Origin of the sequence: Pseudomonas sp. ArH3a, from assembly GCF_022648765.1 — a bacterium.
Classification (GTDB): domain Bacteria; phylum Pseudomonadota; class Gammaproteobacteria; order Pseudomonadales; family Pseudomonadaceae; genus Aquipseudomonas.
This window is the reverse complement of record NZ_CP080330.1, coordinates 862,545-920,215: the sequence shown is the minus strand read 5'-3', so window position 1 is coordinate 920,215 and position 57,671 is coordinate 862,545. Positions and strand designations below refer to the sequence as shown.

The 57,671-nt window shown below is 60.6% G+C and carries 47 protein-coding genes and 2 tRNA genes (1 of these 49 only partly in view); 11 read left to right on the top strand and 38 right to left on the bottom strand.

Translation table 11 applies throughout. The features are described from left to right. Together K0P33_RS04000 and K0P33_RS03995 are read left to right on the top strand one after the other, a co-directional pair. A protein-coding gene (locus K0P33_RS04000; RefSeq protein WP_094949748.1) for a HupE/UreJ family protein crosses the window boundary here: on the top strand, positions 1-79 show its 3' end. Its footprint begins 494 nt before the window's first position; the window shows 79 of its 573 coding nt (coding positions 495-573); the start codon falls outside the window, past its left edge; its stop codon occupies positions 77-79. A 159-nt stretch (positions 80-238) separates the two neighbouring features. Beyond that, entirely contained in the window at positions 239-1,363 is a 1,125-nt protein-coding gene (locus K0P33_RS03995; RefSeq protein ID WP_094949747.1) for an AGE family epimerase/isomerase, read from the top strand. A gap of 115 nt (positions 1,364-1,478) precedes the next feature. Here K0P33_RS03995 and K0P33_RS03990 read toward each other — a convergent pair whose 3' ends face one another. From K0P33_RS03990 to K0P33_RS03950, 9 genes are all read right to left on the bottom strand, one after another. Then, positions 1,479-2,384, bottom strand: a complete 906-nt coding sequence (locus K0P33_RS03990; protein WP_242154130.1) for a cation diffusion facilitator family transporter — start codon at positions 2,382-2,384, stop codon at positions 1,479-1,481. Between the two features lie 182 nt (positions 2,385-2,566). Beyond that, the gene (locus tag K0P33_RS03985; protein WP_094949745.1) at positions 2,567-3,334 is read right to left on the bottom strand and encodes an SDR family oxidoreductase; all 768 of its coding nucleotides are present in this window, start codon (positions 3,332-3,334) and stop codon (positions 2,567-2,569) included. Between the two features lie 738 nt (positions 3,335-4,072). Further along, positions 4,073-4,789, bottom strand: coding sequence for an ABC transporter ATP-binding protein (locus tag K0P33_RS03980; RefSeq protein ID WP_094949744.1), 717 nt, complete (start codon positions 4,787-4,789; stop codon positions 4,073-4,075). Beyond that, entirely contained in the window at positions 4,786-5,661 is an 876-nt protein-coding gene (locus tag K0P33_RS03975; protein ID WP_242154128.1) for an ATP-binding cassette domain-containing protein, read from the bottom strand. The genes K0P33_RS03980 and K0P33_RS03975 overlap by 4 nt, the downstream gene beginning before the upstream one ends. Then, positions 5,658-6,935, bottom strand: a complete 1,278-nt coding sequence (livM, locus tag K0P33_RS03970; protein WP_242154126.1) for a high-affinity branched-chain amino acid ABC transporter permease LivM — start codon at positions 6,933-6,935, stop codon at positions 5,658-5,660. Before livM ends, K0P33_RS03975 begins: the two co-directional genes overlap by 4 nt. Before the next feature lie 2 nt (positions 6,936-6,937). Beyond that, positions 6,938-7,852, bottom strand: coding sequence for a branched-chain amino acid ABC transporter permease LivH (locus tag K0P33_RS03965; RefSeq protein WP_094949741.1), 915 nt, complete (start codon positions 7,850-7,852; stop codon positions 6,938-6,940). Between the two features lie 191 nt (positions 7,853-8,043). After that, on the bottom strand, positions 8,044-9,180 hold the full coding sequence (locus tag K0P33_RS03960) for a branched-chain amino acid ABC transporter substrate-binding protein (protein WP_094949740.1): 1,137 nt from the start codon (positions 9,178-9,180) through the stop codon (positions 8,044-8,046). 401 nt (positions 9,181-9,581) lie between these two features. Then, a complete protein-coding gene (locus tag K0P33_RS03955; RefSeq protein ID WP_242154124.1) occupies positions 9,582-10,865 on the bottom strand; it encodes an FAD-binding oxidoreductase in 1,284 nt (427 codons plus the stop codon). A gap of 174 nt (positions 10,866-11,039) precedes the next feature. Further along, the gene (locus tag K0P33_RS03950) at positions 11,040-12,530 is read right to left on the bottom strand and encodes an aldehyde dehydrogenase family protein (protein ID WP_242154122.1); all 1,491 of its coding nucleotides are present in this window, start codon (positions 12,528-12,530) and stop codon (positions 11,040-11,042) included. Between the two features lie 154 nt (positions 12,531-12,684). Here K0P33_RS03950 and K0P33_RS03945 point away from each other — a divergent pair, with 154 nt between their 5' ends. The 3 genes from K0P33_RS03945 to nadE all read left to right on the top strand — a co-directional run bounded on the left by K0P33_RS03945 (position 12,685) and on the right by nadE (position 16,822). Beyond that, positions 12,685-13,575 carry a LysR family transcriptional regulator gene (locus K0P33_RS03945; protein WP_094949737.1) on the top strand — a complete coding sequence of 297 codons (891 nt, stop codon included), beginning with the start codon at positions 12,685-12,687 and terminating at the stop codon, positions 13,573-13,575. Between the two features lie 1,201 nt (positions 13,576-14,776). Beyond that, positions 14,777-15,991, top strand: coding sequence for a nicotinate phosphoribosyltransferase (gene pncB / locus K0P33_RS03940; RefSeq protein ID WP_094950950.1), 1,215 nt, complete (start codon positions 14,777-14,779; stop codon positions 15,989-15,991). A 3-nt stretch (positions 15,992-15,994) separates the two neighbouring features. Continuing rightward, positions 15,995-16,822, top strand: a complete 828-nt coding sequence (gene nadE / locus K0P33_RS03935; RefSeq protein ID WP_094950951.1) for an ammonia-dependent NAD(+) synthetase — start codon at positions 15,995-15,997, stop codon at positions 16,820-16,822. Between the two features lie 134 nt (positions 16,823-16,956). Here nadE and azu read toward each other — a convergent pair whose 3' ends face one another. Beyond that, on the bottom strand, positions 16,957-17,403 hold the full coding sequence (azu, locus tag K0P33_RS03930; protein WP_094950952.1) for an azurin: 447 nt from the start codon (positions 17,401-17,403) through the stop codon (positions 16,957-16,959). Between the two features lie 333 nt (positions 17,404-17,736). Between azu and K0P33_RS03925 the strand changes: the two genes are divergently transcribed. Further along, a complete protein-coding gene (locus tag K0P33_RS03925; protein WP_064450422.1) occupies positions 17,737-17,919 on the top strand; it encodes a hypothetical protein in 183 nt (60 codons plus the stop codon). Positions 17,920-17,965: 46 nt separating this feature from the next. Here K0P33_RS03925 and K0P33_RS03920 read toward each other — a convergent pair whose 3' ends face one another. From K0P33_RS03920 to rnr, 15 genes are all read right to left on the bottom strand, one after another. Next, the gene (locus K0P33_RS03920; RefSeq protein ID WP_094950953.1) at positions 17,966-18,856 is read right to left on the bottom strand and encodes a transglutaminase family protein; all 891 of its coding nucleotides are present in this window, start codon (positions 18,854-18,856) and stop codon (positions 17,966-17,968) included. Beyond that, positions 18,856-21,342 carry a circularly permuted type 2 ATP-grasp protein gene (locus tag K0P33_RS03915; RefSeq protein WP_242154120.1) on the bottom strand — a complete coding sequence of 829 codons (2,487 nt, stop codon included), beginning with the start codon at positions 21,340-21,342 and terminating at the stop codon, positions 18,856-18,858. Before K0P33_RS03915 ends, K0P33_RS03920 begins: the two co-directional genes overlap by 1 nt. Before the next feature lie 158 nt (positions 21,343-21,500). Beyond that, positions 21,501-24,791 carry a transglutaminase family protein gene (locus tag K0P33_RS03910; RefSeq protein ID WP_242154112.1) on the bottom strand — a complete coding sequence of 1,097 codons (3,291 nt, stop codon included), beginning with the start codon at positions 24,789-24,791 and terminating at the stop codon, positions 21,501-21,503. Positions 24,792-24,978: 187 nt separating this feature from the next. Beyond that, positions 24,979-25,416: a hypothetical protein gene (locus tag K0P33_RS03905; protein WP_094950956.1), complete on the bottom strand. Its 438-nt coding sequence runs from the start codon at positions 25,414-25,416 to the stop codon at positions 24,979-24,981. Further along, complete coding sequence (locus tag K0P33_RS03900; RefSeq protein ID WP_094950957.1) at positions 25,416-26,342, bottom strand: NAD synthetase; 927 nt, start codon at positions 26,340-26,342, stop codon at positions 25,416-25,418. The genes K0P33_RS03905 and K0P33_RS03900 overlap by 1 nt, the downstream gene beginning before the upstream one ends. A 504-nt stretch (positions 26,343-26,846) precedes the next feature. After that, a complete protein-coding gene (locus K0P33_RS03895; RefSeq protein WP_242154111.1) occupies positions 26,847-27,296 on the bottom strand; it encodes a hypothetical protein in 450 nt (149 codons plus the stop codon). Next, positions 27,293-28,225 carry an NAD synthetase gene (locus K0P33_RS03890; protein WP_242154109.1) on the bottom strand — a complete coding sequence of 311 codons (933 nt, stop codon included), beginning with the start codon at positions 28,223-28,225 and terminating at the stop codon, positions 27,293-27,295. Before K0P33_RS03890 ends, K0P33_RS03895 begins: the two co-directional genes overlap by 4 nt. A 220-nt stretch (positions 28,226-28,445) precedes the next feature. Further along, complete coding sequence (locus K0P33_RS03885; protein ID WP_094950958.1) at positions 28,446-30,749, bottom strand: YgiQ family radical SAM protein; 2,304 nt, start codon at positions 30,747-30,749, stop codon at positions 28,446-28,448. Between the two features lie 99 nt (positions 30,750-30,848). After that, positions 30,849-32,243 carry a replicative DNA helicase gene (gene dnaB, locus K0P33_RS03880; protein WP_064450415.1) on the bottom strand — a complete coding sequence of 465 codons (1,395 nt, stop codon included), beginning with the start codon at positions 32,241-32,243 and terminating at the stop codon, positions 30,849-30,851. Positions 32,244-32,353: 110 nt separating this feature from the next. Beyond that, the gene (rplI, locus tag K0P33_RS03875; RefSeq protein WP_003171376.1) at positions 32,354-32,800 is read right to left on the bottom strand and encodes a 50S ribosomal protein L9; all 447 of its coding nucleotides are present in this window, start codon (positions 32,798-32,800) and stop codon (positions 32,354-32,356) included. Between the two features lie 18 nt (positions 32,801-32,818). Continuing rightward, positions 32,819-33,712: a hypothetical protein gene (locus tag K0P33_RS03870; RefSeq protein ID WP_242154107.1), complete on the bottom strand. Its 894-nt coding sequence runs from the start codon at positions 33,710-33,712 to the stop codon at positions 32,819-32,821. A 36-nt stretch (positions 33,713-33,748) separates the two neighbouring features. Then, complete coding sequence (gene rpsR / locus K0P33_RS03865) at positions 33,749-33,979, bottom strand: 30S ribosomal protein S18 (protein WP_003171373.1); 231 nt, start codon at positions 33,977-33,979, stop codon at positions 33,749-33,751. 28 nt (positions 33,980-34,007) lie between these two features. Continuing rightward, complete coding sequence (gene rpsF / locus K0P33_RS03860; protein WP_003217491.1) at positions 34,008-34,430, bottom strand: 30S ribosomal protein S6; 423 nt, start codon at positions 34,428-34,430, stop codon at positions 34,008-34,010. Positions 34,431-34,741: 311 nt separating this feature from the next. Next, complete coding sequence (gene rlmB, locus K0P33_RS03855; RefSeq protein ID WP_094950960.1) at positions 34,742-35,497, bottom strand: 23S rRNA (guanosine(2251)-2'-O)-methyltransferase RlmB; 756 nt, start codon at positions 35,495-35,497, stop codon at positions 34,742-34,744. After that, positions 35,494-38,127: a ribonuclease R gene (gene rnr, locus K0P33_RS03850; protein WP_094950961.1), complete on the bottom strand. Its 2,634-nt coding sequence runs from the start codon at positions 38,125-38,127 to the stop codon at positions 35,494-35,496. Before rnr ends, rlmB begins: the two co-directional genes overlap by 4 nt. 224 nt (positions 38,128-38,351) lie before the next feature. Here rnr and K0P33_RS03845 point away from each other — a divergent pair. The 4 genes from K0P33_RS03845 to K0P33_RS03830 all read left to right on the top strand — a co-directional run bounded on the left by K0P33_RS03845 (position 38,352) and on the right by K0P33_RS03830 (position 41,450). Further along, positions 38,352-38,438, top strand: a tRNA-Leu gene (locus K0P33_RS03845). A 176-nt stretch (positions 38,439-38,614) separates the two neighbouring features. Next, positions 38,615-38,701 (top strand) — tRNA-Leu (locus tag K0P33_RS03840). 158 nt (positions 38,702-38,859) lie between these two features. Further along, the gene (locus K0P33_RS03835) at positions 38,860-39,885 is read left to right on the top strand and encodes an iron ABC transporter substrate-binding protein (RefSeq protein WP_094950962.1); all 1,026 of its coding nucleotides are present in this window, start codon (positions 38,860-38,862) and stop codon (positions 39,883-39,885) included. After that, positions 39,885-41,450: an iron ABC transporter permease gene (locus K0P33_RS03830; protein ID WP_094950963.1), complete on the top strand. Its 1,566-nt coding sequence runs from the start codon at positions 39,885-39,887 to the stop codon at positions 41,448-41,450. The genes K0P33_RS03835 and K0P33_RS03830 overlap by 1 nt, the downstream gene beginning before the upstream one ends. 108 nt (positions 41,451-41,558) lie before the next feature. On the opposite strand, the gene K0P33_RS03825 is transcribed toward K0P33_RS03830, so the two are convergent. The 12 genes from K0P33_RS03825 to K0P33_RS03770 form a co-directional block, all read right to left on the bottom strand. Next, a complete protein-coding gene (locus K0P33_RS03825) occupies positions 41,559-43,493 on the bottom strand; it encodes a methyl-accepting chemotaxis protein (RefSeq protein ID WP_094950964.1) in 1,935 nt (644 codons plus the stop codon). Positions 43,494-43,632: 139 nt separating this feature from the next. Further along, positions 43,633-44,922: an adenylosuccinate synthase gene (locus K0P33_RS03820; protein ID WP_242154105.1), complete on the bottom strand. Its 1,290-nt coding sequence runs from the start codon at positions 44,920-44,922 to the stop codon at positions 43,633-43,635. 54 nt (positions 44,923-44,976) lie between these two features. Beyond that, the gene (locus tag K0P33_RS03815; RefSeq protein ID WP_094950966.1) at positions 44,977-46,164 is read right to left on the bottom strand and encodes an ATP phosphoribosyltransferase regulatory subunit; all 1,188 of its coding nucleotides are present in this window, start codon (positions 46,162-46,164) and stop codon (positions 44,977-44,979) included. Positions 46,165-46,457: 293 nt separating this feature from the next. Beyond that, on the bottom strand, positions 46,458-47,324 hold the full coding sequence (gene hflC / locus K0P33_RS03810; RefSeq protein ID WP_094950967.1) for a protease modulator HflC: 867 nt from the start codon (positions 47,322-47,324) through the stop codon (positions 46,458-46,460). Beyond that, complete coding sequence (gene hflK, locus K0P33_RS03805) at positions 47,324-48,499, bottom strand: FtsH protease activity modulator HflK (RefSeq protein WP_094950968.1); 1,176 nt, start codon at positions 48,497-48,499, stop codon at positions 47,324-47,326. Before hflK ends, hflC begins: the two co-directional genes overlap by 1 nt. A gap of 96 nt (positions 48,500-48,595) precedes the next feature. Continuing rightward, on the bottom strand, positions 48,596-49,897 hold the full coding sequence (hflX, locus tag K0P33_RS03800) for a ribosome rescue GTPase HflX (RefSeq protein ID WP_242154102.1): 1,302 nt from the start codon (positions 49,895-49,897) through the stop codon (positions 48,596-48,598). A gap of 12 nt (positions 49,898-49,909) precedes the next feature. After that, complete coding sequence (gene hfq / locus K0P33_RS03795) at positions 49,910-50,170, bottom strand: RNA chaperone Hfq (RefSeq protein ID WP_094950970.1); 261 nt, start codon at positions 50,168-50,170, stop codon at positions 49,910-49,912. 93 nt (positions 50,171-50,263) lie between these two features. Then, entirely contained in the window at positions 50,264-51,235 is a 972-nt protein-coding gene (gene miaA, locus K0P33_RS03790; protein ID WP_242154100.1) for a tRNA (adenosine(37)-N6)-dimethylallyltransferase MiaA, read from the bottom strand. Beyond that, entirely contained in the window at positions 51,235-53,148 is a 1,914-nt protein-coding gene (gene mutL / locus K0P33_RS03785) for a DNA mismatch repair endonuclease MutL (RefSeq protein WP_094950972.1), read from the bottom strand. The genes miaA and mutL overlap by 1 nt, the downstream gene beginning before the upstream one ends. After that, positions 53,148-54,569: an N-acetylmuramoyl-L-alanine amidase gene (locus K0P33_RS03780; protein ID WP_094950973.1), complete on the bottom strand. Its 1,422-nt coding sequence runs from the start codon at positions 54,567-54,569 to the stop codon at positions 53,148-53,150. The genes mutL and K0P33_RS03780 overlap by 1 nt, the downstream gene beginning before the upstream one ends. 17 nt (positions 54,570-54,586) lie before the next feature. Continuing rightward, complete coding sequence (gene tsaE / locus K0P33_RS03775; RefSeq protein ID WP_242154097.1) at positions 54,587-55,057, bottom strand: tRNA (adenosine(37)-N6)-threonylcarbamoyltransferase complex ATPase subunit type 1 TsaE; 471 nt, start codon at positions 55,055-55,057, stop codon at positions 54,587-54,589. Then, complete coding sequence (locus K0P33_RS03770; protein ID WP_242154095.1) at positions 55,045-55,905, bottom strand: NAD(P)H-hydrate dehydratase; 861 nt, start codon at positions 55,903-55,905, stop codon at positions 55,045-55,047. The genes tsaE and K0P33_RS03770 overlap by 13 nt, the downstream gene beginning before the upstream one ends. Positions 55,906-55,968: 63 nt before the next feature. Between K0P33_RS03770 and queG the strand changes: the two genes are divergently transcribed. Beyond that, positions 55,969-57,033, top strand: a complete 1,065-nt coding sequence (gene queG, locus K0P33_RS03765; RefSeq protein WP_094950976.1) for a tRNA epoxyqueuosine(34) reductase QueG — start codon at positions 55,969-55,971, stop codon at positions 57,031-57,033. Here queG and K0P33_RS03760 read toward each other — a convergent pair. Continuing rightward, entirely contained in the window at positions 57,030-57,647 is a 618-nt protein-coding gene (locus tag K0P33_RS03760; protein ID WP_169875734.1) for a trimeric intracellular cation channel family protein, read from the bottom strand. The genes queG and K0P33_RS03760 overlap by 4 nt on opposite strands. Positions 57,648-57,671: the final 24 nt, after the last annotated feature.

Sequence of the window (57,671 nt, the reverse complement as noted above, 5' to 3'; positions counted from 1 at the left end):
GCCGGCGGCCGCAGCGCCGCTGGTGCGGGTGGCTGGAGCGGCTTCGGCGGCGACTGGGGTTTGGTTGTTGGCGGGCTAACCTTGATCGTTCCCACGCTCTGCGTGGGAGCGCCGCCCAGGACGCTCCGCGTCCCAAAGCACGACGCAGAGCGTCACAAAATGCATTCCCACGCAGAGCGTGGGAACGATCAGCCTGCTACCATGCGCGCCTACACCCCTGCCGTGACGACGCCAGCCGATGCCCATCGCTCCAAGTTCCGCCTCCCAGCCTTCGTTGAACGCCGTGCTCACGCACTTCCATGACCTGATCGTGCCGCTCTGGCAGGGCCCGGGCTGGAATGCCGAGTTGGCGTTGCCCTATGAGGCGCTGGACGCCGATCACCAGCCATTGCCCCCGCAACGCTACCGCGCGATGGCCTGTGCCCGGCAGTTGTACCTGTTCGCCAGCCTGATCGGCGAGCCCGGTGCAACCTTTGTCGAAGAGCGCGCGGCGGCGCTGTTCCGTTCCCTGCAGCGGCACTTCCACGACGCCGAGCACGGTGGTTGGTTCTACAGCATCGACGCCCACGGCAAGCCGCTGGATAAGCGCAAAGACCTCTACACCCACGCCTTCATCATCTTCGCCTGCGCCCATTACTGGGCCAAAGTGCGTGAGCCGTTGGTGGAGTCGGTGCTCGACGCAGCCCTGGAAGTGGTCGCCGAACGCTTCGCCACCGGCGACGGCCTGTACGAAGCGGTGTTGGAACGCAATTGGTCGTCCCTCAAGTCCGGCCCGCTGCAAAACCCGCTGATGCACCTGGCCGAAGGTTTTCTCGCCACGCTGGCAGTGCGTGAAGACGCCGTCACGCAAGATGCGCTGCTGGACCTCGCCACCGCCATGCAGAAGCGCTTCATCGACCGCCAGCACGGCGTGATGATGGAAAAGCCGCTGGGCGCTGTGGATAACTGGTTTGAGCCGGGCCACCAGTTCGAATGGTTCTTTTTGCTCGAGTCTTCAGACGTACTGCGCGGCACGCCGCTGCATGCCTCGTTGACGCGGGCATTTGCCTACGCCGAGCTTAAGGGTGTGGATAAATTGAGCGGCGCGGTCAGCGGCATGCTTGCCCTGGACGGCACGGTGCGTGATGGCACTCAACGGATCTGGGCCCAGGCGGAATACCTGCGGGCACTGACCTTACGGCCTGAGAGTGAGGCGGTGCTGCAACGCCAATTGCTGGCGCTGCAACAGCACTTCCTGCATGAAAAGGGTTGGCATGAGTGCCTGGATGCCAAGGGCGCCGTGAGCCGACGGGATATGCCGTCGACTACGCCGTATCACTTGGCGACCTGCTATCAGGGGCTGACCTCAAAGGCCCTATCGTAGCGGTGCGACCTGTCGACAAGCCCGCTCCCACACTTGACCGCGTCCAACCGTTGGAATGCGGTTAACTGTGGGAGCTGGCTTGCCTGCGATAGCCTCACCTCGGTCTAACTGACCATCACGCAATCCACTTGCGATCCCCGGTAAAACTGATCGTCAGCCAGCGCGCCGCATCCGGCGTACCGAGCCCTGTGGATATCTCTTCGCGCAACCCATCAAGGGTTGCGACGCTGCCCACCGGGTAATCCGCCGGCAACACCACATGAATCTCGATAAACCGCGCCCGCCCGTGCTTTTGCACGTAGGACACGTAGTCGTCGAAACCATGCTTGGCCTGGGCCGCGTCCATCACTTCGCGCACCTTGTCGTCCAAGTGGTCCGGGGCAATCCCCAGCACTTCGCGCAACGCCGGGCGCAGGATCTTGAACGCCGGCGCCAGCATGCTCAGGGCCAACAGGATCAAAATCAGTGGGTCGACATACACCGCCCACTCGCCATAGCCTTGAGACTTGAGCAACAGCGCGGCAAGAAAGCTGATCAGCAAGCCCACCGAGAGCATCGCGTCCACCAGCCAACTGATGTTGTCGAACTGGATCAGCGAGGATTTCAGTTTGCGATTGCGGTAGCGCACGTAGAAGAAGTAGCCGAATTCGACGACGGTAAACACCGCCGCGTAAACGATCACCAGCCCTAACTCGATTTCGCGCCCGCCATTGATAATGCCGAACACGCCGTTGAGAAACGCGTAGATGGCGATCAGCAGCAAAAAGCTGCCTTCGATCAGCAATACCATCGGCTCCAAGTGCCAGTAGCCGAACTGGAAGCGCTCGTTGCTTTTCTTTGCGATCAGCTTGGCCGTGATCAGCATCAACACCTTGATGGCGGTGGCGATCAGCGAGAAAAAGCCGTCGAATAGAATGGATTGGGCGCCAGACATCACACCCGTGACAATCCCGGCGATCGCTACAGCGAACATCAGGATGGTCGATTGTTTGAGCAGTGCCTGCTCACCTCGGTTACTCACATTTCCTCCCGTCAAAACCTTTAAACCGCACAGCGCGGAGGGGTTTTCCGGAGTGGAGTGTACCTTATGTCTTGTTTTGGCCGATTTGACGCCTTCGCAGGCAAGCCAGCTCCCACATTTGATCGGGTTCACACGGTCAAAATGTGGGAGCCGGGCTTGCCCGCGATGGCCGCAACTCGGTCTTAACCTTTAGCCCCACGCTCAATCGCAAACCCAGCCCACGTCTGGCTCACCGGCATCAGCTCCAACCGATTGATATTCACGTGCGCCGGCGTGTTGAGCACCCAGAAGATGGTGTCGGCGATGTCCTGTGGCTGGATCGGCTCGGCACCGGCGTAGGTCGCGTCGTAACGCGCCTGGTCACCGCCGAAGCGCACCAGTGAAAACTCGCTCTCGCACAGGCCTGGCTCGATGTTGGTCACGCGCACGCCAGTGCCTTGCAGGTCGCAGCGCAGGTTCAGCGAGAATTGCTTCACGAACGCCTTGGAGCCGCCATACACGTGGCTGCCTGGGTACGGGTAGCTGCCAGCGATGGAACCGAGGTTGATGATCCCGGCGCCACGGCCGTGGGCAATCAGGCGCGGCAGCAACAGGCTGGTGGTGGTCAGCAGGCCTTTGATGTTGGTGTCGACCATGGTTTCCCAATCGTCGAGGCTGCACTTAGGCGCAGGGTCGGTGCCCACGGCCAGGCCGGCGTTGTTGATCAGGCCACGCAATTTGGCAAAAGAAGGCGGCAGGTTGGCGATGGCGTCTTCCATGCCCTTGCGGTCACGCACGTCCACAACCAGGCCGTGTACTTCGGTCTGCTTGGAAAGCTCTTCGACCAAGGCATTCAAACGCTCGGCACGCCGGCCGGTAAGCACCAGTTTCCAACCGGCGTCGGCAAAACGACGGGCGCAGGCTTCGCCGAAACCTGAGGTTGCGCCAGTAATAAACAGCGTGTCGGACATGGTGTTCTCCTTGCGGGCATCGGAAAAAAAGTTGCCAGCAGAATGCCCTTACGCCGCGATTGCGGCAACCGCTAAGCACACAACTTCATGTACAGCTGATCATTTTTTAACCACGCCGAGCAGAGCCTTATACACCGTGGCCTGCAGCCATATGCGCGCAGGTTATCCACAGCTGCGCCCACAGTCTTTGGGGGCAAGTGTAAAAAGCCAAAAGCCGCTGTGTGCAAGGCCTGTAGGCAGTTTTAGAAAGTTTTTTGCTTGACCTTGGGCGGGGCGTATGTAGCCCCTTGTAAAGAGGGAAAATCTGAGCGATGGCTCCAGGCCAGTCATTCCGGCCTCTGTGGCAGTCTTTCCAGAGTTTAGTCACAGACTTATCCACAGGCTGAGGGGACATAAATCGGTCATATACCTGTGTCTTTAAACAGGTTGACAAAACCCTTGATCGGTCTCGAAAAACCAGCTGATCATAAAACAACCACCACGCTACAAGCCACGTGGTTAAAGGCTTTCAGCCAGCTACTCCCACGTTACCCACAGCCGGTTCCACAGCGAATGGGGACAAGTCAAAACTGTGACAAAACAGGGATTTGCGGCGGCTATATGTCGCGCTTTGGAGGGCGGCTGGATTTGTTTTCCACAATTTGCCGGGGAGCCTGTGGACACCCCTAAAAACAAGTGTGGGAACCGGCTTTATGTGGCAGCCGGTTCCCACATGGGTTATTGCATCAAGCCTTCAGATCAGTGCCCGCCGAGGTAGGCGTTGCGCACTTCCTCGTTCACCAGCAACTCCTTACCCGTGCCCGTCAGGCGAATCTCGCCGTTAACCATCACGTAAGCCCGGTCAGACAAGCGCAACGCATGGTTCGCGTTCTGCTCCACCAGGAAGATGGTCATGCCAGTGGCCGCCAGTTCACGCAGGGTGGCGAAGATCTGCTTCACCACAATCGGCGCTAAGCCCAGGCTCGGTTCGTCCAGCAGCAACAGCTTGGGCCGGCTCATCAGCGCGCGAGCGATGGCGAGCATTTGCTGCTCACCGCCAGACATGGTCATGGCGCGCTGGGTGCGCCGTTCCTTGAGCCGAGGGAACAGCTCGAACATACGCTGCATATCTTCCTGGGCGAATTTGTCACCAATCGGAATGGTGCCCATCAACAGGTTTTCCTCGACGGTCATGTCGGGGAACACCCGCCGCCCTTCCGGCGACTGCGCAATGCCGTTGGAGGCGATGTAGTGGGACGACTTGTGGGTAATGTCGACGCCGTTATAGAGAATCTGCCCGGACTCAGCGCGAGGCTGGCCGAAGATCGACATCAGCAGCGTGGATTTACCCGCGCCGTTGGAGCCGATCAGGCTGACGGTTTCGCCTTCGTTGATGTGCAGCGAGACTTTTTTCAGGGCCTGGATCGGGCCGTAAAACACGTCCAGGTCCTTCATTTCGAGGATAGGTGCACTCATACCAACTCCTCTTCGTCTGCGCCCAGGTAGGCGGCAATCACTTTCGGGTCGTTGCGGATCGCTTCCGGGCCACCTTCGGCGATCACGTTGCCGTGGTCGAGCACCACGATGTGGTCGGAAATGCTCATCACCATGCCCATGTCGTGTTCGATCAGCACCACCGTGAGGTCGTGTTCATCGCGCAGCAGGCGAATCATCTCGCTGAGCGCTTCGGTTTCCTGCGGGTTAAGGCCGGCTGCCGGTTCGTCCAGGCAGATGATCTGCGGCCGGGTGCACATGGCACGGGCGATTTCCAGGCGGCGCTGCTGGCCGTAGGAAAGCTCGCCGGCCAGGCGGTTGGCGCAGTCCACCAGGTCCACCACTTCCAACCAGTAGAAGGCGTGGTCGAGCGCATCGCTTTCGGCCTTGCGGTAGCCCTTGGTATTGAGGATGCCGGCGAGCATGTTGCGGTTGACCCACATGTGCTGGGCCACCAGCAGGTTTTCCAGCACCGACATTTCCTTGAACAGGCGAATGTTCTGGAAGGTCCGCGCCAAGCCTGCACGGTTCACCAGGTGGGTGCCGCCGAACATCTTGTAGTACACGCGGCTGAAGAAGCTTTTGGGCGACACGAAGTCGACAGCTTTGAAGCGTTCGCCGAGCAACTGAATCACGTTGGTCTGCTTGCCGCGTATGCTGAGTTCGATCTTGCCGCCACTGGCTTTGTAGAAGCCGGTGAGGCAGTTGAACACCGTGGTCTTGCCGGCGCCGTTGGGGCCGATCAAGGCGAAGATCGAGTTGCGTTCGACCTTGAGGCTCACATCGCTCAAGGCCTTGATGCCACCGAAGTGCATCATCAAATGTTCGACGGAGAGCACGACTTCTTTGCTCATGGCGCCACTCCTTTACGTGGTGTCACACCGGTACGGCTGATCCGGATCAGGCCGCGTGGCCGCCAGATCATCATCACCACCATCAATACGCCAAACAGCAGCACGCGGTACTCGGAGAAGCTGCGCAGCAGTTCCGGCGCCACGGTCAATACGAAGGCCGCAATCACCACGCCGACCGTCGAGCCCATACCGCCCAATACCACGATGGCCAGAATCAGCGCCGACTCGAAGAAGGTGAACGACGACGGGTTGACGAAGCCTTGATAGCTGGCAAAAAACACCCCGGCAAGACCCGCCGTGGACGCGCCGATGGTGAAGGCCGAGAGCTTGACCAGTACGTGGTTCAGGCCCATGGAACGGCAGGCGATTTCATCTTCGCGCAAGGCTTCCCAGGCGCGGCCGACCGGCATGCGGGTCAGGCGATGCTTGATGTACAGCACGGCCAGGACCACCAGGAACAGCACGATGTAGATAAACATGAACTTGATGTTGGGGTTGTAATCGAGGCCGAAGAACTCGTGGAACGGAATCCCACCCTCCTTGGCTTTACGCCCGAACTCAAGGCCCAGGAACGTCGGCGAAGGCACCGGCATACCGTTCGGGCCACCGGTAAACGACAGCCAGTTATTCAGCACCAGCCGGATGATTTCACCGAAGCCCAAGGTCACGATGGCCAAATAATCACCGTGCATTCGTAGCACCGGGAAGCCGAGTATGCACCCCGCTAACGCCGCTGCGATGGCCGCCAGTGGCAGTACGCTCCAGAAGCCCAGGCCCAGGTATTGATAACCCAACGCCAAGCCGTAGGCGCCGATGGCGTAGAACGCCACGTAACCCAGGTCGAGCAAGCCGGCCAAGCCGACCACGATGTTCAGGCCCAGGCCGAGCAACACGTAGATCAGCCCGAGGATGACCACGGTGAGCAAGTACTTGTTGGCGAAGATCGGGAACACGATGGCGATCACGATCAGCGCCGGGATGATCCAGCGCAGTCGCGACTTGTAGTCCGGCGGCAGCACGTGCACGCCGGAGCTGCTGCTCTCGAACCCCTGCAGAATCTTCACGCCCTTGGGGGTTTGCAGGAACAGGCTTAAGGCAAAACGGCCAGCCATCACGATGGCGACCAGAATGGCCACGCGCGCCGGTTGCAGGTTGAAGCTGTAGCCGTCGAGTACCACGCCGACGATCGGACCGAACACGATCAACGAAATCAGCCCGGCGAGGACCGTATCGACCACACTTTTCTTGATATCGATAGATTTGGCAGCAGACATGTTTACACCTTCGCCACGAGCGGACGACCAAGCAGGCCCTGAGGACGGAAAATCAGAATCACCACCAGCAGAGAGAAACTGAACACGTCTTTGTAGTCAGAGTTGATCAACCCTGCGAACAGCGACTCGGAGATACCCAGGATGATCCCGCCGAGCATGGCCCCAGGCAGGGAACCGATGCCGCCGAGTACCGCTGCGGTAAATGCCTTGATGCCGATGATGAAGCCGGCATAGAAGTCGAACGTGCCGTAGTTCAGGGTAATCAGCACGCCGGCCAGGGCCGCCATGGCTGCACCAATCACGAACACGTAGGAGATCACCCGGTCGGTGTTGATACCCAGGATCGACGCCATCTTGCGGTCTTGCTGGGTGGCACGGCACATGCGGCCCAGCTTGGTGTATTTGATGATGTAGGTCAGCAGCCCCATGCCGAGAAACGCGGCCACCAGGATGAACACCTTGGTGTAGGTCAACTGCACGAACCCGCTGCCGATATCGACGCGCCAGGCGCCGGCCAGCAGGGTAGGAATCCCTTGTTGTTTCGCACCCTGGGCGATCTGCGCGTAGTTCTGCAGGATCAGGGAGATACCGATGGCGCTGATCAGCGGTGCCAGTCGGGTGGAGTTGCGCAGCGGTTTGTAGGCGACACGCTCGATGACCCAACCGTAAACGCCGGTGACGACAACGGTGAATATCAGGGTGCCGAGAATGAGCAGCGGGAAGGATTCGATGCCGAAGTAAGCCAGCAGTGCCAGACTGATCGCCGCGAGGTAAGCGGAAATCATATAAACCTCGCCGTGGGCGAAGTTGATCATGCCAATGATGCCATAGACCATTGTGTAGCCGATGGCGATCAGGCCATAGACCGACCCGAGAGTCAGACCGTTGACCAGTTGCTGCAGGAAAATACCATCCATAACGCAATCTCACGCGGTGAGCACCTGCACACCCGTGGGTGTGCGGCGCTTCTGGAGGAAAAGACAGATCTGTTGCCGGTCACGATGGGGCAGGCAACCAAGTTCCCTGTGGGAGCTGGCCTTGTGTGGGAGCTGGCTCCCACACAAGCCCGGCGCCCACAAGGTTCAGGGGTGCCGGGTAGATCGCGTGATTACTTCTGCTTTTCCAGCTGGTGGTATTTACCGTCTTTATCCCACTGGTAAACCACGTAGTCAGAGACTTTCAGGTCGCCCTTGCCGTCCCAGGCTTTTTCGCCCATTACGGTTTTTACCGGGTTAGCCTTGAGCCACTTGGCAGCGTCTTCACCTTTGTTGGACTTGGCGCCGTTGAAGCCGGCAGCCAGGGCCTGGATCGAGGCATAGGCGTACAGGGTGTAGCCTTCAGGCTCGGTGCCATTTTTGCGGAACTCTTCCACCACGGTCTTGCTGTCTGGCAGCAGGCGCGGGTCGGCGCCGAAGGTCATGTAGACGCCGTCTACGTATTGCGCGCCGCCTGCGGTGGCGACCAATTCGTCGGTGACAATGCCGTCATCGGACATGAACTTGACGTCTTTGAGGCCGGCTTCACGAATTTGGCGAACCAGTGGACCGGCTTCCGGGTGCAGCCCGCCGAAGTAAACGACGTCGGCACCGGTGGAGCGGATTTTGGTGACCAGGGCGCTGAAGTCTTTCTCGCCGCGGGTCAGGCCTTCTTCCAGCACCGGCTTGACGCCACGTTTAGTCAACTGCTGAGCGGTGGCGTCAGCCAGGCCCTTGCCGTAGGTGTCTTTGTCGTTGATAACCGCGACTTTTTTGCCCTTGAGCACGTCGACGATGTAGTCGCCGGCGACGATACCTTGCTGGTCGTCACGCCCGCACATACGGAACACGGCGCCCAGGCCACGTTCGGTCACCTGAGGGTTGGTGGAGCCCGGGGTGATCATGATGATCCCCGCTTCGTCGTACACCTCGGAGGCCGGGATGGTGTTGGACGAGCAGAAGTGCCCGACCACGCCGATCACTTTGTCTTGGTCCGCCAGGCGGTTGGCTACCGCTACAGCTTGCTTGGGCTCACAGGCGTCGTCGCCGGCCACCAGCTTGATCTGTTCGCCGTTAAGCCCACCCGCTTTGTTGATGACGTCGGCCGCCGCTTGGGCCCCCTTCATGTACTGCTCACCGAAAGCTGCGTTGGCGCCAGTCATCGGCCCCGCTACGCCAATCTTCACATCAGCTTGAACAAACGCAGAAACACCCAGCGCCGCTGCAACGGCGAGGGCCAGAAAGCCTTTCTTGTAAAACGTCTGGGACATGAGTGGTGCTCCGAGGTTTTTGTTTGTTGGCATTCTTCATAAATAAAGAGCGAATTCACTGCGGACTTTCAACCAAAACTTTCAGGGAAAGCCCAGAGCAAGGCGCGTGCCATTACTTTTTTATTCTTCAAAAAGACACGGTGTCATTGTTATTACAGGCGTTTCGCCTCCTTCTGCCAGGACGTGCAACCGTCTAGCATCGGGAGGTGCAACCAATGAGCCTAAAAAGTACAACCCTGGCAGGTCGCACCTGCAACCAGTCGGATAAACGACAGTTCCTGCACCTGTAACAATGTGCGTAACGGAACTGCACATTTACAGTGCGTGATTGCTACGACTTGCACCAATACAGATTAGTAGCCTGCTAAGAAAATGCAGGCTTTTGCCATGTATTTCGCTGATCAGATCACGATCCGCAGGCATTGGCCCGCGTGATACAGCGAAAATCCAGCCTCATACAAGCAACTGCGCAGGCCCACTCCGGCCAGCGGCTGCATCGGTGCAAAGGGAATCGGCAACGCCTTGGGGTCCTGGTGACACAAGTAGTCGGCAAATGCCTTGCCCACTACGCTGCCAGTAGTCACGCCACGCCCGTTGTAGCCCGTGACCGCCACCAAGCCGGGCGCCGGCTCGAACAGGCGCATCAGGTGGTCTGGGGTGAACGCGATGCAGCCGGTCCAGGTGAATTCCCACTGCACCGATTTGAGGTACGGAAAGTAGTGCTGCTGCACCCGGTCGGCCCACGCCTTGAGGAACCATGCCGGTTTCTGGTTGCCGTTGCCCAGGCTGCCAAGCAACAGTCGGCCGTCAGCATCGCGGCGGATGCTGCTGAGTACCTGGCGTGTGTCCCACGAGCCTTGCCCGCCGGGAAGGATCTGTTTGGCGGCGTCGTCGGTCAGCGGGGCCGACGCGACTTGGTAGTAATAGCCAGGGAAGAAATTGCGCCGCAGCTCGGTCCACTCGCCTTCGGTGTAAGCATTGGAGGCGATCACCACCTGTGCAGCCTGCACAGAACCCTGCGCGGTCTGCACCGACCAGTGTGAACCCTGACGTTCCAGCTGGGTGACAGGGGAATGGTCGAAAAGCTGCCCGCCCAGGCCGACCGCCGCATTGGCCAAGCCACTGGTGTAGGCCATTGGGTTCAAGGTGCCGGCGCGCCGATCCAGCAGGGCGGCGGCAATCTTCTTAGTGCCCGTGGCTTGCTCGCACGCCTGCCCGGTCAGCAGTTCAACCGGCGCGCCACGGCGCTTCCATTGTTCTTCTCGACTGCGCAAATCCGCCTCGCCACGGGCGTTATGCGCCATGTGCAAAGTGCCCTCGCGGCGTAATTGGCAATCGATGCTGTATTTGTCGATCAGGCTGAACACCAGCGACGGCGCCGCGCCCAACATGCGGTTGAGCTGGCTGCCCACCGCCTCGCCAAAACCGGCTTCGATCTCATCCGGCGGGATCCACATGCCGGCGTTGACCAGCCCCACGTTACGCCCCGAACCACCATGGCCGGTGCGATGGGCCTCAAGCACGGCGACGCTTTTACCCTGTTCCAGCAAGTGAATAGCCGCCGACAACCCGGTGATCCCGGCGCCGATCACGCACACATCCACCTTGACCTCGCCCTTGAGCGCGGCCCGGTCCGGGCGGCCGGGGGTGAGGTGTTCCCATAAACACGTTTCGCGTAATGGCATTGCCAGACTCCGGAGAGGACCTAACAAACAACTATTATTTTGAATTGCAAACCCAACCAACTGTGGGGGCTGGCTTGCCTGCGATGCAGGCACCTCGGTGCATCGGGTACACCCAAGTGATGCTATCGCAGGCAAGCCAGCTCCCACATTTTGATCTCACTGCGACTTGAGGGATCAGTCGAAAGTAATACCCTGCGCCAGCGGCAACTCCAGCGAGTAGTTCACGGTATTGGTCTGGCGGCGCATGTACCCGCGCCACGCGTCCGAACCCGATTCACGCCCGCCACCGGTCTCTTTCTCACCACCAAACGCGCCACCAATCTCCGCGCCGCTCGGGCCGATGTTGACGTTGGCAATGCCGCAGTCACTGCCCACCGCCGACATAAACTGCTCGGCTTCACGCACATCGGTGGTGAAGATGCACGACGACAGGCCTTGTGGCACGGCGTTGTTCAGGCGCAGGGCTTCGTTGAAGTCGCTGTAGCCGATCACATACAGAATCGGCGCGAACGTTTCGGTGCACACCACGTCGCTTTGCTCGGGCATTTCCACAATCGCCGGTGACACGTAGTAGGCATTCGGGAATGTATCTTCCAACTGACGCTTACCGCCGAACACCTTGCCGCCTTCGCTCAAGGCTTGCTCCAGGGCGTCCTGCATGTTTTCGAAGCTGTGCTTGTCGATCAGCGGGCCGATCAGGTTGCCTTCCAACGGGTGGCCGATGCGCACTTTGGAATAGGCCGCCTTGAGGCGGGTGACGATTTCTTCTTTGACCGATTCATGCGCGATCAACCGGCGCAGGCTGGTGCAACGCTGGCCGGCAGTGCCGACGGCGCTGAACAGGATGGCGCGCACGGCCATGTCCAGGTCGGCGCTTGGGCCGAGGATCATCGCGTTGTTGCCGCCCAGCTCGAGGATGCTGCGGGCAAAACGGGCGGCGACTTTCGGCGCCACTTCGCGGCCCATGCGCGTACTGCCGGTGGCGCTGATCAGCGCCACGCGCGGGTCATCCACCAGGGCAGCGCCGGCGTCACGGCCGCCGATAATCACTTGGCTCAGGTACTCGGGGGCATCGGTGAATTTCTTCAGCACGCGCTCAAAGAGCGCCTGGCACGCCAAAGCGGTGAGCGGGGTCTTTTCCGACGGTTTCCAGATCACGGCGTTGCCGCACACCAGCGCCAGCGTGGTGTTCCACGCCCACACCGCCACCGGGAAGTTAAAGGCGCTGATCACGCCGACCACGCCCAGCGGGTGCCAGGTTTCACGCATGTGGTGGCCCGGGCGCTCGGAGGCGATGGTCAAGCCGTACAGCTGGCGGGACAGGCCGACGGCGAAGTCGCAGATGTCGATCATCTCCTGCACTTCGCCCAGGCCTTCCTGGGTGATCTTGCCGGCTTCCCAGGACACCAGCTCGCCCAGGTCGGCCTTGTATTCGCGCAACACATCGCCAAATTGGCGCACCAGCTCGCCGCGACGCGGTGCCGGCACCTTGCGCCAGGCGTCGAATGCATGCTCGGCGCGACTGACCTGCTGCTCCACCTCGGCGGCACCTTCCCAGTGCACGCTAGCGATACGGCTGCCATCAATCGGCGAATGCACGGGTTGTTTACCCGACTGGTACAGCGCCGGGTTTACCCCGAGACGATCAAGCAATGCGGCAACCATGGGTCACTCCTTCAATCCACAAACAGAAAAATTGCGCCGCGGCCCGCACGGCGATCCAGACCTTATTTGTAGCTGGCCCAAGACTTGCCAACAAACGACGATTAGGCGAGATATCATTCCGTTTATTCATGCATAGAATAAAAAGAGGCGTGCCGTGCTGAACAAAAGACATTTGCCCTCGATCACCGCCCTGCAGTGTTTCGAAGCCGCCACCCGCCACCTGAGCTTCACCCGCGCCGCCGAGGAGCTGAACCTGACGCAAAGCGCGGTGAGCAAACAGGTGGCGCAGTTGGAAGAATTGCTCCAGCACCTGCTGTTTCGCCGCGTGCGCCGCCGCTTGCAGATGACCCCGGCGGGCGATTTGTACCTGGTGGAAGTGCGCAAGATCCTCACCCAGGTGGAGATGTCCACTCACTACTTGCGCTCCTACGGCGGCGAGACCGAAGTACTGCGCGTGTCCACGCCCTACACCTTTGGCGCACGCTGGCTGGTGCCGCGCCTCAAGGGCTGGCGCCTGCGTCACCCGCAAATCCATTTGGACCTGTGCAACGAGCAGGAGCCCGACGAACTGCTGCAAGGCAAGGCCGACATGGCCTTCTACTTCGGCCAAGGCTCACGCCCCGGCACCGAGAGCCTGAAACTGTTCAGCGAGGAGTTGGTGCCAGTGTGCGCGCCGGAAAGCCTGCCCGCGCAGCCGTTCACCGATCCCACGCAGCTGAGCGACCTGGTGCTGCTGCAAAACGCCTCGCGGCCGCAGGGCTGGCATGACTGGTTTGCCAGCCAGGGCTTCCACACCGAGCACAGCTACCACGGGCCGCGCTTTGACACCTTCTATATGTGTATTCGGGCAGCGCAGGTGGGCTGCGGTGTGGCGCTGCTGCCGCGCTTTCTGGTGGAAGAAGAACTGGCGGACGGCAAGCTGGTGATCCCTTGGCAGCATGCGTTGCCGAGCCAGGATGCGTATTACCTGGCGTATCCGGAGCATTCGGCGGAAGTGCCCAAAGTGCGGGATTTTGTGAAGTGGATGATGGAGCAAGTGGTTTAGCGCCAGGAATACCGCCATTGCAGGCAAGCCAGCTCCCACATTTTGAATGCATTTCAAGTGTGGGAGCTGGCTTGCCTGCGATGGCCATCGGTAACTACACATCTTTTTATGGGTTGAATTCTTTGGTTGTCGCGGGGCCGCTGGGTACATATCCGTTGCTGCGGTAACGGCTTCGTAAGGTTCCGCTCTTACAGCGGGTCACTTTTGGAAAAGAGCCCCAAAAGTAACCAAAAGGGCTCTTGCCCCACCACTCGGCACCTCGCTTAGGCTCGGTGTGCCCTCACTCCGGCTTGAATCCGTGGGCCGCCGCCATGGGCCATCCTTGGCCCATCGCGGCTAACCCGGCGTCCTGCCGGGTTACCCACGGATTCAAGCCTGCGTGCGGCCAGCGTGGTTTAACGGGGCGCCTCAGATCAAGATCAAGATCAAGATCAAAAGCAAGAGCACGGCGGCCTAGTAGCCGACCTGAGTGGTTGAAGCAAAAGCAGGGCAAAAGCACAGCAAAAGCAGATCTGCTTTTCTGTGGGAGCTGGCTTGTCGGATCGCCGCACCGCTGCGATGCAGACACCTCGGTCCATCAAGTACACCGAGTTGATGCCATCGCAGGCAAGCCAGCTCCCACATTAGATTGATGTTCAGTTTCAGAGATCAGGTCGGCTGTCAGGCCGCCTCGGCTTCGCTTTTGATTTGCTTCAACCACTCAGGTCGGCTACTAGGCCGCCGTGCTCTTGCTCTTGATTTTGATCTGAGGCGCCCCGTTAAACCACGCTGGCCGAACGCAGGCTTTGGAGCGTGGGTAAACCGGCAGGACGCCGGTTTAGCCGCGATGGGCCAAGGATGGCCCATGGCGGCGGCCCACGGTCCAAAGCCTGCGTGAGGGCACACCGAAGCGTGAGCGAGGTGCCGAGTGGTGGGGCAAGAGCGTTTTGGTTACTTTTGCGCTCTTTCAAAAGTGACCCGCTGTAAGAGCGGAACCAATAGCAGCCGTTACCCAAATAACGGATATGCACCCAGCGCCCCCACGACAACCAAAGAATTCAACCCATAAAAAGATGTGTAGATACCTATGCTGCGATGGCGCCAGTGGCCACTCCCAAAAAAATCACTGGCAAAACCCCACAGGTCTATGCGCCACTAGCGCCATTCCTTAATTGTGCGTAAAGGTCGGCGCCCATCGCCGACCCGTCTGGAGATTCCCGTTATGAGCGAGAGTGTGTTTGCCGATCGCATCGTGCAGAACCTGCTCGACACCGACTTCTACAAGCTGACCATGATGCAGGCGGTGCTGCACAACTACCCGAACGTGGAAGTTGAATGGGAGTTTCGTTGCCGCAACAGTGAAGACCTGCGCCCGTACCTGGCGGAAATCCGCTACCAGATCGAGCGCCTCGCCGAACTGAGCCTGAGCCCCGACCAGCTTGGTTTTCTTGAGCGCATCAGCTTTATGAAGCCGGACTTCTTGCGCTTCCTCGGGCTGTTCCGCTTCAACCTGCGCTATGTGCAAACCGGCATTGAAAACGGCGAGCTGTTTATCCGCCTGCGCGGGCCATGGCTGCATGTGATCCTGTTTGAAGTGCCAATGCTGGCCATCGTCAGCGAAGTGCGTAACCGCTACCGCTACCAGACCGTGATCCTCGAGCAGGCCCGCGAGCAGCTGTACCGCAAGTTCGATTGGCTGACCGCCAACGCCAGCAGCGACGAGCTGTCGGAGCTGCAAGTGGCTGACTTCGGCACGCGCCGACGCTTCTCGTACCGAGTGCAGGAAGAAGTGGTGAGCGTGCTAAAGCACGATTTCCCCGGGCGCTTTGTCGGCACCAGCAACGTGCACCTGGCCCGCGAGTTCGATATGAAGCCGCTCGGCACCATGGCCCACGAATGGATCATGGCCCACCAGCAACTCGGCCCACGCCTGATCGACAGCCAGATTGCCGCCCTCGACTGCTGGGTACGCGAATACCGTGGCCTGCTGGGCATCGCCCTGACCGACTGCATCACCACCGACGCCTTCCTCGGCGACTTCGATTTGTACTTCGCCAAGCTGTTCGACGGCCTGCGCCATGACTCCGGTGACCCGATACAGTGGGCCGAAAAAGCCATCGCCCACTACCACAAACTCGGCATCGAGCCGATGAGCAAAACGCTGGTGTTCTCCGACAGCCTGTCGCTGCCCAAGGCTCTGGAGATTTTCCGCGCGTTGCGCGGTCGCATTAATGTCAGCTTCGGCATCGGCACCAACCTGACCTGTGACATTCCAGGGGTTGAGCCGATGAGCATCGTGCTTAAAATGACCGCCTGCAATGGCCAGCCCGTCGCGAAGATCTCCGATGAAGCGGGCAAGACCCACTGCACCGACCCGAATTTCGTCGCCTATTTGCGCCACGTTTTTAAAGTACCTGCCCTACCTAGCAAGGAGTGAATCATGCAAGCCGTACAGCGTGAGATTGCGCAGCAGCTCAAGGTCCAAGCGCCCTTCAACGACCAGGCCGCCCTTGAGGCCGACGTTGCCCGCCGCGTGGCTTTTATCCAGGATTGCCTGCGCAATTGCGGGCTCAAAGCATTGGTGTTGGGCATCAGCGGCGGCGTTGACTCCCTGACCGCAGGCCTGCTGGCCCAACGGGCGATACAGGAACTGCGCGCCAGCAGCGGTGATGAGGCCTACCGTTTTATCGCGGTACGCCTGCCTTACGAAACCCAGTTCGACGAAATCGACGCCCAGGCATCGGTGGACTTTATCGAACCGGACGAGCGCCACACCGTGAACATCGGCCCGGCGGTGAAATCCCTGGCCAATGAAGTGGCGGCGTTTGAAGGCAAGGCGGCGGTGTCGCGTGACTTCGTACTGGGCAACACCAAGGCGCGCATGCGCATGGTGGCGCAGTACACCATCGCCGGCGCGGCCGGCGGCCTGGTGATCGGCACCGACCATGCGGCGGAAGCGGTGATGGGCTTTTTCACCAAGTTCGGTGATGGCGCGTGCGACTTGGCGCCGTTGAGCGGGCTGGTGAAAAACCAAGTACGCGCCATTGCCCGGCACTTTGGTGCACCGGAGTCGTTGGTTGAGAAGATCCCGACTGCCGACCTTGAAGACCTGTCGCCAGGCAAGCCGGACGAAGCGTCCCACGGCGTGACCTACGCCGAAATCGATGCCTTCCTGCAGGGCGAACCGGTGCGCGCGGAAGCGTTCAAGATCATCTGCGACACGTATCGCAAGACTGAGCACAAGCGGGTCATGCCATTCGCGCCGTGAGGTAGATCGCTATCGCAGGCAAGCCAGCGCCCACAGTTGGAATGCACTCCCCTGTGGGGGCTGGCTCGCCACAAGGTATTCAACGCCCACAAAAAAGCGCCCCGCAAGGCGCTTTTTTTTCGACCAGGGTTGGCTTATTTGACGGTCACAGTGCCTTTCATCATCGAGATGTGGCCTGGGAACGAGCAGAAGAACGCGTAATCCGTACCCGCTGCCAGCTTCGACACATCGAAGGTCACGGCGTCTTTTTCGCCGGCACCGATGATCTTGGTGTGGGCGATGATGCGGGTGTCGCCTTCTTTCAGGTAGTTCTTGTCGATACCGGCAGCCATGCCGTCGCTGGCGACGCCAGGCATGTCGGCGGCGGAGCTCAGCACCCAGTTATGGCCCATGACGTTTTTCGGCAAGCTACCGGAGTGAGTCAGCTCAACGGTGAACGTCTTGCAGCTTTTATCGATTTCAATGGCCTTGGTGTTAAAGGACATTTGGTCGGTAGAGTCGACGGTGACCTTGCACTCTGCAGCAAGCAACTGGCCGCTCGCCAGAGTCAGCAGGGAAACAGCAACGAGTTTGGCAAACATGTGAATCTCCAAGGCAGGGTTTAATAAACGCATATTGCGACAAGGGTGCCTCAAGCAGGCTTAAATTCTTATGATCTGAATCAACAGATTGTATACAACTTTAGGCTATCAGACTGATCAGCACAATCTACCAGCCAACCTTCGGCCCGCGGTTTATGATCGGCTCACCCCCCTTGGAGCCTGCGCCATGCACCTCAACCAACTGTTCAACGGCCTGCTGGCCGCGTACGCCTGCGGTAAGTGAAGGCCAAGCGAGGTGCTAAGCTGCTACCATAGCGACCCAAGGCAGCTGCGCGCCGCCCCACCCTCACCTTCGACCCTAGAGGATCGCCCATGGCCAAACCTAATTACTCCTTCGCCAAACGTCAGAGAGACTTGGCCAAGGAGCAGAAGAAAGAGGAAAAGCTGCAACGCAAGAAAGCCACTGCAGATGAAGAAGCTGGCGCACTGAACCCGGATGCTGAAGGTGAAGTGGCGACTGATGAGACTGAGACACCGAAAGACCCGGCGGAATAAATTCTGTTGAGGTGAGCAGGCCCTCCCTGCTCACCCCAACCCACCCCTATTCCAGCGGCATCACCGTCACCCGCACCTCCGGGTCATGGCTCCCACCTCCCAGAATCACCCCCCGCAACGGCGACACATCAGAGAAATCACGGCCCCAGGCCAGGGTGATGTGCTCCAGGGCCGGCTGCACATTGTTGGTCGGATCAAAATCTACCCAGCCCAACACCGGGCAATACACCGAGACCCACGCATGGGACGCATCGGCGCCGATCAGCCGTGGCTGGCCGGGCGGTGGCTGTGTGAGCAGGTAGCCGCTGATGTACCGCGCCGCCAGGCCTCGCGAGCGCAGGCAGGCGAGCATCAGGTGGGCGAAGTCCTGGCACACGCCGCGTCGGCGCTCCAGCACCTCCACCAACGGCGTGGCGACCTGGGTGGCTTCGGCATCGAAGGTGAACTCGCTGAAAATCTTCTGCATCAATGCCTGCACGCCCAGCAGCAATGGCTCGCCGGGTGGAAAACAGCTTTCGGAAAACTCGACGAAGGTTTTTTTCAGGTGCACGTAGGGCGATTCGAAGCGATAGCGGCAGGCTTCGATCAGTTCGGCTGAGAGTGGCTGGCTGCTGTAGGTCAGGCTGTCGCGGGTCTGGTCCCAGGCCGGCGACTGCTGAAAATCCAGCGCAGGCCGCGCCAGCACTTCGACGGTCAGCCCGGCATTCACCAGCAGCTCATCGTGGGGCCGTTCGAACGCCAGGCGCGTGATCGGGTTGCCGAACACGTCCAGCTCATCACGCCGCGCTGTCGGCTCCGGGCTGATCTCCAATTGCTGCGAACTGCAACGCTGCCAGGCACACGGCCGTGGCCACAGGTGCGCCAGCTGCTGGGCCAGGGACACCGGGCTGTCGTAGTGGTAATGGGTATCGTGGAAAATCTGGTAGCGCGCACTCATCACACCGACACCGTTTGCTGACTGACATCATCCACATGGGCAAAATGGCGCAAGGCCAGGCGATCCGACACTTGCCCACTCTCATCGGCCACCGCTTGCAGCAGGTCAGCCAGGCCATCCAACGCGGCACGCACGCTGGACTCGCCGAACAACGGGTTCTCCAGGCAGCCCAGGTCGAAACGCGCCAAGCGCTCCACCAACGGCGCCAGGCCAGTTTCCCGAGGCACGCCAAAGTCATCGTTGAGGCGACGCAAGGTGCGACTGACCAGTTTCAGCTGGAACAGCACCGCATGCGGGTTCTGCTCATCCAGCAGCAACAAGTCGAGCACCGGGATCAACTGCGGCACCGCCAAGTAGCGCGAGCGATAAGTGATGCTGCTGTTGCCCAACTCCAACAGCCACTCAAGCCCGGCCTGATCAAACACCGCCACGCCGCGCAGGAACGCCGCAAGGCTGCTGCTCAGGAATTGCAGACGCTCGATGCGCCGCCCCATCATCAAGAAGCGCCAGCCTTCGTCGCGGGTCATGTCGTCCAGGGCAAACCCGGAGAGCGCCGCCAGGGACATCACCAGACGGTTGAGAAAATCCAGCAGCTCACCGAAGTCCGGCGTTTCGCTTTCCAGCTCCATGGCTTCGCGTTGCAGCTCGACCAAGGCCTGCCAGTTTTCCCGGGACAACTTGCCGCGTACCTGAGACGCGGCCCACTGCAGGCGTTGCAGGTTGGCGCGCAGGCTCGACGGCCAATCATCGCCGAGCAAGGCGGCGAGCAGGCGCTCGGGCAATTCACCCTCTTCCGGCAGCAAGCGCAGGGTCTCACCTAGCTCGACCGCCGCCTGCAACGCCAGTGGGTCGTCGCCGTCGACATAACGCGCCAGCACGATACGCAGCCAGCGCGCACTGTCATCGCAGCGTTCGCAGTAACGGCCAAACCAGAACAAGTTCTCCACCACACGTGACGGCAGGTACGGATCGCGGCGCACCAAATCGTGGGCACCAATCGGCCGTTGCGCGCGCCATTGCTCGCCGCCGGCAGCGCGCTCGCCGAGCACCCAGGTGTCTTTGCTCGCGCCGCCGCGTTGCATCGACACCACTTCGGCATCGGCCTCGGCGGCCACGCGGGTCAGGCCACCGGGCAGTACACGGTAGCCTTCATCGCTGGCCACCGCGTACACACGCATGCCGATGGCGCGGTGTTGCAAATGGTCATCGACGGTGTGCCACACCGGTGCCTGGGACAGTTGCGCCAGCTCCTGGGCGACATACGCGTAAGGCCGCGCACGCATGCGTTCGGCCAGGGCCTGGCGTTGTTCGTCGTTCAAGTCGCGGCCAAATACCGGCGTGAAGCTTTGCGACGGAAACGCGGGTTTGATCAGCAGCTCGGGCAGTTTCTCCAAAGCCTCAGCCAGCACTGGCGCCTCACCGCACCACCAGGTGGCGATGGACGGCAGGATCAATTCTTCGCCAAACAGGAACTGGTTGATCTTCGGCAAAAAGCCGAGCAAACCTGGGGACTCCAACACGCCACTGCCGAGGGCGTTGGCCACCAGTACATTACCTTGGCGCACCGCATCGAGCAGGCCGGGCACGCCGAGGGCCGAGTCGGTGCGCAGCTCCAGCGGGTCGCAGAAGTCGTCGTCCAGGCGGCGCATGATCGCGTGCACCCGGCGCAGGCCGCTGAGGGTTTTCAGGAACACTGTGCTGTCGCGCACGGTGAGGTCGCCGCCTTCCACCAACGGGTAACCGAGCTGGCGTGCGAGGTAGAGGTGTTCGAAATAGCTTTCGTTGAAACGCCCTGGCGTGAGCAGCACGATCAGCGGCGGCTGGTCGTCGCTAGGCGCCTGACGGGCCAGGGTCTCCTGCAACGTGCGGAAGAAACCGGTGAGGTGCTGCACTTGCAAGTCGCGGTACAAGTCCGGGAAGGCGCGGGACACGATGGTGCGGTTTTCCAACGCATAACCAGCGCCCGACGGCGCCTGGGTGCGGTCGGCGGTGACCCACCAACGGCCATCCGGGGTGCGCGCCAGGTCCACGGCATACAGGTGCAGAAATGCACCGTCGGGCGGCTGAATGCCCTGGCACGGCCACAGGAAGTTGTTGTGACCGAATACCAACTCCGCCGGCAACAAACCCTCTTTGATCAGGCGCTGCGGGCCGTACAAATCGGCCAACACCGCATTGAGCAGGCGCGCACGCTGGGCGATGCCGGCCGACAGGTGCTGCCACTCGTCAAAGGCCAGCACATGCGGCAGCAGGTCCAGTTCCCACGGACGATCGGCGCCCTTGGGGTCGGCGTAGACGTTGTAGGTCACGCCGTTTTCCTGGATCTGCCGGGTCAGCAGCGCCTGGCGCTGGGCCAACTGCGCGGGCGTGCTGCGTTGCAGGTGATCGAGCAAGCGCTGCCAATGGGCACGCACCGCGCCACTGTCGTCCAGCAGTTCGTGATAGGTGCCCGCGGTCAGCGGGTAACGGTCGAGCAAGTCGGGCATGGAACGCTCGGCAGGGGCAAGGGAAGTCAGATTAACTCAAATTCACTGCAATCTAATGTGGGAGCTGGCTTGCCTGCGATGGCGGTTTTCCAGGCACTTGATTGGCTGGCTGATACACCGCTATCGCAGGCAAGCCAGCTCCCACATTTGGATTGGGTTCAGTCATTTTTATTGGGGAAACGCCGCAGATCCAGAGTCATGGGCAATTCGTCGTTGATCACTACGGTCGGCACCACCAGCTTACCCGGGCTATGCCCCAAGCGGAAAAACCGCGCCATGCGCCGGCTCTCGGCTTCGTTGGCATTCACCGGCAAGCTGTCGTAGTTGCGCCCGCCCGGGTGGGCCACATGATACTGACAGCCGCCCAACGAGCGCTGCATCCAAGTGTCGAGCAAGTCGAACACCAGCGGCGCATGTACCGCGATGGTCGGCTGCAGGCAGTTGGCCGGTTGCCAGGCGCGGTAACGCACACCGGCGACAAACTCACCGACACGCCCGGTCGGTTGCAGCGGCACCGGGATGCCGTTGCAGGTCAGCAGATACCGTTGCGGCGCCAACCCGCTCAACTTCACCTGCAAGCGCTCGAGCGACGAATCCACATAACGCACCGTGCCGCCCACTGCGCCCTCCTCGCCCAGCACGTGCCAAGGCTCCAGGGCCTGGCGCAGTTCCAGTTCGATACCGCTGACGGCGTAGTCGCCGACCTTGGGGAAACGGAACTCCAGGTGCGCAGCAAACCACTCGGCTCGCAGCGGGTAACCGGCGGCATTCAACTCGACAATCACGTCGGCGAAATCCTGCTCGATAAAGTGCGGCAACACGAAGCGGTCATGCAGCTCGGTGCCCCAGCGCGCCAGTTTCGGCGGCGCATACGGCTCACGCCAGAAGCGTGCGACCAACGCGCGCAGCAGCAATTGCTGAGTGAGGCTCATGCGCGCATGGGGCGGCATTTCAAAGGCGCGCAACTCCAACAGGCCCAGGCGGCCGGTGGCGCCGTCCGGCGAATAGAGTTTGTCGATGCAAAATTCGGCGCGGTGGGTGTTGCCCGTCACGTCGATCAGCAGGTTGCGCAGCAGGCGGTCCACCAACCACGGCGGGCATTCCTCGCCGGGTTCGGGCATTTGCGCGAAGGCGATTTCCAGCTCATACAGCGCGTCGTTACGCGCCTCATCCACCCGTGGCGCCTGGGAGGTCGGGCCGATAAACAGGCCAGAAAACAGGTACGACAGCGAGGGGTGGTTATGCCAGTAACTGATCAAACTGCGCAGCAGGTCCGGGCGACGCAGGAACGGTGAATCCTTGGGCGTAGCGCCGCCGAGCACAAAGTGATTACCGCCGCCGGTGCCGGTGTGGCGGCCGTCGATCATGAATTTTTCCGTGGTGAGGCGGGTTTGCCGCGCCTCTTCGTAGAGGAATTCAGTGCGCTCGACCAACTCGTCCCAGGTGGCGGACGGCTGCACGTTCACCTCGATCACACCCGGGTCCGGCGTCACCCGGAAGTTACTCAAGCGGGTGTCGAACGGTGGCTCGTAGCCTTCCAGCAATACCGGGCAGTGCAGTTCCTCGGCGGTCGCTTCGATGGCGGCCACCAGCTCCAGGTAATCCTCGACGCGCTCCAGCGGCGGCATGAACAGATACAGCCGCCCTTCCCGCGCTTCGGCGCACAAGGCGGTGCGGGTCAGCCAGTCAGCGGACTCATCGACTTTCGGTACGCGCTCATCGCTCGGCGCGGGCTCGCCGTGACTATGCAGTTGCTCGGTGGAGGGCAACTGCGGTTGATCCTGGTTCGGGTCGGTTGGATGCACGAACGGATACTCCGCCGCCGTCACCCAAGGCTGCGAGGCCAACGGCAGGCGATAACCCAACGGTGAATCCCCCGGCACCAGGCGGCAGTGGTTGTCGCGCAGGTACCAACGCCCGCTCTGCCAGCGATCATTGGCCGCCGTACGCGCCAGTGGCAGCACTTGGCCGATGACTTTATCCAGGCCCTGGCTGAACACTTTGCGCAGGCGTTCGCGCTCCAGGTCGTCGCTCAGGCGCGGGTCCTGGGCGGTGACGTTTTGCGGCAGCGCACCTTCGCGCCACAAGTAGTAAAAGTTGTCTTCGAAAGCCGGAAACACAAAGCGCGCCGGCAGTTTCAGGCGCTCGGCGACGCTGGCCAGGAAGCGCCCGGCCATTACACCGTCGGCGCCGTAATCCTCTTGCTCATCGGCGATCAGCGCGCTGTTGTGCCAGATCGGCACGCCGTCGCGGCGCCAGTAGCAGTTGAGCGACCAGCGCGGCAGTTGCTCGCCGGGGTACCACTTGCCCTGGCCGAAATGCACCAGCCCCTTGGGTGCGTAGTGCTTGCGCATGCGTTGGAACAGCTCGGCGGACAGGCGGCGCTTGTCCGGCCCCAGCGCAGCGGTGTTCCACTCGGCGCCGTCGGGGTCGTCGATGGAGACGAAAGTGGGCTCGCCGCCCATGGTCAGGCGCACATCGTCCTTGAGCAGGTCGGCATCGATCTGCCGGCCGAGGGCCTGGATCGCCAACCATTGCTCCTCGGTGTAGGGCTTGGTAACCCGAGGCGCTTCCCAAATGCGCTCCACCGACATTTCGTGAGTAAATTCGCACTCGCAGGGTTCCACCAGCCCACTAATCGGGGCGGCGGAAGATGGTTCGGGACTACAGGCCAACGGAATATGACCCTCACCGGCGAACAACCCGGAAGTGGCATCCAGGCCGATCCAGCCGGCGCCGGGCAAGTACACCTCGCACCAGGCGTGCAGGTCGGTGAAGTCCACCTCCGTGCCAGAAGGGCCGTCGAGGGCTTTGACGTCGGCGGTCAGTTGGATCAGGTAGCCCGACACAAAGCGCGCCGCCAGCCCCAGGTTGCGCAGCAATTGCACCAGCAGCCAGGCCGAGTCGCGGCAGGAGCCGGAAGCGTTTTCCAGGGTGAATTCCGGGGTTTGCACACCCGGTTCCATGCGGATCAGGTAGCCGATATCAGCGGCCAAGCGCTGGTTGAGCCCGACCAGGAAATCCACGGCCGGCAAGGGTGTGCGGTCGATACCGGCCAGGTAGGCAGCAAACTTCGGCGTCAGCGGCAGGGTTTCCAGGTACGGCGCCAGCTCGCGCTGCTCATCGGTGGCGTAGCTGAAGGGGATTTTTTCGGCATAGGGCTCGAGGAAAAAGTCGAACGGGTTGAACACCGCCATCTCGGCGACCAGGTCGACTTCGATGCGCAGCTCAGTGGTCTTTTCCGGGAACACCAGGCGTGCCAGGTAATTACCCTGCGGGTCCTGCTGCCAATTGATGAAGTGCTGCTCGGGCAGCACGTTGAGTGCGTAGGACAAAATCCGCGTGCGGCTATGGGCCGCCGGGCGCAAACGCACGATCTGTGGGCCGAGTTCGACAGCGCGGTCATAGCGGTAATGCGTAACGTGGTGCAACGCGACATGAATCGACACGGCGGCCTCCTGCGAGCCAGGGCATGGAAACAAAGCGCGCAAGACTTATGCCAGAGCGGCCGTCATTGCGCTTTATCGTAAGACCCGGTGCAGTACAGCACCAAAACGGCACCAACGTGGGGGCCGTGGTGCAAGGGTTGCACATATTTGTGGCGTGCGTGCGAGGCTGGGTGGTGAATCTACCCAGTCAAGCAGCCTTGGCCGCCGTCCGCAGGCGCCGCACCTCAACCAACTTCCTGACCATCGCCCGATAGCCCTTGCTGTTGATCAGCAACAACCCGAGCAATGGCCAGAACAGGCTTTCACTGTAGATAAACCAGTGAGGGTGAAATTGCAGCGTCGGAAGCACCACCAGCAGGCACACCACAAAAAAGCTGACCATGCCCCACACCGCCCAGGCGTGCCCGCGCACGACCAGGAAGTTGCTGTTGACCACGAACAAGGCCGCGAAGATCACCACGAACCAGGACACGGTGGCATTGGTGGCCATGGGCACGTCGGCAAAATAGGTGGCAGCCGCCAGGGAAATTGCGCCGGAGCCGCCAAGGCAGCCAGCGAGAATCACGCCGATGAACGAGGGGAAATGTTCCAGCAAAAATGGTTTCAACGATGGGACGCCATTCATTATTCAAGCTCCTCGTACAACCCTATCGCCAAGGTTTTGAGCTGTTTGGGGTTGTCCGAGCGCACCAGCCCCCAGACGCTCAGCCCTGCACTGAAGGCGTCGCCGAGCTGGACGATGGTGGCGTGCTTGAGCTGAGTGTGGGTAAAGCGCTTGGGCAAATCGCCGCGCAGTTGCAGCAGCTTGCGCATCTTGGTCGACATCTGTGGGTCGGCGATTTTCAGCAGCTCTTTTGTCAGCTTTTCCCGCTCCTGGCCGTTCAGGCCTTTGAGCACTTGGCGCAGGGTTTTACCGGTGGATGCACGGGCCACATTGACCAATTTGACCGTGGTCAGCGCAGACGCGCCCACGCCAACCAAGGCGGCGCCATCCATGATCTTGGTAGCGGCCTGGTACCACTCCTCATTATCCAGATAGTCATTCATGCCAGGGTTGACGATCTCATTGCGGGTGCGAAATGCCCCCATCAGGCAGGACGCCGTGCTGGCGGTGGCGCTGGTGTAGCCAATGACCGTGATGACTGAACTGGCGCCACCGCTGAACGGCACCGCGATGGTGCCACTTAACATCACCAGCCAACCCAGCACCGCTCCTCCGCAGGATAAGGTGGTGTTGAAGGCTTCGCTGATCAACCGTGACTCGCGCGCATTGTTCATCACTTGGTCTGCAAACTGCGCCGGTGCGACGTATTTCTGCGCCTCACGCACAATGATGCGCTTGGGCTGAATGCTGCAGATGGGCTTGAACTCACGCAGGGTGACGACATTGAAGTCGGCGTCGATATACACCACGCCTGCACCGACGATGTTGGGGTCGGCGTCGATGGCGGCAAATATCCGCGGCAGGTTAAGTTCGCTTTCAATGCGCTGGCGCGCCATGAATTGCGAGCGGTTGGAGTCCATGCCAATGCTGAGCAGGGGGTTGCTCATAAGTGTTCTTCCTTGAAAGTGACGGTGGCCGGGCCGGCCCCATCGCAGGCAAGCCAGCTCCCACAGTTGACCGGGTTTCAACGTTGCAATGCGGTCCACTGTGGGAGCTGGCTTGCCTGCGATAGCAATCTAATGCGCGCCACCTTAACAAACAGCCTACCCACCCGCTAGAAAGCAAAACGCCAGCACGAGGCTGGCGTTTTGCATGTTCAGGCTGCGATCAACGCGGCACGACCGCCTTGCCGTCCTTGCCGTTGGCCGCCTGCTTGTTGCGCGCCAGGGCCGCAGCCTTAGCTTGTTCGCGCTTGTCCCACGGGTTGCTGCCGTCGCTGCTACGCAGTGGTAGGCCGGTGTGCTGAGTGAGGATCTTGGTGGTGGTTTCCTTGGCGACCTTGTGGCTGCCAACTGGCGTCGAGTTCTAAACGGCGCCGTCGTCAGTGCAATGGTGCATGCGCTGCACCTATTTGTGGCGTGCGTGCGAGGCTGGGTGGTGAATCTACCCAGTCAGCGGGCTTTGTGCTTGGCGATCATGGCTTCGCGCAGGTGGCGAACTTCGAGCAGCTTTTGGCGCATTTCGCGGTGGCGTTTGCTGTTGAGCAGGAGCAATCCCAATGACGGGAAGAGCACAGCTGAGCCATAGACCAGCATATGAGGGGGGTACTGAATCATCGGCAGTACGAACAGCAGGCAACATCCCAGGTAACCTGCCACCAGCCACGTGGCCCATGAGCGTCCGCGCGCAATCATTACGTTGCCAAACACCAGCACCGCCACCAGCACCAAAATCGCCAGGCCGGAGTAGTCGGCTTTGAGCGCCGGATCCACGCCACGCAAGTACGTCACGCCCGCGAGCGATACAGCGGACGCCCCGGAAAAGATCGCCATGAAGATCGTGCCCATAAACACCGGAAAATAGCGGGCGAGGAAGCTGCCCATGTCGGGGAAGCCGTTCATTGCGTCAGGTCCTCATACAAGCCGATTGCAATAGTACTGGCGCTGCCCACACTGCCGCTTCGGTAGCTACCCCAGATGCCCAATAGTCCGCCTAGCGCGTCTTTGAGTTGAGTCAACGTCGCATGCCGGATTTCGGTGGAACTGTAGCTCTTGGTCAGTTTTCCGGCACGTTGCTGCAACTTAAGCAGCTTGGACGTGAGGCTCGGATCCCGCAGGCTCAGCAGTTCCTTGGTCAGCTTTTTGCGTTCCTGACGGCTCAGGCCCTTGAGCAGTTCATACCAGCTTTTGCCCAGCGCGGCGGCTTTGTTGGCTTTCAAAAGTTTTACCGTGGTCAAGGCGCCGGTTCCAATTCCCACCAAAGACGCTGCATCGAGGATGGGTGAGACAGCGCCATACCATTCGGCGTCATCCATGCGGTCGTTTGCATCAGGGTCAAGGATCTCGTTGTAGGTACGTGCCACGCCGAACCCGCACTGCGCACTACTGGCCAATGCCGCCGTCACGCCAATGCCCACCACAAACGCACTTGCACCCGCCGTAAAGGGCACGGCCACGCTGCCACTGAACACAACAATCCAACCGATAATAGCGGCGGTACAAGACAACCCCATATCAAACGCCTCTTTCCTGAGGCGACCTTCCCGAGGGTCGGTCTTCACTTGCTCCACAAACTGTGCAGGCGAAATGTACTTCTGCGCCTCACGCAGAATGATGCGCTTGGGCTTGATGCTGCAGATGGGCTTGAATTCGCGCAGGGTCACGACATTGAAGTCAGCGTCGATGTACACCACGCCAGCGCCGACGATGCCGGGGTCAGCGTCGATGGCCGCAAACAACCGTGGCAGGTTGATCTGGCTTTCGATGCGCTGGCGCGCCATGAATTGGGAGCGGTTGGAGTCCATGCCAATGCTGAGCAGGGGGTTGCTCATAAGTGTTCTTCCTTGAAAGTGACGGTGGCCGGGCCGGCCCCATCGCAGGCAAGCCAGCTCCCACAGTTGACCGGGTCTCAACGTTGGAAGGCGGTCCACTGTGGGAGCTGGCTTGCCTGCGATAGCAATCTAATGCGCGCCACCTTAACAAACAGCCTACCCACCCGCTAGAAAGCAAAACGCCAGCACGAGGCTGGCGTTTTGCATGTTCAGGCTGCGATCAACGCGGCACGACCGGCTTGCGCGCAGGCTTGCCGCCCTTGCCCTTAGCCGCGTCGGCGCGCTCCTTGGCCGCCTGCTTGTTGCGCACCATGGCCGCAGCCTTGGCTTGTTCGCGCTTGTCCCACGGGTTGCTGCCGTCGCTGCCACGTGGCGGCAGGCCGGTGTGCTGGGTGAGGATCTTGGTGGTGGTTTCCTTGGCGACCTTGTGGCTGCCGGCCGGCGTCGAGTTCTTGCGACGGGCGCTCTGGTAGCTGTCGGTGGCCGGCTGGTGCAGCGGGATCAACTGGTCTTTGCCCGGCCCGATCAGGTCGGCACGGCCCATGCGGGTCAATGCTTCACGCAGCATCGGCCAGCCTTTCGGATCGTGGTAGCGCAGGAAGGCCTTGTGCAAACGGCGCTGCTCTTCGCTCTTGACGATGGTCACCGAGTCGCTCTTGTAGGTGACCTTGCGCAGCGGGTTCTTGCCCGAGTGGTACATCGCGGTGGCGGTGGCCATCGGCGACGGGTAGAACGCCTGCACTTGGTCGGCACGGAAGCCGTTGCCCTTGAGCCACAGGGCCAGGTTCATCATGTCTTCATCGGTGGTGCCCGGGTGGGCGGCGATGAAGTAAGGAATCAGGTACTGCTCTTTGCCCGCTTCCTTGGTGTACTTCTCGAACATGCGCTTGAACTTGTCATAGCTGCCGATGCCCGGCTTCATCATCTGGTTGAGCGGACCTTCCTCGGTGTGTTCCGGGGCGATCTTGAGGTAGCCACCGACGTGGTGGGTCACCAGCTCTTTGACGTATTCCGGCGACTCGACCGCGAGGTCGTAGCGCAGGCCGGAGGCAATCAGAATCTTCTTCACACCCGGCAACGCACGGGCGCTGCGGTACAGCTGGATCAACGACGAGTGGTCGGTGTTCAGGTTCGGGCAGATGCCCGGGAACACGCACGATGGCTTGCGGCACGCGGATTCGATTTCCGGGCTCTTGCAGGCGATGCGGTACATGTTCGCGGTCGGGCCGCCGAGGTCGGAGATCACGCCGGTGAAGCCTGGCACTTTGTCGCGGATCTCTTCGATCTCGCGAATGATCGACTCTTCGGAACGGTTCTGGATGATCCGGCCTTCGTGCTCGGTGATCGAGCAGAAGGTGCAGCCGCCGAAGCAGCCTCGCATGATGTTCACCGAGAAACGGATCATATCGTAGGCCGGGATTTTTTCCTTGCCGTACACAGGGTGCGGAACACGTGCGTAAGGCATGCCGAACACGTAGTCCATTTCTTCGGTGGTCATCGGAATGGGCGGCGGGTTGAACCACACGTCCACTTCACCGTGCTTCTGCACCAGGGCGCGGGCGTTGCCTGGGTTGGTTTCCAGGTGCAACACGCGGTTGGCGTGAGCGTAGAGCACCGCGTCGCCACGGACTTTTTCTACCGATGGCAAGCGGATCACGGTCTTGTCGCGGGTCATGCGCGGGCTGGCCAGGATCTGTACGACCTTGGCTTCCTCAGGATCATCCACCGGGCCTTTTTCCTGCTCGATGGCGCAGGCCTGGGTGTCCTGGGTATTCACGTACGGGTTGATGATCTTGTCGACCTTGCCCGGGCGGTCGATACGCGTGGAGTCCACTTCGTACCAGCCCGCCGGCGTGTCACGGCGAATGAACGCGGTGCCGCGCACGTCGGTGATGTCTTCGATCTTGTGGCCCCACGACAGGCGCTGGGCGACTTCGACGATAGCCCGCTCGGCGTTGCCGTACAGCAGGATATCGGCGGTGGCGTCGATCAGGATCGAGTTACGCACACGGTCCTGCCAGTAGTCGTAGTGGGCGATACGGCGCAGGGAGGCTTCGATGCCGCCGAGCACGATCGGCACGTTCTTGTAGGCTTCCTTGCAACGCTGGCTGTACACCAAGCTCGCGCGGTCCGGGCGTTTGCCGGCCATGCCGCCTGGGGTGTAGGCGTCGTCGGAACGGATTTTCTTGTCGGCGGTGTAGCGGTTGATCATCGAGTCCATGTTGCCGGCCGCGACGCCAAAGAACAGGTTCGGCTCGCCGAGCTTCATGAAGTCGTCTTTGGACTGCCAGTTCGGCTGGGCGATGATCCCGACGCGAAAGCCCTGGGCCTCCAGCAGCCGGCCGATGATGGCCATGCCGAAAGACGGGTGATCCACATACGCATCACCGGTGACGATGATGATGTCGCAGGAATCCCAGCCAAGCTGATCCATCTCCTCCCTGCTCATTGGCAGGAATGGCGCAGGACCGAAACATTCGGCCCAGTACTTGGGATAGTCAAATAACGGCTTGGCTGTTTGCATGACGATGACCGGTGTTGAGATGAAAAATCGCGGGCGCGGAATATAGCACAAATCTTGACCAATTCCGACCTTTGCAGTCGGAATTGGCGGGACGACTTTTTACTCGTCGTCGAAGTTATAGCTACCCGGCGCGAGGTTCTCGAAGCGGGTGTATTTGCCGATAAAGGCCAGGCGCGTGGTGCCGATCGGGCCGTTACGCTGTTTACCGATAATGATTTCAGCGATGCCTTTATGCTCGGTCTCCGGGTGATACACCTCGTCCCGGTATACGAACATGATCACGTCAGCATCCTGCTCGATCGCTCCGGATTCCCGCAAGTCGGAGTTGATCGGGCGCTTGTTCGGGCGCTGCTCCAAGGATCGGTTGAGCTGCGACAGGGCAACCACCGGGCAGTTGAATTCCTTGGCCAGGGCCTTCAACGAGCGGGAAATCTCGGAGATCTCGTTGGTTCGGCTGTCACCGCTGGAACCCGGGATCTGCATCAACTGCAGGTAGTCGATCATGATCAGGGCAATGTCGCCGTGCTCGCGCACCAGGCGTCGGGTACGCGCGCGCATTTCCGAGGGGCTGATGCCCGCAGTGTCGTCGATAAACAGCTTGCGGTCGTTGAGCAGGTTGACCGCCGAGGTAAGCCGCGGCCAATCGTCGTCTTCCAGGCGACCGGCACGCACCTTGGTCTGGTCGATGCGGCCCAGGGACGACAACATACGCATGATCAGCGATTCACCTGGCATCTCCAAGGAGTAAACCAGTACGGCCTTGTCGCTGCGCAACACGGCGTTCTCCACCAGGTTCATCGCGAAGGTGGTTTTACCCATGGATGGACGGCCAGCGACGATGATCAGGTCAGACGGCTGCAGGCCGCTGGTCATGCCGTCGAGGTCGGTGTAGCCGGTGGACAGGCCGGTGATGGCGTTGTCGGTATTGAACAGGGTATCGATACGGTCGATCGCCTTGGTCAGCAGGTCGTTGACGCTGACCGGGCCGCCGGTTTTTGGCCGAGCCTCGGCGATCTGGAAGATCTGCCGCTCGGCCTCATCAAGAATCTCTTCAGCGGTGCGGCCTTCCGGGTTGAACGCGCTGTCTGCAATCTCGGTGGCGATGCCGATCAACTGGCGCAACGTGGCCCGCGCACGAACGATCTGCGCATAAGCCTTGATGTTGGCGACCGATGGCGTGTTTTTCGCCAGTTCGCCCAGGTAGCCCAGGCCGCCGACTTGGGAGGTCTGGCCTTCCTTGTCCAACTGCTCGGCCAGGGTCACCACGTCGATTGGCGAGTTCTGGTCGGCCAGCTTGGCGATGGCGCGGAAAATCAGGCGGTGGTCATGGCGATAGAAATCACCGTCCGAGACTTGATCCAGCACGCGTTCCCAGGCGTTGTTGTCCAGCATCAAGCCACCGAGCACGGCCTGTTCGGCCTCGATGGAATGCGGCGGCACCTTCAGGGCAGCGGTTTGCAGATCATATTGCTCAGGAGCTGAAATATCGTTCATGGCCACTTGGAATTGGGGAATCGTAGAAAAACAAAAGGCACGACCTGTAAACAGGATCGTGCCCGATGTTAACCGGCTGACACGCGAGGTGCCAGTCAGTTAGGTGCGGCTTAAGCTGCTACCACTACAACGCGTACGGTGGCTTCAACTTCGGCGTGCAGGTGCACGGCTACATCGAATTCGCCTACGTTGCGGATGGTGCCGTTCGGCAGACGAACTTCGCTCTTCTGCACTTCAACGCCGGAGGCGGTCAGTGCATCAGCGATGTCGTGGGTGCCGATCGAACCGAACAGCTTGCCTTCGTCACCGGCGGTGGCAGTGATAGTCACTTCCAGCTCAGCCAGTTGGGCAGCGCGAGTTTCGGCCGAAGCTTTTTTGTCTGCTGCTGCTTTTTCCAGCTCAGCACGACGCTCTTCAAACGCAGCCAGGTTGGCAGCGGTTGCAGCGGTGGCTTTGCCGTATGGCAGCAGGTAGTTACGACCGTAGCCGGCCTTAACGTTCACTTTGTCGCCCAGGTTGCCCAGGTTGGCGACTTTTTCCAGAAGGATCAGTTGCATGTGAAAATCCTCTAACTTTTAACCTTCACCGTTCGCGTTATCGGCGTCTTTCGACGCCAGACGACCGCGAAAATCAATCAGGCCGTCGACAATGGCCAAAACCACGAGTAACGGATAGATCAGCTGCATGAACAGCAACAGCGTCACGTACAACCCCACCAGCCAAAACTTGGCCAGGCGCTTTCGCGCCACCAGCCCATGAATCAGGGCCAGCCCGGCAAACACCAGCGGTACACTGCAAATCGGCGCCAGCACGGCCATCTGTGGGCCGAAGTTCGGCCCGACAACCATGCACGCCAGCAGCAACATCGCCGGCCCCGCGGGGATTCTGATACTGCGAAACTCGCGACCAAAACCACCCGGGTTGTACAACAACGCCTGCCAATAGCGCCCAAGAATCAGGCTCAGCACGCTGACGATCTGCAACAATGCCGCAATCAGGCCGGTCAGGACCGGGGCAATCAGTGACGCAAACCGCGCTCGCTCATCTACCGACAATTGCTGGTAGAGATCCCCGAGGGCCAGCGGCAGGATCTTGACGATTTCCTGCGACAGCGCCTCGATTTGCGGGCGGAAAGCCGCGCCAAGCATCACTGAGTACACCAACCCCAATGCCACGCTGACCAGCAGCGTGCGGGCCCAGGACTCACTTGCGCGTAAAACCAACGCAAGGCTCGATGACCCCAGCAGTACCAGAAGTACCCGTGGATCACCCATTTGCAGCCACCAGATCAAGGCCGGCAACAAACCCAGGGCAAGAACGCCAAGGGCGTCCTTCAAACCGCGCCGCAGCAGCACAAGGCAACCCGCGGCAGCACCCAACCAATAAAGCAACGGCAATGCCGCACATCCAGCCACTACCAGAGTGGCCTGCACGCGACCGCGCATGATGAACTCAGCTAAGGCGCGCATGCATTCAATCCCTTACTACTTGTCGACTGCCCGGTCTCAGCGGCCGTGGCTGTCGGTGTAGGCCAGCAGGGCCAGGAAGCGGGCGCGCTTGATAGCGGTGGCCAGCTGACGCTGATAACGTGCTTTAGTACCGGTGATACGGCTTGGAACGATTTTGCCGGTCTCGGATACGTAGGCTTTCAGAGTGTTGAGATCTTTGTAATCGATCTCCTTCACTTCTTCAGCGGTGAAGCGGCAGAATTTACGACGACGGAAGAAACGTGCCATTTGATAGGCTCCTTAAAAGGTCCGTGGATTACTCGTCAGCGTTGTCGCTGTTGTCGCTGTCATCACTATCAGCGCTTTCAGCGCCTTCGTGCTCAGGACGGTCGCGACGCTCACGGCGCTCACTGCGGTTTTCTTCAGCCTTGAGCATCTCGGATTGGCCGGTAACGGCTTCTTCGCGACGGATGACCAGGTTACGGATCACTGCATCGTTGTAGCGGAAGTTGTCTTCCAGCTCGGCCAGGGCCTTGCCAGTGCACTCAACGTTCAGCATCACGTAGTGAGCCTTGTGAACATTGTTGATTGCGTAGGCCAGTTGACGACGGCCCCAATCTTCCAGACGGTGGATTTTGCCGCCGTCTTCTTCGATCAGCTTGGTGTAACGCTCAACCATGCCGCCGACTTGCTCGCTTTGATCCGGGTGGACCAAAAAGATGATTTCGTAATGACGCATGAATGCTCCTTACGGGTTGTAGCCTGCCGCTCAAAAACGGTCAGACAAGGAGTGAATGACACTTATGGATCTTGCCGTAGGGAGGCACATAGGTGCCTGCCAGGAAGGCAAGGGGCGCAATTGTAGAGAAGGGGGAGAAACCGCGCAAGGTGATTGGTGATTATTTGAACAATCACCACGCGCTCAGGCGATCGTTTCCACGCTCTGCGTGGGAACGCCGCCCTGGATGCTCCGCGTGCGCATCAAAAGCATGACGCGGAGCATCACAAGAGGCATTCCCACGCAGAGCGTGGGAACGATCACTGACAGGCTTACTTCTTGGCTTTAGCCTTGACACCACGCTGACGCCGGGCTTCGAACAGGCACACGCCCGTCGCAACCGACACATTGAGGCTGCTGACGCTACCGGCCATCGGCAGGTTCACCAGGTAATCGCAATGCTCACGGGTCAGGCGACGCATGCCTTTGCCTTCGGCGCCCATGATCAGGATGGTCGGGCCGGTGAGGTCTTGGTCATAAATGCTGACCTCAGCCTCGCCCGCCGTGCCCACAACCCAAAGGCCGCGCTGCTGGAGCTTCTCCAGAGTGCGCGCCAGGTTGGTCACCGCCACCAGCGGAATCACTTCCGCCGCGCCGCAGGCCACTTTACGCACAACCGGCGTCAGGGTGGCCGACTTGTCTTTAGGCACGATCACTGCCAGCGCACCGGCAGCATCCGCCGAACGCAGGCAAGCGCCGAGGTTGTGCGGGTCGGTCACGCCGTCCAGCACCAGCAGCAGCGGCGCGCCTTCGGTGCGATCGAGCAGCTCGTCGAGCATCGCCTCGCCCCAGACCTGGCTCGGGCTCACGTCCGCTACCACGCCCTGGTGAACGCCTTCTACCCACACGTCCATCTCACGACGCTCGGCTTGGCCGATGGCGACTTTATTCTGGGTCGCCAGCTCGACCAGCGCTTGTACGCGCGGCTCGCTGCGACCTTCGGCCAACCACACTTGCTTGACGCGCTTAGGGTGGTGACGCAGTAGTGCTTCTACGGCGTGCACGCCGTAGATTTTTTCCAGACTCATGACTTGGCCTTAGGTTTGCGCGACCCGCCGCTTTTCGCGGGAGCCGAACCCGCTTTTGGCGGGCCTTTACGATGTTTGCTCGGCTTGCTCGACGGCTTTTCCGCCCCCTGGGACTTTCCCCCTGACGCCGCTTTACCACCGCTTTTGGCTTCGCTGAGCAACTGCTGCTTCAACTCGCGGCTCTTGCGCAGCTCGGCGTTTTTCGCCGCAGCGTCGCTTGGGCGGTAGGCTTCAGGGGCTTTATCCTTGGCCGACGAACGACGACCGGCCTTGGCTGGCGCAGGCTCGGCAGCCGCTGCTTTGGCAGGAGCGCCTTTGCCTTTGGCGGCCGGTGCGGCGGTTTCGCTGCCACGTTTTTTGCGGCCAGACGGTTCGACTGGCTTGTCAGGCATGCCGAAGTCGATCTTGCGCTCGTCGAGGTCGACGCGCATGACCTGCACTTCCACGGTATCGCCCAAACGGAAGCTGCGACCGGTGCGCTCGCCCGCCAGGCGGTGATGCACAGGGTCGAAGTGGTAGTAGTCACCCGGCAAGGCGGTGACGTGCACCAGGCCTTCGACGTAGATGTCGGTCAGCTCGACGAACAGACCAAAACCGGTCACGGCGGTGATCACGCCCGGGAACGACTCACCCACACGGTCTTTCATGAACTCGCACTTGAGCCAGTTCACCACATCGCGTGTGGCTTCGTCGGCACGGCGCTCGCTCATGGAGCACTGCTCGCCCAGCTGTTCCAGGGCCGCTTCGTCGTACGGATAGATCCGTGCCTTCGGAATCGTCATGGCACCGGCGCGCTTGACGTGCGGGGTGTTCTGCTTGGAGTGGATCACGCTGCGGATTGCGCGGTGCGTGAGCAGGTCCGGGTAACGGCGAATCGGCGAAGTGAAGTGGGTGTACGCCTCGTAATTCAAGCCGAAGTGGCCTTGGTTGTCGGCGCTGTACACCGCCTGGCTCAAAGAACGCAGCATCACGGTCTGGATCACGTGGTAATCCGGACGGTCCTTGATGCTCGCGAGCAGTGCCTGGTAGTCCTTCGGCGTCGGGCCGTCCTTGCCTTTGTGCAGGGACAGACCGAGCTCGCCGAGAAACGCGCGCAACTTCTCCAGACGCTCCGGCGGCGGGCCGTCGTGCACCCGGTACAGGGCAGGAATCTCGTGCTTTTTCAGGAACTCGGCAGTGGCCACGTTGGCCGCCAGCATGCATTCCTCGATCAGCTTGTGAGCATCGTTACGCGTGGTCGGGGTGATCGCCGCGATCTTGCGCTCGGAGCCGAAGACAATTCGGGTTTCCTGGGTTTCAAAGTCGATCGCGCCACGTACATGACGAGCGCCCAGCAATACTTTGTACAGCGAATACAGCTGCTTGAGGTGCGGCACGACATGGCCGTACTCACCGCGCAGGGCTTTGGCTTCGCTGGTTTTCGGCTGTTCCAGGATGGTGCTGACCTTGTTGTAGGTCAGGCGCGCCTGGGAGTGGATCACCGCTTCGTAAAACTGGTAGTCGGTCATTTCGCCGGTTTTCGAGATAGTCATCTCGCACACCATGGCCAAACGGTCGACTTTCGGGTTCAGGGAGCACAGGCCGTTGGACAGCTGCTCAGGCAGCATCGGGATCACGCGCTCAGGGAAGTACACGGAGTTACCGCGCACCTGGGCTTCGTTATCCAGGGCCGAACCGATCTTCACATAGCTGGACACGTCGGCAATCGCGACGAACAACTTCCAGCCGCCGGAGAACAGGCGCAGTTTGCCAGGCTTGGCTTCGCAGTAAACCGCATCGTCGAAGTCGCGGGCATCTTCGCCGTCAATGGTGACGAACGGCAGATGGCGCAAGTCGATGCGTTTTTCTTTGTCTTTATCTTCCACTTCCGGCTTGAGCTTGGCGGCTTCTTTGAGCACAGCCTCAGGCCAGACGTGAGGGATATCGTAGGTGCGCAGCGCAACGTCGATTTCCATGCCCGGCGCCATGTAGTTGCCGACCACTTCAACGATATCGCCTTGCGGCTGGAAGCGCGCGGTTGGCCAGTGGGTGATTTTCACCTCCACGAACTGGCCGACCTTGGCGGCGCCGTTGCGGCCCGGGGTAATCAGCACTTCCTGCTGGACCTTCGGGTTATCTGGCACAACAAAGCCGATACCGCCTTCTTCGAAGTAGCGGCCGACGATGGACTCGTGGGCACGCGACACCACTTCGACGATCACGCCTTCACGGCGACCACGACGGTCCAGGCCGGAAACGCGCGCCAGGGCACGGTCGCCATCGAACACCAGGCGCATTTGTGCCGGGCTCATGAACAGATCGTCGCTGCCGTCATCCGGGATCAGGAAGCCGAAGCCATCACGATGGCCGGCGATGCGGCCAAGGATCAGGTCGAGCTTATCCACGGGCGCGTAAGTGCCACGGCGGGTGTAGATCAGTTGAGCATCGCGCTCCATGGCACGCAAACGGCGGCGCAGGGCTTCGAGCTGGTCTTCGGTGGTCAGACCGAATTCCTCAACCAACTGCTCGCGGCTAGCAGGCGAACCACGATCGGCGAGGTGCGCCAGGATCAGTTCGCGGCTAGGAATAGGGTTTTCATATTTTTCCGCTTCACGAGCGGCCTCGGGATCGAGGGACTGCCAATCGGCCATTAGAGAGTTTTCACCTTGTCTATATGCGGGTTAGTTTGGCATACGCGTATTGAAACGGGAAATTTCAGGCATCAACAAGCGTTTAAAAGGCTTTTGTCGCCCCCGGAACACACCTTGCACGACCATTGGCGAAATTTTCCAGGATTTTTTCATACCAGGGCTTTACAGCTCAAAATCGCCTCCGTATAGTGCGCGCCATCGACGACGGCAACGTTGTTGATGCTGCCCAGGTGGTGAAATTGGTAGACACGCCAGCTTCAGGTGCTGGTGATCGCAAGGTCGTGGAAGTTCGAGTCTTCTCCTGGGCACCAATTTCAAACTCAAGGTTATGCCTCGAGCCTCCAAAAACCCGCGAAAGCGGGTTTTTGCGTTTCAGGCCTTTGATTTTTAACAAGAATCCTGATTTATATTTTTGAATCAGGGGTTTACAGATCAAAAAGCCCTCCGTATAGTTCGCTCCATCAACGGCGCAAGCGTTGTTGATAATGCCCAGGTGGTGAAATTGGTAGACACGCCAGCTTCAGGTGCTGGTGATCGCAAGGTCGTGGAAGTTCGAGTCTTCTCCTGGGCACCAAATTCAGATAAAACCCGCGAAAGCGGGTTTTTTCGTTTCCGGGGCTTGAAAACATCCTCGGCGATTTCCCCTCTCGTGCGCACTTGAGAAGTTTTATCGTTTATCCTGCCCGTATAAATCGGCAACGATTTGTTGCATTTAAACGAGGAAAACTTCGGATGATGATTAGCAATACCCGTCTCAAGACATCCCTTCTGCGTGGCCTGACCCTCACTCTGCTCAGCCTGACCCTGCTCTCGCCCGCCGCCTATTCCGCCGACAAGGTGTCACTGACCCTGTACAACGGCCAACACAAAGAAGTCGGCGATGAACTCGCCAAGGCCTTCGAAGCCAAGACCGGCATTCACGTCAACGTGCGCAAAGGCAGCAGCAACCAGCTGGCCAGCCAAGTCGTCGAAGAAGGCGACCGCTCCCCCGCCGACGTGATCTACACCGAAGAATCGCCGCCGCTAAACAAGCTCGGTGAACAAGGCCTGCTGGCCAAGATCGATGCCAGCACCCTCGACGTATTGCCCAAGGATTATGTCGGCAGCAACGGCGACTGGATGGGCGTCACCGCACGCACGCGCGTTGTAGCGTTCAACCCCAAACTGATCGCCGAAAAAGACCTGCCCAAATCGGTACTGGATTTCGCCGGCCCCGAGTGGCAAGGCAAAGTCGGTTTCGTACCCACCAGCGGCGCGTTCCAGGAACAAGCCGTGGCAATCATCAAGCTGCACGGTCGCGAAGCCGCTGAAGAGTGGCTGACTGGCCTGCGCGCCTTCGGCAAGGTCTACAGCAACAACATGGTCGCCCTTAAGGCCGTGGAAAACGGCGAAGTGGCCACCGTGCTGGTGAACAACTACTACTGGTTTGCGCTCAAGAAAGAAAAAACCAACCTGGATTCGCAGCTGCATTACTTCACCAATGGCGATGCCGGCGGCCTGATCACCGTGTCTTCGGCTGCCGCGCTGAAATCCAGCAAGCACCCGAAAGAGGCCCAGCAATTACTCGCCTTCATGACCAGCGAAGAAGGCCAGCGTGTGATCACCAACACCTCGGCCGAATACCCGCTGCGCAAGGGCATGGAATCGAACCGTGGCCTCAAGCCTTTCAGCGAGCTGCAACCGCCGAAAGTCACCCCTGCGGACCTCGGCAACGCCGAAGAAGCCCTGGACCTGGAACGTGACGTTGGCTTGAACTGATGAACCCATCGCTCCCCGCCCCCGCCTTGCGCGGGGGTTTCAGCCCGCGACGCAAGCGCCCGTCAATCTGGCTGCTGATCCCCGTCCTATTCCTGGTTGGCCTGAGTCTGCTGCCGTTGGTGTATGTCGGGACCAAAGCCTGGCAGGCGGGCTGGGCGCAAGCGGTGCATCTGCTATGGCGGCCGTATGTATTCGGGCTGCTGCGCAACACCCTGGCGCTGATGATTGGCGTGACAGTGGCCTGCGGCGTGATCGGCCTGTCCCTGGCCTGGCTGCTGGAGCGCAGCAACCTGCCGGGTCGGCGTATCTGGGGCGTGATCCTGTGCCTGCCGTTTGCGGTGCCGGCGTTTGTCAGCAGCTTTACCTGGGTGTCGCTGAGCGCCAACTTCGAAGGGCTGGGCGGTGCGATCCTGGTGATGACCCTGTCCAAATACCCGCTGGTGTTTCTGCCGGTGGCGGCGACCCTGCGCAACCTCGACCCGTCCCTGGAAGAATCGGCCCGCACCTTGGGGCTGAATCGCTGGGGCGTATTTTTTCGCATCACACTGCCCTTGCTGTGGCCTTCGCTACTGGCCGGGGCACTGCTGATTGCCTTGCATATGCTGGTGGAGTTCGGTGCGCTGTCGATCATCGGCCTGCAGACCTTTACCACCGCGATCTACCAACAGTTCGAACTGGAATTCAGCAATGCCAATGCCGCGATGCTCTCGGCGGTGTTGCTGGTGATGTGCCTGACGCTGCTGTGGCTGGAGCTGCGCGTACGCGGCAAGGGCCGGCATGTGCGCATCGGCCAGGGCGCGGCGCGGCATGCCGAACAGGTTCAATTGGGCAAATGGGCGCCGCTCGGTCAACTCTATTGCCTGGCGCTGGCGATCATTGGCAGCGGCATTCCTTTGGGGATGCTCGGGTACTGGCTGGCGGTGGGTTCGTCGGCGGCATTTCCCGTGGCCGAAATTGGTGAAGCACTGTTGTCTTCGCTGGCACTGTCCTTAGGTGGCGCGGCGCTGTGCTTGGTGCTGGCAGTGCCGGTTGGGTTGCTGGTGGTGCGCTACAAAGGCCAACTGGCGATCTGGGCCGAGCGCCTGCCGTACCTGTTGCATGCCCTGCCCGGCCTGGTGATCGCACTGACGCTGGTGTATTTCGCCCTGCATTATGTGCCAGCGCTGTATCAGACGTCGGCACTGCTGCTGATCGCTTATGCGCTGTTGTTCCTGCCACTGGCCCAGGCGCCGATTCGTACGGCCTTGAACAAGGCGGCGCCGCAGCTGGAAGAGGCCGCGCGCACGTTGGGCGCATCGTCGTTCAGCGCATTTTGCCGGGTGACCTTACCGATTATCTTCCCAGCACTGGGCGCGGCGTTCGCCTTGGTGTTTCTGGATGCGATGAAGGAGTTGACGGCGACGTTGCTGCTCAGCCCGACCGGGCTGAATACCCTGGCAACCGCCGTTTGGGCGCATACCTCGAATGTGGAGTTTGCAGCGGCAGCGCCTTACGCGGCGCTGTTGATTCTGGTGTCGGGGTTGCCGGTGTATCTGCTTACGACTCGGATGTATCTGAGCCGCTGAGACCGCAATCGCAGGCAAGCCAGCTCCAACAGCTGGCAGAGTTCCAACGCTGGAATGCAGTTGAATGTGGGAGCTGGCTTGCCTGCGATTGCGCCGAAACAGGCGACGCTAAGCCCGAAACTGCCCCAGGCTCGCCTTCAACTGCGCCGCCAACCCATCCAGCACCTTGCCACTGGCCGTGGTTTCCACCACCGCCTGCGCAGCACGCTCGGCCTGGGCATGAATCACCTCGACCCGCCCACGCACCGCATGCGCGCCCTGGGCCTGATGCTCAGCCGCACGCGTCGCCAAGCCAATCGCTGCATGCACCTGCTCCACCGAAGCCTGCACCGTCTGCTGCAGGCGCACGCTGTCGCGCAGCACCAGCAAGCCTTCGCTCGCCTGACGACCCGCCTTGCCGATGGTTTCCACCGCCTCACGTGCGCCCTGCTGCAACGCCACGATATGCGCCTGGATATCACCCGTGGAACTCTGGGTTTTGCTGGCCAGGGCACGCACCTCGTCGGCCACTACCGCGAAGCCACGCCCGGTCTCACCGGCACGCGCGGCTTCAATCGCTGCGTTAAGTGCCAGCAAGTTGGTCTGCTCGGCAATGCCGTGAATCACCGTCAGCACCACTTCAATTTGTTCGCTTTGCTGAGCTAGGCGCTCAATAACCTGAGAACCTGCCTGCACCTGCCCCGCTAACGCTTCGATCAAGCTGCCGACCTCTGCTGAAGTGCGCGAGTTTTCATCCGTCGCCCGGCGGATTTCCACCACCTGTTGCAACGCCGCTTGCATCGCATGACTTTCAGCCTGGGCCTCGTCTGCCATTTGCGACAGCGCGCGCAAGCTCTCGGCCACTTCATCACGCTGCAAACCGGCCGCCTTGTCGGCACCGGCATTGCGCAAGGTCATGGCGCCGATTTCCACACCGGTACGCTGAGCCACATCCCCCGCCTCACGCACGATCGGCTGCAACTTATCCACAAAGCGATTGACCGCCGAAGCCATGTCGCCGATTTCATCCTTGCTGCTGATCTGCACGCGCTTGGTGAGGTCGCCCTCGCCCGCCGCCAAGTCATCCATGGCTGCGATCAGCAACTTCAGGCGATTGACCACACGCCGCCCCAGCACGATAGCGATCAGCAGCAATACGCCGAACCCCACCACTGCGAGCCCCATGCCGATGCGCCAGCGCAAAGTGCCTGCGGCATCTTGTACGGCACTGGTGGTGTTGGCGGTCATCTGGGTGGCGGTGGCTTGCGCCGATTGCAGGCGCGCGCCCATGGCGGCGGCGCTGTCTGCGGCAGCGCCCTTGAGGCTGTCGCCTACCAGTTGATCACTGCTGGCGATCAGCGCGGCAAAACGCTTGTCCAGCGCAGCCAGGTCCGCCTCTACCGCCGTGGTTGAGACACCCATGCGGACCTTGCCAATCTCTACGCCGTTGGGGCTGATGGACGCTTCGACGTAGAACACGGAAGGATCATTTTTCGCCGCATCCAAGACTTTGTCCAGGGCCCGGTCGCCCTGACCTTTGGCCAGCAATGCCTGGTTGATCGGGTTGTCACGGTTCAGATAACGGGTCAGATGCTCCCCGGCCGCATCGTCGTAGACCACGAATAACACGTTGGGATTGCGCTGGGCACGCCGGGCAAACTCCGACAGCGTCGGCACGTCGCTGTCCCACATGGCGCGCGGCGCCACCGAGGCCAGCAGTTGCGCCATGTCGTTGGCCGAGTCTTGCAGGTCTTTTTCCAGGGTCGCACGCAGTTGCTTCTGCTCCTCCTGCAGACGCGTGGAAAGCCCTGCGGTCAGACGCTGACGGGTACTGGAAGACAGGCTGTCCAGACTCGATGTGACTTCCTTGCCGGCTTGCGCCAGTTCACCGGAGAGTTTCTGGCTGTCGATACCCAGGCGATTGCCCAAATCAGCTTCCAATGCAGTGACCGTGCTCCTCGTCAGAGCGACAGCCACCAGCACTTGCACCAAAAGAGCGATACCTAGGGTAACGAACACCGGCCGCAACAGCCGGCTTTGTAACAATGAGAGAACGGCAGACACTGGGAATCCCTCCACCACGGGTGCCATTAATTTGATAGCACCGCGAAAGAAAGAACCATAGCAAGGGTCGTGCCGTTTGCCAGACAGATACGACAAAGGGCTCCCGAAGGAGCCCTTTGCTTTTTACATCAACAGCTTATTAAGCGAACGGGTGACGCAGAACGATGGTCTCGTTGCGGTCCGGGCCCGTCGAAATAATGTCGATTGGCGCGCCGATCAGCTCTTCAACGCGCTTGATGTAAGCACGGGCGTTGGCCGGCAGTTCTTCCAGGGTTTTGGCGCCCACGGTCGATTCGGTCCAGCCCGGCACTTCTTCGTACACAGGCTGCAGGCCCACGTAGCTGTCAGCGTCGGTCGGAGCAACGTCCTTACCGTCTGCATCTTTGTAGCCGACGCAGATGTTGATGGTTTCCAGACCGTCGAGTACGTCCAGCTTGGTCAGGCAGATGCCCGAGATGCTGTTCACATCGATAGCGCGACGCAAGATAACGGCATCGAACCAGCCGCAACGACGTGCACGGCCGGTGGTAGCGCCGAACTCGTGACCTTGCTTGGCCAGGTGTGCGCCGACTTCGTCGAACAGCTCAGTCGGGAACGGGCCCGAACCTACGCGCGTGGTGTAAGCCTTGGTGATGCCCAGGATGTAGTCCAGGAACATCGGGCCAACACCAGAACCGGTGGCTACGCCGCCAGCGGTGGTGTTGGAGCTGGTCACGTACGGGTAGGTACCGTGGTCGATGTCCAGCAACGAACCTTGGGCGCCTTCAAACATGATGTCTTTGCCGGCGCGACGCAGGTCGTGCAGCTCGGCCGTCACGTCCAGCATCAGCGGCTTGAGCAGCTCAGCGTATTCTTTGCACTCAGCCAGGGTCTTTTCAAACTCGATGGCTGGCTCTTTGTAGTAACCAACGAGCATGAAGTTGTGGTAATCCACCAGCTCACGCAGCTTGTCTTCAAAGCGCGGCATGTTGAGCAGGTCGCCCACACGCAGGCCACGACGTGCAACCTTGTCTTCGTACGCCGGGCCGATGCCGCGACCGGTAGTACCGATCTTCAGCTCGCCACGGGCCTTTTCACGGGCCTGGTCCAGCGCAACGTGGAAGGACAGGATCAGCGGGCAGGACGGGCTGATACGCAGGCGCTTGCGCACCGGTACGCCTTTTTCTTCCAGTTTGGTGATCTCACGCAGCAGAGCGTCAGGTGCAACCACCACGCCGTTGCCGATCAGGCACTGCACGCCTTCGCGCAGCACGCCCGACGGGATCAGGTGCAAGACGGTTTTTTCGCCATCGATGACCAGGGTGTGGCCAGCGTTGTGGCCACCTTGGTAGCGCACTACGGCGGCAGCATGTTCGGTCAGCAGATCAACGATCTTGCCTTTGCCCTCATCACCCCATTGGGTGCCCAGGACTACGACATTCTTACCCATAACACTTGTCCTCATTCGCGCAAACTTGGTGCCGGCGATGGCCGGCAGGAAAACTCAAGAAGCCAGTGGCGAAACTTGCCAAAGCCCGTTCTGCAGAATCAATTGCCGGTCGCAGTCCGCTTCACGGGCGGCGGCCAATGGCTGCCCAGGCAGAGCCTGGACGACACGCTGACCCTCACTGCGCAACTGGCAAACCTGCTGCCAGAGTGCTGCGTCCGTACTGTCGGGCATCCAGACGCCACCAGACGGCAGCTCGACCTCAGCACGCCCCAGGGTCACCAGGGTTTTCAAATCGGTGGAAAAGCCAGTCGCCGGACGCGCGCGACCGAAGTCGGCGCCGATATCGTCATAACGACCGCCTTGGGCAATGGCTTGGCCAACACCCGGTACAAATACGGCGAACACCACACCGGTGTGGTAGTGGTAGCCGCGCAACTCACCCAGGTCAAAATACAGCGGCAACTGCGGGAACCGTGCCGACAAACGCTCGGCAATCGCCAGCACGTCATCCAACGCCGCCAATACAGGCGCCGGCGCATTCGCCAGGCGCTCACGCGCAGCCACCAACACTTCAGGGCCGCCGCACAGGTTGACCAGTGCGCGCAGCATTTCGGCGAGGTCTGCCGGCACACCTTCGGTGAGGGCGATCACTTCATCGATAGCCTTGCGTTGCAGGGCATCAAATAACTGCTGCTCCACTTCACCGGACAAACCGGCCGCTCGCGCCAGGCCACGGTAGATACCGACGTGACCCAGGTCCATGTGCACATCCGGCACGTCAGCCAGTTGCAGCATGGCCAGCATCAAGCTGATCACTTCAACGTCGCTGCTCGGGCTGGCATCGCCGTACAACTCGGCGCCCAGCTGAATCGGGCTACGGGACGACGACAAGGCTCGCGGTTGCGCATGCAGCACGCTGCCGGCGTAGCACAGGCGGCTCGGGCCTTCGCGGCGCAAGGTGTGCGCATCGATGCGCGCCACTTGCGGCGTGATGTCAGCACGAAAGCCCATTTGCCGGCCCGATTGCGGGTCGATGACCTTGAAGGTGCGCAGATCCAGGTCCTGGCCCGCGCCGGTCAGCAGGGATTCCAGGTACTCGATATGGGGAGTCACGACAAACTCGTAACCCCAGCTCTGGAACAGATCCAACACCTGACGACGCGCTACTTCAATGCGCGCAGCTTCTGGTGGCAGTACTTCTTCGATGCCATCTGGCAGCAGCCAGCGGTCTACCGTTGCCATTACGCCATTCCCCTATGATCCGGGCGACCAGCCTTCGGCCGAGCCCTGAGTGAAGCAGAAAATGCCCGGCCCCTGCATAAACAACGCGCAAGAACGACGTGACGAATGGCCTGCAAACGGCCTCGTCGGGCACTTTCCTCGAAAAACCTGTCACGCCTGCCGAATCAAACATGCAGACGCAAAAAAGCCGGGAATTTCCCGGCTGCCGCATCATACACCCGTTTTCTGAAAGGATCACCCCGCCAGGCATTTTAGCCGCCCGACGGAGTGGGTCCTACAGAATCACCGGCTGGTTACTTGGACTTTTCCAGGTAGCGGAAGAAGTCGCTGCTTGGGTCCAGCACCATGACGTCGGTTTTGTTCGCGAAGCTTTCACGGTAGGCACGCAGGCTACGGTAGAACGCGTAGAACTCCTGGTCCTGGCCATAAGCCTTGGAGTAGATCGACGCCGCTTGAGCATCACCATCACCACGGGCCTCTTCAGACTCACGATAGGCTTCTGCCAGCAGTACACGGCGCTGACGGTCGGCATCCGCACGGATACCTTCAGCCAACTCGTTACCCTTGGCGCGATGCTCACGGGCTTCACGCTCACGCTCGGTGCTCATACGCTCGAACACGCTGCGGTTCACTTCCTTGGGCAGGTCGATCGCCTTGACCCGAACATCGACAACTTCGATGCCCAGCTCTTTTTCAGCCATGGTGTTCAACGAACGCGTGATGTCAGCCATCAGCGCATCACGCTCACCGGATACCACCTCGTGCAGGGTGCGTTTACCAAACTGGTCACGCAGGCCTGATTCCAGACGGCGCGACAAACGCTCGTCGGCAATCTGCTTGAGGCCGGAAGTCGCGGTGTAGAAGCGCTCGGCATCCTTGACGCGCCACTTGGCGTAGGCGTCAACCATCACGGCTTTCTTTTCCAGGGTCAGGAAGCGCTGTGTCGGTGCATCCAGGGTCATCAGGCGGCCATCGAACTTGCGCACCTGGTTCACGTAGGGGACTTTCACATGCAGGCCCGGCTGGACATCCGCCTGGACCACACGACCGAATTGCAGCAACACCGCGCGCTCGGTCTGAGCCACGATGTAGAAGCAGTTCCAGGCAGCGATGACCACGACGACGCCCACAATCAGGGCGGTCAGCGATTTATTGCTCATCAACGACTCTCCCTGGTACGTGTTTGCTGTTGCAGCAAGTCAGCGGCCGCACGGGCGCTCGCTTCGTTGGCAGCAGCCGTTGAACCGGAGGCCGGTGCGCTGGTGCTGCTACGACCACCTTCGATCATCTTGTCCAGCGGCAGGTACAGCAGGTTGTTCTGCCCACCTTTGCTGCCGGTCACGAGAACCTTGCTGGTGTTGCTGAAGACTTCCTGCATGGTGTCCAGGTACAGACGCTCACGCGTGACTTCCGGAGCCTTGCGGTACTCGGCAACCAGCTTGGTGAAGCGATCCGCCTCACCCTTGGCGCGGGAGACCACTTCATCGCGGTAACCGTTGGCATCCTCAAGGATACGCTGGGCCTGACCACGGGCTTCCGGCACAACACCGTTGGCGTAGGTTTCAGCCTGGTTGCGCGAACGCTGCTCGTCTTCACGGGCGCGGATCACGTCGTCAAAGGCTTCCTGCACTTCGCGCGGTGCGGCTGCGCTCTGTATGTTGACCTGAGTAACAGTGATACCGGTGCGATAGGTGTCTAGGAACCGTTGCAGACGTTCCTTGATCTCGCTGGCCATCAACTCACGACCTTCAGTCAGCACCTGGTCCATGGCGGTGGAACCCACCACGTGGCGCAGGGCACTTTCAGTCGCCTGCTGCAGACTGATTTCAGGTTGATCGACGTTCAGCACGAAATCCTGAAGATTGCTGATCTTGTACTGCACGGTCAGCGGCACTTCGACGATATTCTCGTCTTCGGTCAGCATCTGGCCCTGCTTGGTGTAGGCACGCTCACGCGTGACGTTCTCCATGTACTTTTTGTCGATCGGGGGGAAGTAGATGTTCAGACCCGGGCCGACAGTCTCGTAGTACTTGCCGAAGCGCAGCACTACGGCTTGCTCCTGCTCGTCGACTACGTAAACCGCGCTGTACAGCCACACGGCTGCGAGCACGACAAGACCCAGGCCCAGCAGGCCATAGCCACCGCCCTTGCTTGTGCGACCGCCGTCGTCACCACCACGTTTTTTCCCACCACCGAACAACCCATTCAGGCTTTCCTGCAGCTTTCGGAAGGCCTCGTCGAGATCTGGTGGCCCCTTGCGGTCGCCATTATTGCGGCGTTTACCACCCCAAGGATCCTGATTATTCGAGTTGCCACCCGGCTCATTCCAAGCCATAGCGCTCTCCATCTGATAAAGCAAAGACGCACCCACGGCGCGCCGACCAATGCTACAGAATGCCTGCTGCCGCGGCACAACCGCTTTAGGAGGCTTTTATTGCAAAGTGTGTTGCTCGATAAACTCCGTCGGCACCACACCTTCACGGCTAACCAGCCGATTCAGCTCCGAGCGCGGCAATCGAACGGTCAGCAAGCTGACACCTTCTTCGTCGTATTCTTCTTTCTGTACCGCGCCCAACTCAAAAAACTGTGCACGCAGTCGAGCAAAACGCTGAGGCAAGCGCAAGGTGCCGACAAACAAATCGCCGCCCAGCAACTCGGCAATGGCCTGTTCAAGCAACTCCAAACCACTGCCATCACGCGCCGACAGCCAAACCCGCTGGGGCTTGCCGTCTTCGTCGCGCTGGATTTGTGGCTCAACGCCTTCAAGCAAATCGAGTTTGTTATACACCTCAAGGATCGGCAAGTCCTGTGCACCAATCTCGCCCAGCACCACCATCACCTGTTCAATCTGCAACATGCGATCCGGTTCAGCCGCATCGATCACGTGCAACAGCAGGTCGGAGTTGCTCGACTCTTCGAGCGTAGACCGAAACGCCTCGACCAGCTTGTGAGGAAGGTGACGAATGAAACCCACGGTGTCGGCCAGGACAATCGGCCCCAGGTCGTCCAGTTCCAGACGGCGCAAGGTCGGGTCGAGGGTGGCGAACAGTTGGTCGGCCGCGTACACGTCCGATTTCGTCACGTTATTGAACAGCGTGGATTTGCCGGCGTTGGTATAGCCCACCAAAGACACGGTAGGGATATCCGCTCGCATACGGCCACGACGCGATTGTTCGCGCTGGCTGCGCACTTTTTCCAGGCGGCCCTTGATCTGGCGCAGGCGAACTCGCAACAGACGGCGGTCGGTTTCCAGCTGGGTTTCACCCGGACCGCGCATGCCTATACCGCCACCTTGGCGCTCAAGGTGAGTCCAGCCGCGAACCAGCCGGGTGCTCATGTGGTCAAGCTGAGCCAGTTCTACCTGGAGCTTGCCTTCATGGGTACGGGCGCGCTGGGCGAAAATATCGAGAATCAGACCGGTGCGGTCGATCACGCGACACTCGAAAACACGTTCGAGGTTACGTTCCTGACTGGGCGTGAGGGTGTGATTGAAGATCACCAGATCGGCTTCTTCAGCATGGACCAGGTCGCGCAGTTCCTCGACCTTGCCGCTGCCGATCAGGAATTTGGCGGTTGGCCGATGACGCGGCACGTTAAAAAACGCAACGGTCTCGGCGCCGGCCGAATTTGCCAACTCCTGAAACTCCTGCGGATCTTCGCGCGCCTCAGGGTCCTGTCCATCCAAGTGAACGAGGATTACTCGTTCACCACCACCGTGGCGCTCAAAGAACAAAGGAGACTCCTATCAGGCGTTACCTGGCTCAGCGTCACCCTGTTCGGCATCAGTTGCGCTAGGCAGACGGATAGGACGAACTGGAACTACTGTCGAGATAGCGTGCTTGTAAACCATCTGGCTGACGGTGTTTTTCAGCAGGATTACGAACTGGTCGAACGACTCGATCGTGCCTTGCAGCTTGATCCCGTTGACCAGGTAGATGGAAACCCCCACTTTCTCTTTACGTAAAGTATTCAAGTAAGGGTCTTGTAGCGAATGCCCTTTTGACATGTGCCGCACTCCTTTAAGGATCAATAATAAAATTCGGAAAATAGATAGCTTATGGCCGTCACACCCCCAAGGATAGACGGCAATTGCAAGGACTCAGCTCAATATGGAGACCGTTCCCAAGTATTTCAAGGCGCGTGACAGATTGTCGCTGTCCAGGCTGTCCAGCCAGTGCAAATCGCTCCAGCTGCGCAACCAGGTGAACTGGCGTTTCGCCAATTGGCGCGTGGCAATGATGCCGCGCTCCTGCATTTCGGCTGACGTCAGCTTGCCATCCAGATGATCCCAGACTTGGCGGTAGCCAACAGCACGTATCGAAGGCAACCCAGCGTGCAGGTCTCCTCGTGAACGCAGTGCTACGACCTCATCCACAAACCCCTGTTCCAACATAATTGTGAATCTTTGTGCAATTCGTTCATGCAGCACCTGACGATTTGCCGGAGCGATGGCCAGATTCGCCACAGTATAGGGCAATTGTGCCTGTCCAGACGCGCCTGCATCAGCACTTTGCGCAGTTTGTTTCAGCCGGTGTTCAGTCATGGTCTGCCCGCTGACCCGCCAAACTTCCAGAGCGCGCGTGAGGCGCTGAGGGTCATTGGGGTGAATGCGCGCGGCAGACACCGGGTCAATCGCCGCCAACTGGTCGTGCAGGGCTTGCCAGCCAAGGCGTACAGCCTCTTCTTCAAGTTCGGCGCGCACCTGGGCGTCGGCCGGCGGCATATCCGCCAAGCCTTCCTGCAGAGCCTTGTAGTAGAGCATCGTACCGCCCACCAGCAGCGGAATATTACCCCGTGCGGTGATCTCGGCCATGGCGGCCAGTGCGTCAGTGCGAAAATCCGCTGCGGAATAGCTCTGCGCCGGGTCGATAATGTCGATCAGTTTATGCGGATACTCGGCCAGCAGCGCTTTTGAAGGCTTGGCGGTGCCGATGTCCATGTCCCGGTAAACCAGGGCAGAGTCGACACTGATCAGCTCGCACGGCAACACCTTGGTCAGCTCGATGGCCAGGTCGGTCTTGCCGGCGGCCGTGGGGCCCATCAGGAAGATCGCGGGGGGCAAGGCACTCATCAACGGCCGCGCAAGAACAGTTTGTCCAGATCGTCCAGGCCCATTTGGGTCCAAGTCGGTCGGCCATGGTTGCATTGCCCGCTGCGCTCAGTGTTTTCCATGTCGCGCAGCAAGCCGTTCATTTCCGGCAAGGCCAGGCGGCGGTTGGCGCGAATGGCACCGTGGCAGGCCATGGTGCCGAGCAGCTCGTTGATGTGCGCCTGGATACGGTCACTGGTGCCGTATTCCATCAGGTCCGCCAGCACGTCGGCGACCAATCGGTTGGCTTCGGCTTGCTTGAGCAGCGCGGGAATCTGGCGGATTGCCAGAGTTTCCGGGCCCAGGCGCTGCAGTTCAAAGCCGAGCTTCTGGAACACGCTGTGGTGCTCCTCTGCGCAATCGGCTTCACGCTGGCTGACGGCCAGGGATTCCGGCACCAACAGCGGCTGGCCGCTGAGGCCTTCGCTGGCCATGGCGATCTTCAGGCGCTCGTACATGATGCGCTCATGGGCGGCGTGCATGTCCACCAGCACCAGGCCATGGGCGTTTTCCGCCAGGATGTAGATGCCCTTGAGCTGTGCCAACGCATAGCCCAGCGGCGGGATATCCCCACCGCCCTCCGGCAACGCGACAGCGCCGGGCTCGGCACCCGGCAGCGGCGCGAAAAACTCGCGATAGGCCGCCTGGGCTTCGGCCACCGGCACCGCCGATTGCGGACGCGGCGTGTATTGATACTGGTAACCCGCACCCGACCCGGAACCCGGCGCCGTATAAGCAGGCTGAGGCTGCGGCGATTGCAGCAAATTGGCCGCCAGGCTCATTTCGCCTTGCGGGCCAAACTCACCGGCCTCCGGGCCACTCGGCCGCACCACCGCCGTCACGATCGGCGCCGACAGCTGATCATCCGGGCGCACATCGCCGAGAGCACGGTGCAAGGTGCCATAAAGGAAGTCATGCACCATACGCCCGTCACGGAAGCGCACTTCGTGCTTGGTCGGGTGCACGTTGACGTCAACCACCGATGGGTCGACCTCAAAAAACAGTACAAAAGTCGGATGCCGCCCGTTGAACAACACATCGCGGTAAGCCTGGCGCACCGCGTGGGCCACCAGTTTGTCGCGCACCGCGCGGCCATTCACAAAGAAGTACTGCAAATCTGCCTGGCTACGGGAGAAGGTCGGCAACCCGACCCAACCCCACAGACGCAGGCCGTTGCGCTCGATTTCAATCGGCAACGCCTGCTCCAGGAACCCAGCGCCACAGATGGCCGATACACGTCGAGCACGCGCGGCGTCGTCATGGGCTTCATGCAGGCTGAGGATGGTCTTGCCGTTGTGACGCAGGTGAAACGCCACGTCAAAGCGCGCCAAGGCCAGGCGTTTGATGACTTCTTGCAAGTGATCGAATTCGGTTTTTTCGGCCTTGAGGAATTTACGCCGCGCCGGGGTATTGAAGAACAGGTCGCGCACTTCCACCGACGTGCCCACCGGGTGCGCAGCCGGCTGAACCCGAGGCGCCATGTCGCGGCCTTCGGTTTCCACTTGCCAGGCTTGCTCGGCGCTGCGGGTGCGCGAGGTCAGGGTCAGGCGCGCCACCGAGCTGATAGACGCCAGGGCCTCACCGCGAAAGCCCAGGCTCATCACCCGTTCAAGGTCTTCCAGGTCACGAATCTTGCTGGTGGCATGACGCGCCAGGGCCAGCGGCAGGTCATCGGAGGAGATGCCGCTGCCGTCATCGCGCACGCGCAGCAGCTTGACGCCGCCCTGCTCCACGTCGACATCAATGCGCTTGGCGCCGGAGTCGATGCTGTTTTCCAGCAGCTCCTTGATCACCGACGCCGGGCGCTCAACTACTTCGCCCGCGGCAATCTGGTTGGCGAGGCGTGGGCTGAGCAGTTCGATGCGCGAACCGCTGTTGAGGACAGATTCGCTCATTACTGCGCCGCCAATTCGGTGCCAGGGATGGTCAACACCTGGCCAACTTTCAATTCATCGGTTTTCAGGTTGTTGGCGCTGCGCAAGGTAGCGGCCGACACCTGGAAACGCACGGCCAGCATGGCCAGGGTGTCGCCGGGCTGCACGCGATGGTCACGTGGGCCCTGAGCGATTTTCCCAGAGTCACGCAGCCAGGCGATGTAAGTGCCCGGCGGTGGGTTCTGCTGGAAGAACTGGCGAATACCGGCACTGATCGAACGCGCCAGCGCCTGCTGGTGGCTGGCGCTGGCCAGCTTCGAGGCTTCGTTGGCGTTGGAGATAAACCCGGTTTCCACCAGGATCGATGGGATGTCCGGCGACTTCAACACCATGAACCCGGCCTGTTCCACACGTTGCTTATGCAAGGAAGTGACGCGGCCGATATTGCTCAAGACCTTCTGGCCCACGTTCAGGCTGGAGGTCAACGACGCCGTCATCGACAGATCGAGCAGCACGCCGGCGAGCATTTTGTCTTTGTCATCGAGGGACACGTTGCCGGCCCCGCCGATCAAGTCGGAACGGTTTTCGCTGTCGGCCAGCCAACGCGCGGTCTCGGACGTGGCGCCGCGATCGGACAGGGCAAACACCGAGGCGCCGAAGGCGGCGGTAGACGGTGCGGCGTCGGCGTGGATCGACACGAACAGGTCGGCGCCCTTCTTACGCGCGATTTCGGTACGGCCGCGCAACGGGATGAAATAGTCGCCAGTACGGGTCAGCTCGGCGCGATAGCCTTTCATGCCATTGACCTGACGCTGCAGTTCACGGGCGATAGCCAGTACCACGTCTTTCTCATGCTGGCCGCGCGAGCCGGAGGCGCCCGGGTCTTCACCGCCGTGGCCGGCGTCGATCACCACGATAATGTCGCGCTTGCCCGCAGGCGCCGGTGGTGGCGGCGGCAGCTTGACCTGTGGCTGCGCCGGGCTGACTGGCACGGCCGGCACAGTGGCCACACTTGGCGTCGGCGCAGGCGGCGGCGCGGCATCGGCGGCATTGTCGAACAGGTCGACCACCAACCGGTTGCCGTATTGGGCGTTCGGGGGAAGCACAAAACTTTTCGGGGTTACGACCTTTTTCAGGTCGATCACCACACGCAGGTCGGTCGGCGTGCGCTGGGCGGAGCGCATCGCAGTAATCGGCGTGTTGGCGGTGGAGACTTTCAGCGGCGCGGCCAGGGTCGCACCGTTGATGTCGATCACCAGGCGATCAGGCGCCGTCAGGGTAAAGACGCTGTGCTGGACCGGGCCAGACAGGTCGAACACCAGTCGCGTGTTATCCGGCGCGCGCCACAGGCGAACACTTTTCACCTGTGAAGCAGCCAGAGCATTGAAAGTCATTGCCGCAAGCAACACCCCTACGACAGCAACCATCGCGCGAAAGCGCATACCTAACCCCACCAATTTTATTTGAATTCCAGTGCCAGAGCGGCGCACCACGACTGGCCTCGCGCACTCTGGGGCAACAACTTCAGCTGACGTCCGTGATCACGCGGCGTAATGGTAATGGTCAGGTCCGGCTTTGGCAAAAAGCCTGTGCCTTTATCTGGCCATTCAATCAGGCACAGCGCGTCTTCGTCGAAATAATCACGGATGCCCATGTACTCCAGCTCTTCGGGGTCTACCAGGCGATAGAGGTCGAAGTGAAAGGCGCGAATCTCGCCAATCTCGTAGGGTTCGACCAAGGTGAACGTCGGGCTTTTGACCGCGCCCGTATGGCCCAACCCGCGAATAATCCCGCGCGACAGCGTGGTCTTGCCCGCCCCAAGGTCGCCCTCAAGAAAGATCAGCCCTGCACCGGCCGCAACCTGGGCGATGCGATGACCCAACGCGACTGTCGCGTCTTCATCGGCCAGAAAAAGAGTTACTTCAGACACGGCGACTGTTCCTCCAGCAATTGACGAATGGCAGGTATCAGGTCGCTGGCAGCCAGGCCGCGACCAAAGGTGCCTTGGCGATCCCCGGCCGTGGCGTGCAACCACACGGCCAGGCAGCTTGCCTCATAGGCTGGCATGCCCTGGGCCAGCAACGCGCCCACCAGACCGCTCAATACATCACCCAACCCTGCCGTGGCCATCGCCGGGTGGCCCTGGTCACAGCGTGAAATACGACCGTCCGGGCTGGCAATCAAACTGCCAGCCCCCTTGAGAATAGCCACTGCATTGAATTTCTGGCTCAACGCGCGCGCAACCTTAGAGCGATCGGCCTGAACCTCGGCTGTCGAGATCCCCATCAAACGCGCAGTTTCACCCGGATGTGGCGTGATCACCGAGTTCGCCGGCAGGCTCACGCTGCCGATAGACAATTGATTCAAGGCATCGGCGTCCCAGACCTGCGGCTGCTTGGCATTGGCGGCAACGGACAACAGGCTTTTGCCCCAGGAAGCCTCTCCAAGGCCCGGGCCGATGACGATGACCGAGATTTTTTCCAGCAACCCCATCAACTGGTTGGCCGAACTCACGCCAACGGTCATGACTTCCGGCAAGCGCGCCAGCGCGGCGGGGATGTGTTCGGGGCGGGTCGCCAGCGAGACCATGCCCGCGCCACTGCGCAAGGCACTTTCTGCGCTCAATAGCGCGGCGCCGCCAAAGCCGCGGTCGCCGCCGATGACCAAGAGGTGGCCGAATTGGCCTTTATGGGCCTCCGGGGAACGTGCAGCCAGTTGCGGCAAATGGCCGTGCAACAGGGGCTGTACGTCGGTTATTGCGTGTTTTGTCTGCGGCATGCGTCTTCAAGCTCCGATGTCTGGCAGAATTATACCTATCTAACCTGCGGTTTCCCTTGTCTCATGCCTGCCATCACCACCGATCTGCCCGCCCTCGCCCAATCGATCAAAGACTGGGGCCGTGAGCTGGGCTTTCAACAAGTCGGCATCAGCGGCCTGGACCTGGCCGAGCATGAACAGCACCTGCAACGCTGGCTCGACGCGGGCTACCACGGCGAGATGGACTACATGGCCGCCCATGGCAGCAAACGCTCGCACCCCGATGAGCTGGTGCCCGGCACTTTGCGCGTGGTGTCGCTGCGCATGGATTATCTGCCAGGCGACACCCAAATGGCGCAGCTGCTGGCCAAGCCAGAAAAAGCCTACATTTCCCGATACGCCCTAGGCCGCGATTACCACAAGCTGATCCGCAAACGCGTGCAGCAACTGGCTGACCGTATCCAGGCGCAAATCGGCCCGTTCGGCTTTCGCGCGTTTGTTGACAGCGCGCCGGTGCTCGAAAAAGCCATCGCCGAACAAGCGGGCCTCGGCTGGATCGGCAAAAACACCCTGGTGCTCAATCGCAAGGCCGGCAGCTATTTCTTCTTGAGCGAGCTGTTTGTCGATTTGCCGCTGCCGGTAGACCCACCCCACTCCACCGAACATTGCGGCCGCTGCACGGCGTGCCTGGACATCTGCCCTACCAATGCCTTCGTCGGCCCCTATGTACTGGACGCGCGACGCTGCATTTCCTACCTCACTATCGAACTCAAGAGCGCAATCCCGGAAGACTTGCGCCCACTGATCGGCAATCGCGTGTTCGGTTGCGATGACTGTCAGATCGTTTGCCCGTGGAATCGTTTCGCTCGCCCGACCGCCGAAAGCGATTTCAAGCCGCGGCACAATCTGGATAACGCCGAGCTGGCCGAACTGTTTATGTGGGACGAGGACAAATTCCTCAGCAGCACTGAAGGTTCGCCGCTACGCCGCGCCGGTTACGAGCGTTGGCTGCGCAACCTGGCCGTGGGCCTGGGCAATGCGCCCTCGAGCATTCCAGTACTGGAGGCCTTGAAGGCGCGCCGGGATTACCCCTCGGAGCTGGTGCGCGAACACGTGGAGTGGGCGCTCAACCAACACGCTACGCGCTAGTGCACGTCGTCGTTGTAGACGAACTTGGGCATTTCCCAGTGAAAACGAATCGCCAGCAGGCGCAATAGAAAGCCGCTGAACAGGGTCAGCAGAATCGCCTGCTCGCTGGGCAGTTCCAGATAAAGGCAGAGCATGTAGAACCAGGCGGCCAGGAACGACACGCTGGCGTACAGCTCCCGACGGAAGATCAGCGGAATGTCGTTACAGAAGATATCCCGCAGGATGCCGCCGAACACCCCGGTGATTACGCCGCTGACCGACGCCACCAACATACCGTGGCCCATTTCCAGGGCGGTCATGCAGCCGATCAGGGTGAACGCCACCAGCCCCACGGCATCCAGCGCCAGGAACAGCGAACGCAGGTGACGCATCAGCGGCGCGATAAAGATCGTCACCAAGGCAGCGATGGAAGTCAGCACCAGGTATTCCGGGTGTTTGACCCACGTCAGCGGGTAATGCCCCAACAGCACGTCGCGCACCGAGCCGCCGCCCAGGGCGGTGACGCAGGCGATCAGCACCACGCCAAACCAATCCATGCCGCGCCGCCCGGCAGACAGCGCGCCGGTCATCGCTTCGGCGGTGATGGCGATGAGGTAGAGCATCAACAGCATGATGGCGATCCTTGCAAAGAGGCGCGC

Coding starts and splice junctions, on each gene's coding strand:
- K0P33_RS03995 (WP_094949747.1), top strand. CDS start 239: ATGCCCATCGCTCCAAGTTCCGCCTCCCAGCCTTCGTTGAACGCCGTG.
- K0P33_RS03985 (WP_094949745.1), bottom strand. CDS start 3,334: ATGTCCGACACGCTGTTTATTACTGGCGCAACCTCAGGTTTCGGCGAA.
- K0P33_RS03980 (WP_094949744.1), bottom strand. CDS start 4,789: ATGAGTGCACCTATCCTCGAAATGAAGGACCTGGACGTGTTTTACGGC.
- K0P33_RS03975 (WP_242154128.1), bottom strand. CDS start 5,661: ATGAGCAAAGAAGTCGTGCTCTCCGTCGAACATTTGATGATGCACTTC.
- livM (WP_242154126.1), bottom strand. CDS start 6,935: ATGTCTGCTGCCAAATCTATCGATATCAAGAAAAGTGTGGTCGATACG.
- K0P33_RS03965 (WP_094949741.1), bottom strand. CDS start 7,852: ATGGATGGTATTTTCCTGCAGCAACTGGTCAACGGTCTGACTCTCGGG.
- K0P33_RS03960 (WP_094949740.1), bottom strand. CDS start 9,180: ATGTCCCAGACGTTTTACAAGAAAGGCTTTCTGGCCCTCGCCGTTGCA.
- K0P33_RS03955 (WP_242154124.1), bottom strand. CDS start 10,865: ATGCCATTACGCGAAACGTGTTTATGGGAACACCTCACCCCCGGCCGC.
- K0P33_RS03950 (WP_242154122.1), bottom strand. CDS start 12,530: ATGGTTGCCGCATTGCTTGATCGTCTCGGGGTAAACCCGGCGCTGTAC.
- pncB (WP_094950950.1), top strand. CDS start 14,777: ATGAGCGAGAGTGTGTTTGCCGATCGCATCGTGCAGAACCTGCTCGAC.
- nadE (WP_094950951.1), top strand. CDS start 15,995: ATGCAAGCCGTACAGCGTGAGATTGCGCAGCAGCTCAAGGTCCAAGCG.
- azu (WP_094950952.1), bottom strand. CDS start 17,403: ATGTTTGCCAAACTCGTTGCTGTTTCCCTGCTGACTCTGGCGAGCGGC.
- K0P33_RS03925 (WP_064450422.1), top strand. CDS start 17,737: ATGGCCAAACCTAATTACTCCTTCGCCAAACGTCAGAGAGACTTGGCC.
- K0P33_RS03920 (WP_094950953.1), bottom strand. CDS start 18,856: ATGAGTGCGCGCTACCAGATTTTCCACGATACCCATTACCACTACGAC.
- K0P33_RS03915 (WP_242154120.1), bottom strand. CDS start 21,342: ATGCCCGACTTGCTCGACCGTTACCCGCTGACCGCGGGCACCTATCAC.
- K0P33_RS03905 (WP_094950956.1), bottom strand. CDS start 25,416: ATGAATGGCGTCCCATCGTTGAAACCATTTTTGCTGGAACATTTCCCC.
- K0P33_RS03900 (WP_094950957.1), bottom strand. CDS start 26,342: ATGAGCAACCCCCTGCTCAGCATTGGCATGGACTCCAACCGCTCGCAA.
- K0P33_RS03895 (WP_242154111.1), bottom strand. CDS start 27,296: ATGAACGGCTTCCCCGACATGGGCAGCTTCCTCGCCCGCTATTTTCCG.
- K0P33_RS03890 (WP_242154109.1), bottom strand. CDS start 28,225: ATGAGCAACCCCCTGCTCAGCATTGGCATGGACTCCAACCGCTCCCAA.
- K0P33_RS03885 (WP_094950958.1), bottom strand. CDS start 30,749: ATGCAAACAGCCAAGCCGTTATTTGACTATCCCAAGTACTGGGCCGAA.
- dnaB (WP_064450415.1), bottom strand. CDS start 32,243: ATGAACGATATTTCAGCTCCTGAGCAATATGATCTGCAAACCGCTGCC.
- rplI (WP_003171376.1), bottom strand. CDS start 32,800: ATGCAACTGATCCTTCTGGAAAAAGTCGCCAACCTGGGCAACCTGGGC.
- K0P33_RS03870 (WP_242154107.1), bottom strand. CDS start 33,712: ATGCGCGCCTTAGCTGAGTTCATCATGCGCGGTCGCGTGCAGGCCACT.
- rpsR (WP_003171373.1), bottom strand. CDS start 33,979: ATGGCACGTTTCTTCCGTCGTCGTAAATTCTGCCGCTTCACCGCTGAA.
- rpsF (WP_003217491.1), bottom strand. CDS start 34,430: ATGCGTCATTACGAAATCATCTTTTTGGTCCACCCGGATCAAAGCGAG.
- rlmB (WP_094950960.1), bottom strand. CDS start 35,497: ATGAGTCTGGAAAAAATCTACGGCGTGCACGCCGTAGAAGCACTACTG.
- rnr (WP_094950961.1), bottom strand. CDS start 38,127: ATGGCCGATTGGCAGTCCCTCGATCCCGAGGCCGCTCGTGAAGCGGAA.
- K0P33_RS03835 (WP_094950962.1), top strand. CDS start 38,860: ATGATGATTAGCAATACCCGTCTCAAGACATCCCTTCTGCGTGGCCTG.
- K0P33_RS03830 (WP_094950963.1), top strand. CDS start 39,885: ATGAACCCATCGCTCCCCGCCCCCGCCTTGCGCGGGGGTTTCAGCCCG.
- K0P33_RS03820 (WP_242154105.1), bottom strand. CDS start 44,922: ATGGGTAAGAATGTCGTAGTCCTGGGCACCCAATGGGGTGATGAGGGC.
- K0P33_RS03815 (WP_094950966.1), bottom strand. CDS start 46,164: ATGGCAACGGTAGACCGCTGGCTGCTGCCAGATGGCATCGAAGAAGTA.
- hflC (WP_094950967.1), bottom strand. CDS start 47,324: ATGAGCAATAAATCGCTGACCGCCCTGATTGTGGGCGTCGTCGTGGTC.
- hflK (WP_094950968.1), bottom strand. CDS start 48,499: ATGGCTTGGAATGAGCCGGGTGGCAACTCGAATAATCAGGATCCTTGG.
- hfq (WP_094950970.1), bottom strand. CDS start 50,170: ATGTCAAAAGGGCATTCGCTACAAGACCCTTACTTGAATACTTTACGT.
- miaA (WP_242154100.1), bottom strand. CDS start 51,235: ATGAGTGCCTTGCCCCCCGCGATCTTCCTGATGGGCCCCACGGCCGCC.
- mutL (WP_094950972.1), bottom strand. CDS start 53,148: ATGAGCGAATCTGTCCTCAACAGCGGTTCGCGCATCGAACTGCTCAGC.
- K0P33_RS03780 (WP_094950973.1), bottom strand. CDS start 54,569: ATGCGCTTTCGCGCGATGGTTGCTGTCGTAGGGGTGTTGCTTGCGGCA.
- K0P33_RS03770 (WP_242154095.1), bottom strand. CDS start 55,905: ATGCCGCAGACAAAACACGCAATAACCGACGTACAGCCCCTGTTGCAC.
- queG (WP_094950976.1), top strand. CDS start 55,969: ATGCCTGCCATCACCACCGATCTGCCCGCCCTCGCCCAATCGATCAAA.